The 53,068-nt window shown below is 64.5% G+C and carries 63 protein-coding genes (1 of these 63 cut by a window edge); 37 read left to right on the top strand and 26 right to left on the bottom strand.

Annotated elements, in window-relative coordinates:
• Positions 1–390, bottom strand: partial view of a class I SAM-dependent methyltransferase gene (locus VFF99_RS06920; protein WP_325016269.1) — the 5' portion only. It extends 231 nt beyond the left edge of the window; 390 of the gene's 621 nt are visible here — the first part of the coding sequence; its start codon is at positions 388–390; the stop codon falls past the left edge of the window.
• Between the two features lie 111 nt (positions 391–501).
• Entirely contained in the window at positions 502–1,353 is an 852-nt protein-coding gene (locus VFF99_RS06915) for an SMP-30/gluconolactonase/LRE family protein (RefSeq protein WP_325016267.1), read from the bottom strand.
• Between the two features lie 206 nt (positions 1,354–1,559).
• Between VFF99_RS06915 and VFF99_RS06910 the strand changes: the two genes are divergently transcribed.
• The 4 genes from VFF99_RS06910 to VFF99_RS06895 all read left to right on the top strand — a co-directional run bounded on the left by VFF99_RS06910 (position 1,560) and on the right by VFF99_RS06895 (position 4,761).
• Positions 1,560–2,708 carry an ATP-grasp domain-containing protein gene (locus tag VFF99_RS06910; protein WP_325016266.1) on the top strand — a complete coding sequence of 383 codons (1,149 nt, stop codon included), beginning with the start codon at positions 1,560–1,562 and terminating at the stop codon, positions 2,706–2,708.
• Between the two features lie 142 nt (positions 2,709–2,850).
• Complete coding sequence (locus VFF99_RS06905) at positions 2,851–3,996, top strand: HD-GYP domain-containing protein (protein ID WP_325016263.1); 1,146 nt, start codon at positions 2,851–2,853, stop codon at positions 3,994–3,996.
• 107 nt (positions 3,997–4,103) lie between these two features.
• Entirely contained in the window at positions 4,104–4,508 is a 405-nt protein-coding gene (locus VFF99_RS06900; RefSeq protein ID WP_325016261.1) for a nuclear transport factor 2 family protein, read from the top strand.
• A gap of 73 nt (positions 4,509–4,581) precedes the next feature.
• Complete coding sequence (locus tag VFF99_RS06895; RefSeq protein ID WP_325016259.1) at positions 4,582–4,761, top strand: hypothetical protein; 180 nt, start codon at positions 4,582–4,584, stop codon at positions 4,759–4,761.
• 32 nt (positions 4,762–4,793) lie between these two features.
• Here VFF99_RS06895 and VFF99_RS06890 read toward each other — a convergent pair whose 3' ends face one another.
• Positions 4,794–4,979 carry a hypothetical protein gene (locus VFF99_RS06890; protein ID WP_325016257.1) on the bottom strand — a complete coding sequence of 62 codons (186 nt, stop codon included), beginning with the start codon at positions 4,977–4,979 and terminating at the stop codon, positions 4,794–4,796.
• A gap of 198 nt (positions 4,980–5,177) precedes the next feature.
• Between VFF99_RS06890 and VFF99_RS06885 the strand changes: the two genes are divergently transcribed.
• Positions 5,178–6,368: an acetyl-CoA C-acyltransferase family protein gene (locus VFF99_RS06885; RefSeq protein ID WP_325016255.1), complete on the top strand. Its 1,191-nt coding sequence runs from the start codon at positions 5,178–5,180 to the stop codon at positions 6,366–6,368.
• A gap of 81 nt (positions 6,369–6,449) precedes the next feature.
• Here VFF99_RS06885 and VFF99_RS06880 read toward each other — a convergent pair whose 3' ends face one another.
• Positions 6,450–7,130 (bottom strand): glutathione S-transferase family protein, encoded by a 681-nt coding sequence (locus tag VFF99_RS06880; RefSeq protein WP_325016253.1) that lies wholly within the window; start codon positions 7,128–7,130, stop codon positions 6,450–6,452.
• A gap of 62 nt (positions 7,131–7,192) precedes the next feature.
• The gene (locus tag VFF99_RS06875) at positions 7,193–7,429 is read right to left on the bottom strand and encodes a hypothetical protein (RefSeq protein WP_325016251.1); all 237 of its coding nucleotides are present in this window, start codon (positions 7,427–7,429) and stop codon (positions 7,193–7,195) included.
• Positions 7,430–7,574: 145 nt separating this feature from the next.
• On the opposite strand from VFF99_RS06875, the gene VFF99_RS06870 reads away from it, so the two are divergent.
• Together VFF99_RS06870 and VFF99_RS06865 are read left to right on the top strand one after the other, a co-directional pair.
• On the top strand, positions 7,575–8,255 hold the full coding sequence (locus VFF99_RS06870) for a dienelactone hydrolase family protein (protein ID WP_325016249.1): 681 nt from the start codon (positions 7,575–7,577) through the stop codon (positions 8,253–8,255).
• Positions 8,256–8,367: 112 nt separating this feature from the next.
• Complete coding sequence (locus VFF99_RS06865; protein ID WP_325016285.1) at positions 8,368–9,321, top strand: chemotaxis protein; 954 nt, start codon at positions 8,368–8,370, stop codon at positions 9,319–9,321.
• 10 nt (positions 9,322–9,331) lie between these two features.
• Here the strand turns inward: VFF99_RS06865 and folE are convergent, their stop codons facing one another.
• Both folE and VFF99_RS06855 read right to left on the bottom strand, forming a co-directional pair.
• A complete protein-coding gene (folE, locus tag VFF99_RS06860; RefSeq protein WP_414691513.1) occupies positions 9,332–9,931 on the bottom strand; it encodes a GTP cyclohydrolase I FolE in 600 nt (199 codons plus the stop codon).
• A gap of 29 nt (positions 9,932–9,960) precedes the next feature.
• Positions 9,961–10,659 carry an RNA polymerase sigma factor gene (locus VFF99_RS06855; RefSeq protein ID WP_325016246.1) on the bottom strand — a complete coding sequence of 233 codons (699 nt, stop codon included), beginning with the start codon at positions 10,657–10,659 and terminating at the stop codon, positions 9,961–9,963.
• Positions 10,660–10,811: 152 nt separating this feature from the next.
• On the opposite strand from VFF99_RS06855, the gene VFF99_RS06850 reads away from it, so the two are divergent.
• Both VFF99_RS06850 and VFF99_RS06845 read left to right on the top strand, forming a co-directional pair.
• Entirely contained in the window at positions 10,812–12,077 is a 1,266-nt protein-coding gene (locus VFF99_RS06850; RefSeq protein WP_325016243.1) for a hypothetical protein, read from the top strand.
• Between the two features lie 8 nt (positions 12,078–12,085).
• Positions 12,086–12,544, top strand: coding sequence for an AAC(3)-I family aminoglycoside N-acetyltransferase (locus VFF99_RS06845; RefSeq protein ID WP_325016241.1), 459 nt, complete (start codon positions 12,086–12,088; stop codon positions 12,542–12,544).
• A gap of 44 nt (positions 12,545–12,588) precedes the next feature.
• Here VFF99_RS06845 and VFF99_RS06840 read toward each other — a convergent pair whose 3' ends face one another.
• Positions 12,589–13,062: an SRPBCC family protein gene (locus VFF99_RS06840; RefSeq protein WP_325016239.1), complete on the bottom strand. Its 474-nt coding sequence runs from the start codon at positions 13,060–13,062 to the stop codon at positions 12,589–12,591.
• 184 nt (positions 13,063–13,246) lie between these two features.
• Between VFF99_RS06840 and VFF99_RS06835 the strand changes: the two genes are divergently transcribed.
• A complete protein-coding gene (locus VFF99_RS06835; RefSeq protein ID WP_325016237.1) occupies positions 13,247–13,789 on the top strand; it encodes a M15 family metallopeptidase in 543 nt (180 codons plus the stop codon).
• Positions 13,786–14,367 carry a restriction endonuclease gene (locus VFF99_RS06830; RefSeq protein WP_325016235.1) on the top strand — a complete coding sequence of 194 codons (582 nt, stop codon included), beginning with the start codon at positions 13,786–13,788 and terminating at the stop codon, positions 14,365–14,367. Before VFF99_RS06835 ends, VFF99_RS06830 begins: the two co-directional genes overlap by 4 nt.
• On the opposite strand, the gene VFF99_RS06825 is transcribed toward VFF99_RS06830, so the two are convergent.
• Positions 14,368–14,940: a DUF4124 domain-containing protein gene (locus VFF99_RS06825; RefSeq protein ID WP_325016233.1), complete on the bottom strand. Its 573-nt coding sequence runs from the start codon at positions 14,938–14,940 to the stop codon at positions 14,368–14,370.
• Positions 14,941–14,953: 13 nt separating this feature from the next.
• Positions 14,954–15,118 carry a hypothetical protein gene (locus tag VFF99_RS06820; protein WP_325016231.1) on the bottom strand — a complete coding sequence of 55 codons (165 nt, stop codon included), beginning with the start codon at positions 15,116–15,118 and terminating at the stop codon, positions 14,954–14,956.
• Between VFF99_RS06820 and VFF99_RS06815 the strand changes: the two genes are divergently transcribed.
• Entirely contained in the window at positions 15,117–15,641 is a 525-nt protein-coding gene (locus VFF99_RS06815) for a hypothetical protein (RefSeq protein ID WP_325016229.1), read from the top strand. The two genes, VFF99_RS06820 and VFF99_RS06815, sit on opposite strands and share 2 nt — an antisense overlap.
• A gap of 185 nt (positions 15,642–15,826) precedes the next feature.
• On the opposite strand, the gene VFF99_RS06810 is transcribed toward VFF99_RS06815, so the two are convergent.
• On the bottom strand, positions 15,827–16,741 hold the full coding sequence (locus VFF99_RS06810; protein WP_325016227.1) for a LysR substrate-binding domain-containing protein: 915 nt from the start codon (positions 16,739–16,741) through the stop codon (positions 15,827–15,829).
• 146 nt (positions 16,742–16,887) lie between these two features.
• On the opposite strand from VFF99_RS06810, the gene VFF99_RS06805 reads away from it, so the two are divergent.
• From VFF99_RS06805 to VFF99_RS06790, 4 genes are all read left to right on the top strand, one after another.
• Positions 16,888–17,235 (top strand): DUF2917 domain-containing protein, encoded by a 348-nt coding sequence (locus tag VFF99_RS06805; RefSeq protein ID WP_325016225.1) that lies wholly within the window; start codon positions 16,888–16,890, stop codon positions 17,233–17,235.
• A gap of 117 nt (positions 17,236–17,352) precedes the next feature.
• A complete protein-coding gene (locus VFF99_RS06800; RefSeq protein ID WP_325016223.1) occupies positions 17,353–17,571 on the top strand; it encodes a hypothetical protein in 219 nt (72 codons plus the stop codon).
• 150 nt (positions 17,572–17,721) lie between these two features.
• Positions 17,722–17,988: a hypothetical protein gene (locus VFF99_RS06795; protein WP_325016221.1), complete on the top strand. Its 267-nt coding sequence runs from the start codon at positions 17,722–17,724 to the stop codon at positions 17,986–17,988.
• A gap of 148 nt (positions 17,989–18,136) precedes the next feature.
• Positions 18,137–18,463, top strand: a complete 327-nt coding sequence (locus VFF99_RS06790; RefSeq protein ID WP_325016219.1) for a hypothetical protein — start codon at positions 18,137–18,139, stop codon at positions 18,461–18,463.
• A 7-nt stretch (positions 18,464–18,470) separates the two neighbouring features.
• On the opposite strand, the gene VFF99_RS06785 is transcribed toward VFF99_RS06790, so the two are convergent.
• Complete coding sequence (locus VFF99_RS06785) at positions 18,471–20,342, bottom strand: glycosyltransferase (RefSeq protein WP_325016217.1); 1,872 nt, start codon at positions 20,340–20,342, stop codon at positions 18,471–18,473.
• Between the two features lie 182 nt (positions 20,343–20,524).
• On the opposite strand from VFF99_RS06785, the gene clsB reads away from it, so the two are divergent.
• The 6 genes from clsB to VFF99_RS06755 all read left to right on the top strand — a co-directional run bounded on the left by clsB (position 20,525) and on the right by VFF99_RS06755 (position 25,456).
• Positions 20,525–21,763: a cardiolipin synthase ClsB gene (gene clsB, locus VFF99_RS06780; protein WP_325016215.1), complete on the top strand. Its 1,239-nt coding sequence runs from the start codon at positions 20,525–20,527 to the stop codon at positions 21,761–21,763.
• Complete coding sequence (locus tag VFF99_RS06775; protein ID WP_325016213.1) at positions 21,760–22,737, top strand: lysylphosphatidylglycerol synthase domain-containing protein; 978 nt, start codon at positions 21,760–21,762, stop codon at positions 22,735–22,737. The genes clsB and VFF99_RS06775 overlap by 4 nt, the downstream gene beginning before the upstream one ends.
• A 51-nt stretch (positions 22,738–22,788) precedes the next feature.
• Positions 22,789–23,214, top strand: a complete 426-nt coding sequence (locus tag VFF99_RS06770) for a hypothetical protein (RefSeq protein WP_325016211.1) — start codon at positions 22,789–22,791, stop codon at positions 23,212–23,214.
• 72 nt (positions 23,215–23,286) lie between these two features.
• Entirely contained in the window at positions 23,287–23,559 is a 273-nt protein-coding gene (locus VFF99_RS06765) for a hypothetical protein (RefSeq protein ID WP_325016208.1), read from the top strand.
• Between the two features lie 31 nt (positions 23,560–23,590).
• Positions 23,591–24,889, top strand: coding sequence for a cytochrome P450 (locus tag VFF99_RS06760; protein ID WP_325016206.1), 1,299 nt, complete (start codon positions 23,591–23,593; stop codon positions 24,887–24,889).
• A 150-nt stretch (positions 24,890–25,039) separates the two neighbouring features.
• A complete protein-coding gene (locus tag VFF99_RS06755; RefSeq protein WP_325016204.1) occupies positions 25,040–25,456 on the top strand; it encodes a DUF4383 domain-containing protein in 417 nt (138 codons plus the stop codon).
• Here VFF99_RS06755 and VFF99_RS06750 read toward each other — a convergent pair.
• Positions 25,431–26,339, bottom strand: coding sequence for a hypothetical protein (locus VFF99_RS06750; RefSeq protein ID WP_325016202.1), 909 nt, complete (start codon positions 26,337–26,339; stop codon positions 25,431–25,433). The two genes, VFF99_RS06755 and VFF99_RS06750, sit on opposite strands and share 26 nt — an antisense overlap.
• 184 nt (positions 26,340–26,523) lie before the next feature.
• On the opposite strand from VFF99_RS06750, the gene VFF99_RS06745 reads away from it, so the two are divergent.
• Positions 26,524–27,285 (top strand): FRG domain-containing protein, encoded by a 762-nt coding sequence (locus VFF99_RS06745; protein ID WP_325016200.1) that lies wholly within the window; start codon positions 26,524–26,526, stop codon positions 27,283–27,285.
• Between the two features lie 178 nt (positions 27,286–27,463).
• On the opposite strand, the gene VFF99_RS06740 is transcribed toward VFF99_RS06745, so the two are convergent.
• Both VFF99_RS06740 and VFF99_RS06735 read right to left on the bottom strand, forming a co-directional pair.
• Positions 27,464–28,180, bottom strand: a complete 717-nt coding sequence (locus VFF99_RS06740; protein ID WP_325016199.1) for an alpha/beta hydrolase — start codon at positions 28,178–28,180, stop codon at positions 27,464–27,466.
• A 108-nt stretch (positions 28,181–28,288) separates the two neighbouring features.
• A complete protein-coding gene (locus VFF99_RS06735; protein ID WP_325016197.1) occupies positions 28,289–28,489 on the bottom strand; it encodes a hypothetical protein in 201 nt (66 codons plus the stop codon).
• Between the two features lie 74 nt (positions 28,490–28,563).
• On the opposite strand from VFF99_RS06735, the gene VFF99_RS06730 reads away from it, so the two are divergent.
• The 4 genes from VFF99_RS06730 (at position 28,564) to VFF99_RS06715 (ending at position 30,834) form a co-directional block, all read left to right on the top strand.
• The gene (locus tag VFF99_RS06730; RefSeq protein WP_325016195.1) at positions 28,564–28,872 is read left to right on the top strand and encodes a hypothetical protein; all 309 of its coding nucleotides are present in this window, start codon (positions 28,564–28,566) and stop codon (positions 28,870–28,872) included.
• A 67-nt stretch (positions 28,873–28,939) separates the two neighbouring features.
• Entirely contained in the window at positions 28,940–29,836 is an 897-nt protein-coding gene (locus VFF99_RS06725; protein WP_325016193.1) for an SRPBCC family protein, read from the top strand.
• A 24-nt stretch (positions 29,837–29,860) separates the two neighbouring features.
• Entirely contained in the window at positions 29,861–30,430 is a 570-nt protein-coding gene (locus VFF99_RS06720; protein ID WP_325016191.1) for a CBS domain-containing protein, read from the top strand.
• Positions 30,431–30,552: 122 nt separating this feature from the next.
• Positions 30,553–30,834 carry a DUF4242 domain-containing protein gene (locus VFF99_RS06715; protein WP_325016189.1) on the top strand — a complete coding sequence of 94 codons (282 nt, stop codon included), beginning with the start codon at positions 30,553–30,555 and terminating at the stop codon, positions 30,832–30,834.
• Between the two features lie 13 nt (positions 30,835–30,847).
• Here the strand turns inward: VFF99_RS06715 and VFF99_RS06710 are convergent, their stop codons facing one another.
• Positions 30,848–31,198 carry a HopJ type III effector protein gene (locus tag VFF99_RS06710; RefSeq protein WP_325016188.1) on the bottom strand — a complete coding sequence of 117 codons (351 nt, stop codon included), beginning with the start codon at positions 31,196–31,198 and terminating at the stop codon, positions 30,848–30,850.
• 123 nt (positions 31,199–31,321) lie between these two features.
• Here VFF99_RS06710 and VFF99_RS06705 point away from each other — a divergent pair, with 123 nt between their 5' ends.
• The 3 genes from VFF99_RS06705 to VFF99_RS06695 all read left to right on the top strand — a co-directional run bounded on the left by VFF99_RS06705 (position 31,322) and on the right by VFF99_RS06695 (position 33,420).
• The gene (locus VFF99_RS06705; protein WP_325016186.1) at positions 31,322–31,969 is read left to right on the top strand and encodes a DsbA family oxidoreductase; all 648 of its coding nucleotides are present in this window, start codon (positions 31,322–31,324) and stop codon (positions 31,967–31,969) included.
• A gap of 176 nt (positions 31,970–32,145) precedes the next feature.
• Positions 32,146–32,673, top strand: coding sequence for a hypothetical protein (locus VFF99_RS06700; protein WP_325016185.1), 528 nt, complete (start codon positions 32,146–32,148; stop codon positions 32,671–32,673).
• A gap of 69 nt (positions 32,674–32,742) precedes the next feature.
• Entirely contained in the window at positions 32,743–33,420 is a 678-nt protein-coding gene (locus VFF99_RS06695) for a UdgX family uracil-DNA binding protein (protein WP_325016183.1), read from the top strand.
• Between the two features lie 204 nt (positions 33,421–33,624).
• Here VFF99_RS06695 and VFF99_RS06690 read toward each other — a convergent pair whose 3' ends face one another.
• Positions 33,625–34,458, bottom strand: a complete 834-nt coding sequence (locus tag VFF99_RS06690) for an HDOD domain-containing protein (RefSeq protein WP_325016181.1) — start codon at positions 34,456–34,458, stop codon at positions 33,625–33,627.
• A 225-nt stretch (positions 34,459–34,683) separates the two neighbouring features.
• Between VFF99_RS06690 and VFF99_RS06685 the strand changes: the two genes are divergently transcribed.
• Positions 34,684–37,386, top strand: coding sequence for a S1/P1 nuclease (locus tag VFF99_RS06685; RefSeq protein ID WP_325016179.1), 2,703 nt, complete (start codon positions 34,684–34,686; stop codon positions 37,384–37,386).
• Positions 37,387–37,394: 8 nt separating this feature from the next.
• Here the strand turns inward: VFF99_RS06685 and VFF99_RS06680 are convergent, their stop codons facing one another.
• Positions 37,395–39,872, bottom strand: coding sequence for a response regulator (locus VFF99_RS06680; protein WP_325016177.1), 2,478 nt, complete (start codon positions 39,870–39,872; stop codon positions 37,395–37,397).
• Between the two features lie 113 nt (positions 39,873–39,985).
• Here VFF99_RS06680 and kefC point away from each other — a divergent pair, with 113 nt between their 5' ends.
• Entirely contained in the window at positions 39,986–41,758 is a 1,773-nt protein-coding gene (kefC, locus tag VFF99_RS06675) for a glutathione-regulated potassium-efflux system protein KefC (RefSeq protein WP_325016174.1), read from the top strand.
• Between the two features lie 155 nt (positions 41,759–41,913).
• Here kefC and VFF99_RS06670 read toward each other — a convergent pair whose 3' ends face one another.
• Both VFF99_RS06670 and asd read right to left on the bottom strand, forming a co-directional pair.
• Complete coding sequence (locus VFF99_RS06670; RefSeq protein ID WP_414691512.1) at positions 41,914–42,330, bottom strand: secondary thiamine-phosphate synthase enzyme YjbQ; 417 nt, start codon at positions 42,328–42,330, stop codon at positions 41,914–41,916.
• A 10-nt stretch (positions 42,331–42,340) separates the two neighbouring features.
• Positions 42,341–43,183 (bottom strand): archaetidylserine decarboxylase, encoded by an 843-nt coding sequence (asd, locus tag VFF99_RS06665; RefSeq protein ID WP_325016171.1) that lies wholly within the window; start codon positions 43,181–43,183, stop codon positions 42,341–42,343.
• A gap of 87 nt (positions 43,184–43,270) precedes the next feature.
• Between asd and VFF99_RS06660 the strand changes: the two genes are divergently transcribed.
• Positions 43,271–43,831, top strand: a complete 561-nt coding sequence (locus VFF99_RS06660; protein WP_325016169.1) for a histidine phosphatase family protein — start codon at positions 43,271–43,273, stop codon at positions 43,829–43,831.
• A gap of 54 nt (positions 43,832–43,885) precedes the next feature.
• Here VFF99_RS06660 and VFF99_RS06655 read toward each other — a convergent pair whose 3' ends face one another.
• Positions 43,886–44,917: a GlxA family transcriptional regulator gene (locus VFF99_RS06655; protein WP_325016167.1), complete on the bottom strand. Its 1,032-nt coding sequence runs from the start codon at positions 44,915–44,917 to the stop codon at positions 43,886–43,888.
• A gap of 159 nt (positions 44,918–45,076) precedes the next feature.
• Here VFF99_RS06655 and VFF99_RS06650 point away from each other — a divergent pair, with 159 nt between their 5' ends.
• Positions 45,077–46,132 carry a class I SAM-dependent methyltransferase gene (locus VFF99_RS06650; protein ID WP_325016164.1) on the top strand — a complete coding sequence of 352 codons (1,056 nt, stop codon included), beginning with the start codon at positions 45,077–45,079 and terminating at the stop codon, positions 46,130–46,132.
• Between the two features lie 100 nt (positions 46,133–46,232).
• Positions 46,233–46,529, top strand: coding sequence for a DUF4148 domain-containing protein (locus VFF99_RS06645; protein WP_325016162.1), 297 nt, complete (start codon positions 46,233–46,235; stop codon positions 46,527–46,529).
• Positions 46,530–46,632: 103 nt separating this feature from the next.
• Here the strand turns inward: VFF99_RS06645 and VFF99_RS06640 are convergent, their stop codons facing one another.
• The gene (locus VFF99_RS06640; protein WP_325016160.1) at positions 46,633–48,765 is read right to left on the bottom strand and encodes a DEAD/DEAH box helicase; all 2,133 of its coding nucleotides are present in this window, start codon (positions 48,763–48,765) and stop codon (positions 46,633–46,635) included.
• 119 nt (positions 48,766–48,884) lie between these two features.
• On the opposite strand from VFF99_RS06640, the gene VFF99_RS06635 reads away from it, so the two are divergent.
• Positions 48,885–50,111, top strand: a complete 1,227-nt coding sequence (locus VFF99_RS06635; protein WP_325016159.1) for a DEAD/DEAH box helicase — start codon at positions 48,885–48,887, stop codon at positions 50,109–50,111.
• A gap of 3 nt (positions 50,112–50,114) precedes the next feature.
• On the opposite strand, the gene VFF99_RS06630 is transcribed toward VFF99_RS06635, so the two are convergent.
• From VFF99_RS06630 to VFF99_RS06615, 4 genes are all read right to left on the bottom strand, one after another.
• Positions 50,115–50,315, bottom strand: coding sequence for a hypothetical protein (locus VFF99_RS06630; protein ID WP_325016157.1), 201 nt, complete (start codon positions 50,313–50,315; stop codon positions 50,115–50,117).
• Between the two features lie 325 nt (positions 50,316–50,640).
• Complete coding sequence (locus tag VFF99_RS06625; protein WP_325016155.1) at positions 50,641–50,874, bottom strand: DUF6429 family protein; 234 nt, start codon at positions 50,872–50,874, stop codon at positions 50,641–50,643.
• 28 nt (positions 50,875–50,902) lie between these two features.
• The gene (locus VFF99_RS06620) at positions 50,903–51,373 is read right to left on the bottom strand and encodes a cytochrome c (RefSeq protein WP_325016153.1); all 471 of its coding nucleotides are present in this window, start codon (positions 51,371–51,373) and stop codon (positions 50,903–50,905) included.
• On the bottom strand, positions 51,370–52,584 hold the full coding sequence (locus VFF99_RS06615) for a DUF2863 family protein (RefSeq protein ID WP_325016151.1): 1,215 nt from the start codon (positions 52,582–52,584) through the stop codon (positions 51,370–51,372). Before VFF99_RS06615 ends, VFF99_RS06620 begins: the two co-directional genes overlap by 4 nt.
• Positions 52,585–52,798: 214 nt before the next feature.
• Here VFF99_RS06615 and VFF99_RS06610 point away from each other — a divergent pair.
• Positions 52,799–53,068 (top strand): redoxin domain-containing protein (locus VFF99_RS06610; RefSeq protein ID WP_325016149.1); only part of this gene is annotated, 270 nt, incomplete at its 3' end.

Raw genomic sequence — 53,068 nt, 5'->3', positions numbered from 1 at the left:
CTCGGCCACCAGGCGCTCGGGGTTGGGCGTGACCGACAGCACGTAGGGAATCGCCACGCAATCGAAGGAACCGTCGGGAAAGTCCATCGTCTCGGCATTCATCGCCGCGAGGTGGATGCTTCTTCCCGGCAGCTTTTCCGCGCGCTCCCGTGCGATCTCGAGCATCTCGGTGGAAATGTCGATGCCGATCACCGAGGCGCTCGCGGGATAGCGTTCCAGCGTCAGCCCGGTGCCCACGCCCACCTCCAGTATGGAGGTAGGGCGCATGGCGCAGACGGCTTCGGTGAGGGCGCGGCGGCCGGGTTCGAGCACGGCGCCGAAAAGGCGATCGTAAAGGGGAGCGTAAAAGCGGTATGTATCGACGACGTTATCAACGGAGATAGGATTCATACATACGTTCCGGGAAAGTGGCGTTGTCAAATTCGTATGTAAGACATTTGGGCGGTAGAAAGTTCATTGGCTTGCGCCAGATCGCTTCCGGCCAGTAACGCCAGGTAACGCTCAGGGCATGCCGGCGCCGCCCACGCCGACCTCCCGCGCTTCGATGCGCCCGTTGCGCTCGGCCAGTGCGCGCGGCGCCCTTGCCACCTTCCCGATGACCATGAACAGCGTGCGCCGCTCCGGTCCGCCGAGCGCGCAGGCGATCGCCTGGCCGGAGACCGGGATGCGTTCGGACACGCGGCCGCCTTCATGCACGCGCAGGAATTCCGAGGTCGGGGGCGATGCCACCCATACCGCGCCTTCCGCATCGAGACAGATGCCGTCCGGCGAGGCATCGCCGAGCTCGGCCCAGATGCGCCGCTTCTCCAGGCTGCCGTCCGCCCCAATGTCGAAAGCCGTGAGGCACTTGCCGAAGGTCTCGGCCACGATCAGCGTGCCGCCGCCGGGCGTGATCACGCATCCGTTGGGAAAGAGCAGATTGTCGGCGGCAATCCGGGTTTCGCCATCCGGAGCCACCATCAGCAGCACAGTGGGCTTCGGCGCTTCCCTGTTGAGCATGTCGAAGCCGAAGTTGCCGACATAGGCGCGCCCCTGCGCATCCACCACCATGTCGTTGCACAGCGAGGGGGTGTAGCGGTCGAGCGCGGCATGGGTGACGAGACGGCCGTCCGCCATGCGCAGCACGCGGCGGTCGTGCATCGACACGACGAGCAGGCTGCCGTCCGGCATCCACCCAAGTCCCGAGGGCTGGCCGGGCACTTCGGCGATGGTGTCGAGCGTGCCGTCGCCGGCGAGGCGGTGGACCTTGTGCGTGTAGAAGTCGGAAAACCAGAGCGCGCCTTCATGCCAGCGCGGCGCCTCCGGGAATGCCAGTCCGTCGACGAGGATGCGGGAATCGTTATCGTTGTTCATGCGGGCCTCCAAGGATTTTTTTGCGTAGCCGGTGCGCGGTCCGTTTGCGCCACATTGCTGCATCAATTTTTTTCGTCATGGAATGATACGCGCAGCCGGCGCTTGTTCTTGCAAGCCTCGATCCCGCACGATTGCGCAGGCTCAAAATATGTTCGCAAGCAAGCGGCCATGCTTCGGTTAAAACATGCATCGAACAGGGAGAGCAGGTGATCAACTTCATCGTGACAGGCAACTGCAGGCGCGTGGTCTCGGCCGTGCTGCTTGCGATCCGCAGTTTTACCGATGCCAAGTGCGTGGTGGTCGGCGGAAAGGCGACCGGCATCCTGAGATGGTCGGGCCTGTGCAAGCGGCAGATCACACTGGATATCGACGGCGCCGCGGACGCGGCCTACGTCGCAGCCGTGAACCGGCTCGCCGAAAGCAATCCCCATGTCATCCTGATCCCCGCCGATTGCGATGCCATCCGCCTCGCCAACCGCGTGCGCGGCCGGTTGAAGATGAAGACCACGCCCATTCCGGCATTGCCCACGCTCGACATGTTCGACAACAAGTGGCACTTCCACCGCTTCTGCACCGACATCGGCCTGCCCGTGCCGGACACGATCCGCTTTGCGGCAAAGGCGACCATGGATTTCCATGCCATCGTGTCCCGGCTCGGACTGCCCTTTGTCGTCAAGCCGCTCGACCGCGCCGGCTCCACCGGCGTGCATGTGGTCAGCGGCGCGGAAGACTTCTTCGCCTCGATTATCGACAACCCCGGCTACGACTACGGGCCGCTGATCGCGCAGCGCTTCATCCGCGGCGACGACGTGGACGTGAGTTTTCTCTCGGTGGAAGGGCGGCTGAGCGCACTTGCGGTGCAGCGGGCGAACGGCTCGCGCATCGACTTCGTGACCAGTCCGCCGCTGGAAGCGATAGCCACGGCGCTGTCGCATGCCAGTACCTACCACGGCGTCATGCATGTCGATGCACGCGTCGAGGAAGGGACCGGCAAGGTGTGGCTGATCGAGTCGAATCCGCGCTTCTGGGCATCGCTGACCGCATCGGTATCGTGTGGCCTCAACTTCGTCGCCGAGAGCATTGTGCCGGCGGCAGGCGACGCCGGCGTACGCGCCCTGACGGCGGGAAGCGCCAGCATCCGCCATCCCCTGATCCGCCCCTCCGCGTGGCGCAGCATGCTGGCAGATCGCAGCGGGCAAGGCCGCCTGCTGCGCGCAATGGCATTCGATCCGCCCGCGCTCGGCGCCTTCGCGCGCGAACTGCCGGCGAGCGTCTTCCGCTTTGCCCGCACGAGGGCGCGTCCCTGCTTGAGTGGCAGTGGCAAGTCCGCCGGAACGGTGACGGAGCCGGCATGAGCGTTTAGAGGCTGTTCTCTATTTCTGTCGATATGTTGCTGTCATCTGCAGGGATTGTTGTGCATTCCCCCTGATGCCGATACACTGCGCAAAAAAATAGCGCGCCGGCACCGCCGTCGCCGCATACAGGGAGGAGACAGGGATGGAGCAGCGCCGCATTTCCATGGCAGACATCGTGGTGGGGAAGCCCCTGCCATGGGATGTCTACGATTCGAACAACAAACTGCTACTGCGCAAGGGGCATGTGGTGCAGCGCGAGCAGCAGGTCGAAACGCTCGTACTGCGCGGCTTGTTCGTGACCGCCACGTCCGACAGCGCAGGCTCCATCCAGCCCGGACCCGCAGCCGTCAGACCGATCGAGCGACCCTCGGCGCTGCGCCTGCTCAATCTCGCGACGAAGCGGCTGGAACGCCTGCTGTTCAACCTCCACAATGAATCCGAGCTGTATCCGAAGATCGTCGAAGTCGTCGCCGCGATCCGGTTTGCGGTCGACATCAATCCCGACGTCGCGCTCGGATGCATCCTGCTGAATCAGGATGCGGGAAGCTACCCGGTGCGCCACGGCGTCGATTGCGCCGTCGTCTCCCTGCTCGTCGCGCGCGCGATGAACAAGCCACCGCAGGAGGCGCAGGCCATCATGGCCGCGGCGCTCTTGATGAACGTCGGCATGCTGCGTCATCACGAACACCTCCACCGCTGCGAGCAGCCGCTGTCGGCAGAGGAGCACGCGCTCATCCGCAACCATCCGGAGCAAAGCGCGAGCCTCCTGCGCGACGCCGGCATCGCCGACGAGAACGTGCTGAATTACGTGCTGCTGCACCACGAGAACGAGGACGGCAGCGGCTATCCCCGTGGCAAGCGCAGTGCGGAGATTCCCGAGAATGCGAAGATCCTTGCGCTGGCCGACCGCTACTGCGCACGTGTATCGTCGCGTCTCTATCGCAAGGCCATGCTGCCCAACGCCGCGCTGCGCGACATCCTGCTCACCGAAAAGAAAAACATCCAGCCGCTGCTGGCCGCCTGTTTCATCCGCGAACTCGGCACCTATCCCACGGGCAGCTTCGTCCGCCTCGTCAATGGCGAGGTGGGCGTGGTGACCGGGCGCGGCAGCAGCACTACGACGCCGGTCGTGCATGCCCTGATCGGGCCGCGCGGGGCGCCGCTCTCCTTTCCGATCCGGCGCGAAACGCACAAGGAACTGCATGCCATCCGGGAAGTGCTGCACGAAGCGCAGGCCGGCGTGCGCATCTCCATGCAGCAGCTCTGGGGCACGGAGGCCGCGCTGTAAGAGCCTGCAGCGGCCTCTTTGATGCCGCACAATTTCCGGGCCTGTCCGTCGCCTATGGTGTTACGCAAGGGAGCAATGCGAGCGCCGGCGGCGCAGAGGAGCAGACCATGAATGAACAGGAAAACACCAGGCTTGTCATGCAGGCATACGACAAGTTCAAGCAGGGCGACATCCCGGGCCTGATGAATCTCATGTCGGATGACATCGAATGGATCCTGGACCGGTCGGAAAACGTCCCCTTCAGCGGTGCCCGCCATGGCAAGGCGGAGGTCGGGCAATTCTTCAGCGAGCTCGACCAGTCGCAACAGCCGCTGCAATTCGAACCGCAGGAATTCATCGCCCAGGGCGACAAGGTGGTGGCGCTCGGCCACTACAGCTGGAAGGTGAAGCAGACCGACCAGGTGTTCGAAAGCGATTGGGCGGAAGTGTTTACCGTGCGCGACGGCAAGATCGCCCGGTTCCGTGAATACGCGGACACCGCGGCAGGCGACCGCGCCTACCGGGCAAGTTGAGAAATCGGGGGATTTTTCCCGGAGGCGGCATTGTCTACTGTCCCCATGGACTTATTTGCAACTGAGGTGACAGATGGATAACGTGAAACCCCCGGCAAAGCGCCTGGACAGGACGGAAGCGGATGTGAAGTCGGTGGACGGCCGCTCCGGCCAGAGCAACAAGAGCAGCCATGACAACAAGAGCCACGTGAAAGCCGGCACCAACACCGGCGCCGGCGGCGGCAAGAAGCAGGAAAGGCATCAGCGGCATTGAATGCAGGGCGGGGAATTCCCCGCCCGCATTGTTTACTTCTTCAGTTGCCGCAGCAGCTCCTCGGTGACTTCGACGATCGAACGATCGCCCGGCATGCCGGGACGGATCACCTTGCGGGCCTCGTCCGCGGGCATGTTCACCTGCTTGCCCGTCAATCTTTTCATCAGCCTCGCGAACACGGCTTCGTCGTCCGGGAGCTGGCCCTCTTGCACATCCATATTGCCTCCAAAGAGAGCTTAGTTTCGGTCCGTCAATATTGGTTCCCGCACGGAAACGGATTGCATTTTTCGCATCTTCGGTGCGCCTTCCTGCCGTACTTCTACGGTAGTGCGAATGTCCCGAAGTTGACAGAAAATACTGCATCGCAGCGTAAAATAGCGGACAGACAGACAAAACTTCATTCAAGAAAGAGAGATATGGCAAATACACGAGACGTCGTCATCGTCGGTGCTGCGCGCACCGCAATCGGTACCTTCGGCGGCACACTGAAGGATTTCAGCGCCTGTGACCTGGGGGCGATCGCGGTCAAGGAAGCCTTTGCACGCGCCAAGGTCGATCCGGCACAGGCCGGGCAGATCGTGATGGGCAATGTCATCCACTGCGAACCGCGCGACATGTACGTTTCGCGCGTGGTCGGCATCAACGCCGGCATGGCCAAGGAATCCGCGGCACTGACGCTGAACCGCCTGTGCGGTTCCGGCCTGCAGGCGATTGTCACCGCCGCCAATGCGATCCAGCTCGGCGACACCGACATCGCCGTCGGCGGCGGCGTCGAGACCATGAGCCGCGCGCCGTACTCCGCGCAGACCGCGCGCTGGGGCCAGCGCATGGGTGACTTCAAGATGATCGACATGATGGTGGGCGCGCTGTCCGATCCCTTCGGCGCGGGCCACATGGGCATTACCGCCGAGAACGTCGCTGCGCAGTACGGCATCAGCCGTGAAGAGCAGGACGAGTTCGCGCTGAACAGCCAGAAGAAGGCGCTGGCAGCGATCGCCGCCGGCCACTTCAAGTCGCAGATCGTGCCGGTCGAGATCCAGGGCCGCAAGGGCACCGTCGTGTTCGACACCGACGAGCATCCGAAGGCCGAGACCTCGCTGGAGTCGCTGGCCAAGCTCAAGCCGGCTTTCAAGAAAGAGGGCGGCTCGGTTACCGCCGGCAACGCCTCCGGCCTCAATGACGGCGCGGCAGCCTGCGTGCTGATGGAAGCCGGCGCCGCATCGCGCGCGGGCCTGCAGCCGATGGCGCGCCTGGTGTCCTACGCGGTGGCCGGCGTCGAGCCGTCCATCATGGGCACCGGCCCGATCCCGGCGGTGCAGCTCGCGCTCAAGCGTGCCGGGCTCAGCCTGAACGACATGGACGTGATCGAATCGAATGAAGCCTTCGCCGCGCAGTCGCTCGGCGTGTGCCGCGGCCTGGACCTCGACCCGGCCCGCACCAACCCGAACGGCGGCGCCATTGCCCTTGGCCATCCGCTCGGTGCCAGCGGCACGATCATCACCGTCAAGTGCCTGTACGAGCTGATCCGCACCGGCAAGCGCTACGGTCTGATCACCATGTGCATCGGCGGCGGACAAGGCATCGCTGCGGTGATCGAACGTCTGTAATCACATCGCGGCGGCATTCTTTGCCGCGACAGAACGGACAAGGCCACCTGAGGTGGCCTTGTTTTTTTCAGCGGGGGAGCATCAGCGCCACGCCAGCGGCGCCGGAACGGTCGACACGCCCTGCGTGCCTGCCGCATGCTCTTGTGCCTCGAGCGCGCGCCGGTAGCCTTCCCGCTGCTTCAGCCTCTCCCAATACGCGCGCACGGCCGGCGGAAACTGCTCCTGCAGTTCGAGATACTCGGCCAGCATCAGTGCATAGCCCACCGACATGTCCGCCGCGGTGAAGCGGCCGGCGCACAGGTATTCCGTTCCCGCCAGCGCGGCGTCGATCGCGCGCAGGCGCGCGAGGAACCAGCGCTGGTAATCCTCGGCCGCCTGCGGGAGGCGGCGTTCCTCCGGCTCCATGTGGCGATAGCGCAGCACGAGCGTCTGCGGGAAGGTCAATGTAGCCTCGCCGTAGTGCAGCCAGTTGAGCCATGCGCCGTAGGCAGGCTCGTCAGGCGCGACCGCCAGCCGCGAAGGGCCGTACTTCGTCACGAGGTACTGCGCGATCGCCGCCGATTCCGTCATCTTCACCTCGCCGTCGAAGAAGGCCGGCACGGTGCCCAGCGGATTGACCGACAGGTATTCCCGCTGATGCACGCGCGGCGGGAAGGGCAGCATCCGGAGCTCGTAGTGCGTTCCGTGACGCATGCCCAGTTCTTCCATGGTCCACAGGGGACGGAAGGAGCGGGCGCTCACGCAATGAAAGAGTGTGATCATGGGGGATAGGGTCGTGGCAAAAAAATAGCCACCGGCGGTGGCTATCAGGGGTTGGTCGTGGCTCAGATACCGAGCAGCTTCTTGGCTTCGCCGAGCGCTTTCATCGATTCATCGTGCTTGCCTTCCTTGTGGAATTTTTCGCCGTCGGCGCGCAGCGACTTGATCTTGGCCATGTTCTCGGCGCTGATGCCGGACGCGCTGCCGAGTTTTGCGTCGATTGCCTTCATCTCGTTGGGGCAATTGTGCGCGGCGGCGAGGGATGATACGGAGAACAGAAGGACAGCCAGAACGGTTTTCATCGCAGTCTCCTTGATTGGAATGGGAAAGATACGTTAGCAGCAATCGGGGACTTTTGCACTGCTGGCGCGCATCGGTCCGGCTTGCCGCAAAACGCCGGCGCGCAGCGCGGATATACTGGCGGCCCGCACAATGAAAGGATACCTGATGACACTCAACGGAAAGATGTTGCAGATGCGGATGAGCGACGGCGAGACGATCGGCGTCTACCATGTCGAACCCGCAGGGCCGCGCCGTGGAGGACTGGTGCTCATCCAGGAAATCTTCGGCGTCACCGAACACATCCGCGAACAGTGCGACCGCTTTGCGGCGGAAGGCTACGAGGTGCTCGCCCCCGCCCTGTTCGACCGCGAGGCGCCCGGCCTGCAGGCAAGCTACGCGCCTGAGGACGTGCAGGCGGCACTGCGCGTGGCGCGCGAACTCCATCCCTTCGCGCAATCGATTGCCGACGTGCAGACCTGCATCGATAGCCTGAAGGACAAGGGCCCGGTATTCATTACCGGCTACTGCTATGGCGGATCGGTGAGCTGGGCTGCCGCCTGCCGGTGCGAAGGTCTGGCGGCGGCGTCAGGCTATTACGGCAGCATGATCCCGAAAATGGCTGACGAGACGCCGGGCTGCCCGGTCATCCTGCACTTCGGCAAGCACGACAAGGGCATCCCGCTCGACGGTGTTGCAGCAGTGCAGGCGCGGCATCCCGAGGTGCCGGTGTATCTGTACGAGGCCGGGCACGGTTTCAACTCCGACCGCCGCAGCGATTTTCATGACGAAAGTGCAACCCTGGCGCGCGAACGCACGCTCGCGTTGTTCCGCGCCAACGGGGGCTGAGGGAGCAGCGGCCATGCCGGAAAATTCCTGCTTTCCTTGCGCTACGCAATTGTCGCGCACTGCCTGAACTGTTACCCTGCTGAAATCCACACCAACAGCAGGGGTAATAATGATTGACGCGGTACAGAAGGATATCGACGAGCGCAGCAACCTCACCAGCTCGAACAAGTTCGAAATGCTGTTATTCCGCCTCGGCGGCGACGCCAACGGCGAGCGCTCCGAACTGTTCGGCATCAACGTGTTCAAGATCCGCGAAATCGTTGCGATGCCCGCCATTACCGCCATCGCCGGCTCGCGCCCGCATATGCTGGGCGTGGTCAACCTGCGCGGCCAGATCATCCCGGTATTGGACTTGCCCGCCATCGTGGGCTGCGTTCCCAGGACCGGCCTGAACATCCTGCTGGTGACCGAATTCGCCCGCACCACACAAGGCTTCGCGGTCGAGGCGGTCGAAGACATCGTGCGCCTGGACTGGAACCAGGTGCTGTCCGCCGAAAACACGGCGGCCGGCAACATGGTCACCAGCATCGCGCGCCTGGACGGCAATGCGGAAGGTTCGCGCCTGGCGCAGGTGCTGGACGTGGAAACCATCCTGCGTGAAATGGGCGCGTCGGACGAACAGGATGTCGATCCCGACGACATCGGCGACAAGGTCGTCCTCAAGCCGGGCACCGTCGTGCTTGCCGCCGACGATTCCGTCGTCGCCCGTTCGCTCATCGAGCAGGGGCTGGAAGCGATGGGCGTGCCCTTCATCATGACCAAGACCGGCAAGGAAGCCTGGGAGCGCCTGCAATCGCTGGCCTCCTCGGCGGAAGCCGAAGGCAAGACGGTGCAGGACAAGGTCGCGCTCGTGCTGTCCGACCTGGAAATGCCCGAGATGGACGGCTTCACGCTCACCCGCAATATCAAGCAGGCGCCGAAGTTCGCGTCCATTCCGGTGGTGATCCATTCCTCGCTGTCGGGCACGACCAACGAAGAGCATGTGCGCAGCGTGGGCGCCAACGCCTACGTCGCCAAGTTCAACGCGGAAGAACTCGCCGCGACGCTGCGCCGTGCACTTGCCTGATCAGTCTTGATCAACCCTTTTCCCGGGCCAGCGCAAGGAATTCATTGCGCAGCCCGAGGTTGGTGCGCATTTCACCCAGCAGGGCGGACGTCACCGTTTCCTCTCCCGGCGTCCGTATGCCGCGGCTTTCCATGCACATGTGGCGGCAGCGCACGACGACGCCGACCGACAGCGGCTGCACATGCTCCATCAGCGCTGACGCCACCTGTATCGTCAACCTTTCTTGTACCTGCAAGCGCTTGGCGAAGCAGTCGACGAGGCGGGTGAGCTTGGATAAGCCGACGATCTTCCCGTTCGGCGTGTAGCCGATCGTGGCCGTCCCGAAGAAGGGGGCGAGATGGTGCTCGCAATGACTGTAGACCGGGATGCCGCGCACCACGATCAGCTCGTTGACCTGCTCGGCGCCGTCCTCGAATACCTTGAGGATATCGGCCGGTTCGGTCGCATAGCCGGAAGACCAGTGTTGCCAGGCCTTGTGCACGCGCTGCGGCGTATCGACCAGGCCCTGCCGCGCCGGGTCTTCCCCGAGATGCCGCAGCAGGCGGCGCCAGTCATGCAGCGTGAACTCTTCGCTCTCATCCTCCCGCTCGCGCACCTGGAAGGCGTGCATGGCTCTTGTCATGGTTTCTCCCCCTGCGCTCACTGGCCGGCCAGCCGGGTTAGTGTCCTGGCCACGATGCGGTCGCAGCGTTCGCCGTCGAAGCCGAATGCGCCCTCCAGCGCGTAATCGAATTCCCGTGACAGCGATTCACGCAGCATGCTGCGGGCACGGAAAAAGCGGGTGCGCACCGTAGCTTCCGGAATGCCGAGGCAGGCGGCGGTCTCCTCCACGCTCATTTCCTCCAGCGCACGCAGCACGAAGACGGTGCGGAATGCCGCAGGCAACTCGTCGATCTTTTGTTCCAGCAGCCGGCGCGCGTCCGCGCGCATGGCCGCCCGTTCGGGTTGCCCGGTGTTCGACTCATCCGTTTCGTGTGCCATCGCGTGCTCCAACGCGCCAGGGGATTCACCATCGCCGGCAAGCTGGATCACTTCCGCCCGCCGGTTGCTCTTGCGCGACCGCGCGATCGCTTCGTTCACCACGATCCGCGTCAGCCAGGTGGACAGGCTGGACTCGCCGCGATACTTGCCCATGTTGCGGAAGGCAAGGAGATAGGCGTCCTGCAGCGCGTCCTCGGCCTCGGCGTCATCCTTGAGGATGCTGCGCGCGGTGCGGTACAGCGGCCGGTTGTGACGGCGCATCATCTGTTCGAAGGCAGCCTTGTCGCCGTCGGCGATGCGGCGCGCCAGTTCGGCGTCATTCCAGTCGTGAGCAGTCTTTATGGCGGTAGTGGGCATGGTGGCCTCGTGCATTTCGGGTTGTCATGACATTAGATGAAGCGCGCTTTCGCCGCGTTCCCAGTGTAGTCCACCCGGAGCGGACGCTTTCTGGCAGAATCCACACGGCGATCGGGACGTTCCGATGACGACAAATAAAGGGAGATGCCAGAATGAAGAACACATTGCGCGTCGCAATCACGTTTTGCGCGGCAACCGCCGCCGCTTCCGCCGATGTCGCCCACGCCCAGGCGCGCGGCCCGGCGGCCCAATACTGGGTCGACCTGTCGACCAGCAACGTCTCGATCCCCGGCATGCCGGAAGAGGGTGGCGCCGGCCTTGGCGGGCTCATGGGCGGCATCATGGGCGGAAACAGCTTCGGCGGCTCGATGGGCATGGGTGGACGCGGCAAGGCGATGGACACGGAACTCTATGTGCGCGCCCATCCCGGCGGCGTCGAAGGCACGCACGCCATCCCGGGCGGCATGAACATGGGGCCGTCGCTGCTGCTGTTGCCGCACCGGCCGCGCAACGAGCAGGGCAGCGTCACGCGCGACGAGACGCCCGAGCGTGCCGAGAAGCCCAAGGGCAGGATCCTGCTCTACTGGGGCTGCGGCGACAGCATCCGTCCCGACCAGCCCAAGGTGCTGGATTTCGCGAAGCAGGACCATGCCGAGTTCGCGCAGTTCTTCTCCAGCCACGGCGCCGCCAGCAAGGGCGTGCAGGGACGTGCCGGCCACTCGCTCTGGCCGAACGAGCGCGACAGCAAGCGCGTGCCCGATAATGCTTCGCTTGAAGGCGAGCATGCGGTGAGCGGCAACGGCGTGCCGCCCACGCTCAAGTTCAACGTCGGCGCCGCGAATGACTTCCTGCCCAAGGTACAGCTCAAGACCCGCGGCGCGCCGAAGGATGGCGTGCAGGTGGAATGGAACACGATGCAGCATGCGCGCGGCTACTTCCTGCATGCGCAGGGTGCGGCGGAAGGGCCGGGCGGGGCGCAGGACATGATCTTCTGGAGCTCCAGCGAAAAGCCCGACAACGGCTGGTCCCTGATGAGCTATCAGTCGCCGGCGCAGGTCGCCAGGCTGGTCCAGCAAAAGGTGGTCTTGCCGCCTTCCACCGGCAATTGCACGGTGCCCAAGGGCATCTTCGACAAGGCGCAGGGCGCGATGCTCAACATGATCGCCTATGGCAACGAACTCAACGTCTCGCATCCGCCGCGTCCGGAAAAAGCGCCGGCGAACTGGCAGCCGGAATGGACGGCGCGCGTGCGCATCAAATCAACCGGCATGACCATGCTGGGCATGGAAGATTCGCGCGAGGCCCAGCGTGACGGACGCGGCCAGGCGGCAAGCGAGCCTGTCGAGAGCGCTGCGCCCGTATCCTTGCCGGACGTAGCGAACCCGGTGAAGCTGCTGAAGGGCCTGTTCGGCAACTGAGAGGAAACATGAGCATTCCAACGTTCAGCATCCGCCGTCTCGGCGCGGCGGACACCGGCCTGATGGAAGGCATGATGACGATGTTCGGCGAAGCATTCGGCGACGTTGGCACCTACACCGCCGCAAGGCCCGGCAAGGCCTATATGCAAGGCCTGCTCGGCAGCGACGGCTTCATCGCGCTGGCCGCATTGAAGGACGATGCGGTGGTGGGCGGCCTGGCCGCCTATGTGCTGCGCAAGTTCGAACAGGAACGCAGCGAGGTCTACATCTACGATCTCGCGGTGGCGGAAGGGCACCGGCGCGAAGGCATCGCCACGGCATTGATCGAATCATTGAAGGAGTGCGCCCGCGCAGCGGGGGCCTATGTCATCTTCGTGCAGGCGGACCTGGTCGATGCACCGGCCATTGCGCTGTACACCAAGCTCGGCATCCGGGAAGACGTGCTGCACTTCGACATCCTCCCATAAAAAAACGGCAGGCCCGCGCCTGCCGTTTTCATATCGCCGATGGCTTATACGCCCGGCCGCGGCTGGCCTTGCTGGACGTTGCCGCGCCATGCGCCGGTTTCCGATCCGCGCGACTCCAGGAATTCCTTGAAGCGCTCCAGATCGCCCTGCACACGGTGCGAGAACATGCCGAGCGCATCGCCCACATTCTCGGTCACGCCTTCCGGATCGTAGTCCATCTGCACCATGATGCGCGTGGTGTTGGCGTCGATGTGATGGAAGGTGACGACACCCGCATTCGGCGCGCCGGTCGTGCTACGCCAGGCGATGCGCTGGTCGGGGATCTGTTCGGTGATCTCGGCCTGCCATTCCTTGCGCTTGCCGCCGACATTGGCGCACCAGTGCAGGTGGGTATCATCCAGCTGCCGCACTTCCTCGACGCCTTCCATGAACTTCGGGAAGTCCTCGAACTGCGTCCACTGGTTATACGCCGTGGAAACAGGAACGTTCACTTCGATCGACTTTTCTACGGTGGACATGTTTACCTCCTTCAAGATGGATGAAAGGCCGTCATGGCCGCATGTGCAAGTTAGACAAGTCCTTGTCAAAAAATTCCAAAAGGGATGAGCCAGGTGTGTCCAAGGGCAACAAATATCGGCTTCCGGGCAGGCCGGCACCCGCCATGCAGATATAATCGGCAGCAAGGTTTTTTCCCTCATTCCCATGCTCCCTCACGAAAAAGACAACAACCTTGCGTTGCTGCTGGCGTCGCTCGGCATTTCCGATGCCCTGCTGGCGCGCAAGAACCTCCCGTTCCATGCCGAGGCGAGAACGCTGGCGCCGGCTGAAACCGGCCGCGACGGCCGCCTTCATCTCCTCATTCCCGAAGCCGCCGCCGCGTGGCAGGCGATGAAAGCGGAAGCGCTGGCCGAAGGCATCGTGCTCGAAATCGTGTCCGCCTTCCGCGGCCTGGAGGAGCAGGCGCAGATCATCCGCGACAAGCAGGCGCGCGGCATGCCGATGGACACCATCCTCACCCTCAGCGCCGCGCCGGGATACAGCGAACACCATACCGGGCGCGCGGTGGACATCAACACGCCGGGCTGCGAGGAGCGTGAAGAGCCCTTCGAACACACGGAGGCGTTCCGCTGGTTGTCCGCGCATGCCGGCCGGTTCGGCTTCGGCCTCTCTTATCCGCGCGGGAATGCGCTCGGTTTCATCTACGAACCGTGGCACTGGTCCTATCTTCCGGGAGCGCAGGCATGAAACTCAAGATGTCGGAAAACTCGCTGTTCGCGATCCTGCTGCGCAAACCGTGGTGGATCAGCATCCTGATCGCCGCCGTGGTCTCGCTTGCCGCCAGCATGCTGTTTCCGCGCCAGTACGCGGCCTATGGCGCAAGCGCGGGATTCCCGTTCTTTGTCATCGGCATCATCGCCGCGGTGAGGCAGTGGCGCGCCCCCGGCGCCGCCCTGGTGGCGCACACCCGCGACACCGTGGCCGCGATGTCGTGGCGGGACTTTGCCGATGCGATCGAGGCCGGCTACCGCCGCGACGGCTACGAAGTGAAGCGGCGCGCCGGCGGCGCCGACTTTGAATTGGTCAGGGATGGCCGCAAGACGGTGGTCAGCTGCAAGCGCTGGAAGGCCGCAAGCACCGGCATCGAAGCCTTGCGCGAGCTCGACGCCGCGGCGCAGGACTGCGGCGCGCACGAACGCATCTACATGACCCTCGGCCAGCTCAGCGACAACGCCCGCAGCTTCGCCGCCGAACACCGCATCACGGTCATGCGCGAGGACGGCCTTGCGGTACTCCTGCGCGGCATGGTGCGCGCCCCGGCCTGATCAGCGTCCCTCGCGCAGCGCATCGCGTTCCGCGACCGAATTTCTCAGCACGTTTTCCGCGACGGCGACTTCCTCGGCCAGGCGCTTCTGGCGCGCATGGTAGTCGTCGCTCAGCCGCGACCCGCCGCCGGCCGTGCCGATGCGCTCCCCAGGCAGCGGCTCGGCGCCGGCCTGCATGCGCTTGCGGGCATCATCGAGCAGCATTTCCGCACGGATTACATCGGCGTTGGCGTCGTCCAGCGTCTTCGGCCTGCCCGGCGCCGGGATGGTCGCGACCCGGTCGACGGGGGTCGGGCCGCTCCGCAGCGGGGGCTCGGCCGGGCGGCCCGAAACCGTCGCCGATGAAGGCGGTTTACTCCCCTTGGCTGGCGGGTCGACCTTGATGGTCTCGTCCACCTTCGCGCCCTTGATCGGCTTGTCCGAATAAATGACGCGCCCGTCCGGCATTACGAGGCGGTACACCTTGGTGGCGGGCTTGCCGATGGGCTCCGGGCGCGGGATTTCCTCCGCTGCGAAGGCGGCCGGCGCCAAGGTGAGGGCAAGGATGAGGATGCGCGGACAGGTCGGGATCATGGCTTCGCTCCTTTCAGACACGATAGCAAGGCTCGGCGCGGCGCTGCATGAGAATGAACAAGCTGGCAACGCGCAGGCGCAACTGCGGCATATCGGCGACACATTCCGCTGAAAAATCTTCATTTCCGACAGGAAATGAAGATAATAGGATGACCAACATGGGTTGACGATTCGCCATGCCGATCACCGCCTCCGCCATTGCGCTTCTTGCCGCGTCGAGCTTCGCCACCTTCGCCATCTTTGCGGCGGCGCCGTGCCGCGCCGCCGATGCCGGCGCCGGGTACAAGGCCGGCAAGCAGGCCAAGCCGGCGTCTGCCGCTGCGCACGCAGGCACGGGCAGGCGAAGCGGCAAGGAGGCATCGCGCCGCATCGTCACCTACAACCTGTTCCAGGACCCCGAGTTCAAGCTCAAGGGCGCGCTTGCCGACAAGCGGCAACTGGGTGTGGCTCCCGTGCCCGCCCTCCAGCCCGCGAACGCCGCGGACAAGAACGTGCTGAAACTGCAGGAGCCGGACACCTCAGGCATCGGGTTTGGATGCAGCGACAAGCCCTTTGGCAATGCAAAGACCCGCGAACTGACCGCCTGCTACAAGCACAGCGTCGACCGCTCGTGGAAGGCGCAGACCTACGTCTCGCGCGAGACCACCGCCGAAGGCAACCAGAAGTGGGGTGGGGGGATGGCGGTGAGGTACGCGTACTGATTGCGCCTCCTTGGGGCGCGGCTACCCACGCTACGGTTCTTTATGTGCTTTGGCGGGTTTCGCTACGCTCTACCCACCCTACGGTTCTTTATAGAGGACGGTAGGGTGGGTAGAGCGCAAGCGAAACCCACCATGCCCTTAAAGAACAGCAGGGCGTGTAGACCGCAACGGAATCCCACCGCCGCCTACGCCCCCTGACCACTCCGCTGCGCCTCCCGCACGATCCACTCGCTGAACACCTTCACTTCCTCGCGCGGCGCTTCCGTCGCCTGCACCAGCCAGTAAGCGAGATCGTCCACGCCGACCTGCGCATTGCGTTGCGCCACCAGGCGGCCATCCATGAGCATCGGCTGCACCAGCGCCAGCCGGCCGAGCGCCACGCCGTGGCCTTCGATCGCGGCCTGGATCACCTGGTCGTACTGGTTGAAGTGCAGGTAGGCCTTCGGCTTCGCATGCGCGAAGCCTTTCGCGCTCAGCCAGTCCGACCAGTGCAGCCAGGGGACGCCACCCTCGTCCAGTTCCAGCAGCACCTGCTGCAGCAGCGCCGAAGGGGTCTTGAAGGCCTTGGCCGCCACCGCCTTGCTGGCCACCGGCACCAGCGCTTCACCGAACAGGCGCACGGCTCCCATCGGCACGCGCGAGGCGCGGCTGTAGCGAATCGCCACGTCGATGCCTTCCTGCGCCATGTCCACGATGCGGTTGTTGGCGGCCACGCGCACATCGATATGCGGATGCGCCGCCTGGAAACTGCCCAGACGCGGCAGCAGCCACAGCGAGGTCACGCCGATGCTGGCGGTGATCGTCACCGGCCTGACCCGCCCTTCCTCCTGCAGCGAGTCCACATACTCCGCCAGCCGCCCCAGCCAGGGAGAGGCGAGGTCGAACAGACGCCGCCCCGCCTCGGTCAGCGCAATGGCGCGATGCTTGCGCACGAGGAGCGGCGTGCCGAGGTGTTCTTCCAGCGCCTGCACCTGGCGGCTCACGGCGGATTGCGTCAGGCACAGGTCCTGGGCGGCGAGCGTGATGCTCATGCGCCGGGCCACGGCGACAAAGCCGCGCAGGGCGTCCAGCGGGGGCAGGGAAAGCAGTTCGTTTTGCATGCGTTTTTCTCATGTGAGGCATGCGGAAATAGCGCTTGAGCAGAGCGTATCGCTCTTTAAACTACAGGCATGGCGCACCGCAAGCATGAATGAAATTCATGCAAAGTATGCGCCGATTTGCCGCACCGCGCACGAGGAGAAAAGACATGGACATCGCCGCCAGCATCGACTTCAACGGGTTCATCCCGCCCGCACGCCCGGCCTCCCCGGCCCGCATCGTCATGCAGCTCGATCCCGGCCGCGTGGCCGTGCTGGATGCGCGCGGCCCGCTCGTCATCGCCTGCCTGTCCGGAACACTGTGGCTGACGGTGCCCGGCGAGACCGAGGACTGCATCCTGCAGGCCGGGCAAAGCCGCAGCCTGATGCAGCCAGTGCGCGGCGTAGTCCTGTCGGGCGCAGGCGGCCCCTCGGCCTTTGCCATCCGGCCCGCAGCGGAGGAAACGCGACGGCGGCTTTTCAGCGCTTCAACGGCCTTTGACGTCCGGTTCGCATAACGAGGCGCATTATTTCATTCCACCATTGATCCACCTCTAGCTCGCGTTGATGGCAGTGAACTGTTTTGCTGATTCGTGGACACACTTGGTCGTCATCAACCAAGGAGGAACATGCCGATGAACATCGACCAAGGCCAGGTGTGGAAAAAAATTTCCGACGCGTATCAGCAATGGGACCAGGACCGCAGCAACCTGATGGCAATCGAGGACTTGTCCGAGCGCTTGCCGGATATCGACCAGGACGTCCTCGTCCGCACCCTCGAAGAGGCGGCGCAGGACGGGAGGGTGGATACCGCGGATGAAGGCGCCTCCTTCCGGCTGGTGCCCAATCACTGAGCGGAGGAGCGAGGCGCCGGCGCCTGGAGGCTGGCCGCGATAGCGCTCCTTGCAATCGCAGGCTTGCCTTCTAAACTTCAATTCGCGGCACTACCGGAATGCAGGGGGGGATCCGGAATGTGCCTGCCGCCAAGAAGAATGAAAGGAAGCATGATGGGCACCTCCCTTAGCACCCCCCTCACACTACTGGCCGCCGCGGCATTGCTCGCCGCCTGCGGCACCCCGGAGCAAGCCGCGTACAACGCCGACCCGATCATGGCGATGTCGGAAGAATACGGCCCGCCCTGTGAAAAGAGCGGTTATGCAAAAGGCAGCGCCGCCTGGCGCAGCTGCATCGAGCAGACCAGCCGCCGCGACGACCTGGTCCGCCATAGCCTGCACCTCGACCGTTACATGCAGTGGTACTGGATCCGTTGAGGCAAGGGTCTGGCTGGCCACGTTATTCATCGAACGGATAACTGGTTATCGGCAACAGAAATTGGATTCGTCCGAACCTCGCGGCAATAATGGAAACATGATTGTTGCACCAGGCCGCACAACGGCCTTGCATACGAGAGGAAACATCATGTTCACCATCCCCGGACAAAATCTTTCCCTGCCCGACCGGCAGGTCCGTCATGCCGTCGCCGTCCGCATCGGCGTGGCGCTGCTGGCATTTTTCGGCGCCGCGTGGTGCCTGCTGCAATGGACGCTGACCAGCGTGCCGCGCTTCATGCCCGAGGGCATCATGCGCCAGTTCGTGGAGCTGGAAGCCATCGCTTGCGCCGCCGTGGCCGTCCTTGGCCTGGTGTTCGCGATCGTCAACGGGCTCGCCTGGATCGCGACCGACATGCGCATGCGGCGCGAGCGGCACGGCGTTGCGCGCAAGATCGCCGTCGGCGCCTACGTCTGACCCTGCCTCACCTCGACAGCGCGGCGCTCTTGCCGGTGCCGCGCGAGCGGGAACCGATCACTTCGCGGAAGAACGCCACCAGCGCCGGCGCATGATGGTCAAAGGTGAACAGGTGCCTCTGCTGCCATACGCGTTCGCGCAGCGCCTGCATCCGTTCCGCATCCTTCAGTCTTGCCGCGAGCTCGGCAATCGTCCGGTAGCACACACCTATTCCCATCCTGTTTGCCAGCGCCTGCGTGGCCACGATGGCGCCCTCGTTGTCCTGCTGGATCATCGGCAGTCCGGCCGCCGCCAGCGTGCTCAGGCGCGCCGGATAGTTCAGGTCGTCCCATATTGCGCGGCGGATCTCGCCGCCGTTGGTGCTGCGGAATGCGTGCAGCCAGCCGGCGTCATAACGTGAAAACTCCTCGGTCCAGCGCAACTGGTCGACGTTCGGATGCAGATGCAGGTAGCCGGGCGCCAGCTTGCGCGTGGTGTCTATCCACTGCAGCCATTGTCCCTGCGTGAATTCGCCGTAGAAGTGCAGGTGAATGCCATGCGCCGCAAGTTCGGCGACCACTTCCGGATGCAAGCCGATCGGCCGCCCCGGAGAGACGGTGTGGATCTCGCCGTCCGTGGCTGACAGCAACGGCGAGCGCGTCTCGCCGAACCAGTCGCGCTTGGGCAGGTCGCCGTCCATCACATGCGTCGGCTTTTCTTCCGACAGGCCGGGCACGATGGTGTCGAACCAGTCGCGCATTTCTGGGCTGCAGAAAATCTGGCCGTCCGCCTTCCGGTGCAGGTCCACCAGCAGCGGCCACGTTCCCTTTTCCATGCAGATGAACGGCCCTTCCTTGAAATGCCAGACGAAGGGTACGCGCGGCACGGCCATCATGACTTCGTGCGCGAACGGCACGGCCTGCCAGTTCAGCAGGGCATAGATGATGTCCGGCTTCACCTGCCGGATCGCTTCCTTCCAGTTGTCGCGCGGCAGGTCTTCGACATGGCCGAAGGGTAGCGGGCCGACGGTGTTGTACCAGTAGGGCTCGCGCATCCACAGGCCGTACAGCTTGTGGCCCTGTTCCTCCAGCGCCAGCACGCGGTCTGCGTTATAGGCGAGCTCGCCCACGAGCAGGATCTTCAGTCCGCCTCGTGCGCGCGGCGTATCCGCGCGCTCGCGCATCGCGCGGTATTGCGCCGCTTCGTCGATCGCATGTCCGACCGCGCTGTGGAAGCGCAGCGGCGCCGCCACGCGGTAGTGCGCGCGGAAGGTGTTGATGCCGCCGGCCGGCTCGCGCATGATCTTGTGCCGCTGGCGCGGATGGTCCACCCATTCGCAGCTCACGGCGCCGGTCGGGACGAACGCTCCCTGTGCACGCAGCTTCGACCAGTACAGTCGCTCGAGGTCGTCGGTTTCGAGTTCGTCGCGCTCCATCCAGCGCTGCGCGTTCCTGCGGTGCATGCATTGCACGAGCTGGAGCGGATAGCCGGGAACCTGCCCCTCGCAGTGGCGGTTGTAATGGTGGCGCACGCCGGAGAAGGCAAGCACCGCATCCTCGCGCGCGTCGAGCTGCGCCTTCAGGCCGGCGAGGTGGTCGCGGTAGTAGACATCATCGCTGGGCAGGTAGGCCAGCAGCGGCGCCCGCGCGCGCGATATCGCTTCGTTCAGGGCATGGCCAAGGCCGGCATTTTCGTCGCGGCGGTAATAGCGGATGCGCGCATCGCTGAGATACGCCGACACCGTCTCCGCCGTCGCATCGCGCGAACCGTCGTCCACGATGATGGCTTCCCAGTCCGTCAGCGATTGGGCCTGCAGGCTGTCCAGTGCGCGCCGGATGAACTGCGCCTGTTCGAAGGTCGGCATCAGCACGCTGACAGACGGCGGCGGCGTTTGGGGCATGGCGTGTCCTTGTCGGGTGGTCTAACAGGATCGTAGGGAAACAAGGCGGGGCCGGCCTTGATCTGCCGCCACGCAAGCACCGGAGCCGGCATTGATTCGCCTCAATGGAATATCCGCGGCGTTTCCCTGTCTATCTCTTGAAAGGACGCACCGTCCTGAATCAATCACATACAGAGGACCCATTGAGCCAGCCCTGGATCAGCGGCAACAAGTTCGCGTTGCTTGAAAACGGCGAGCAATACTACCCGCGCGTGTTCGAAGCGATTGCGCAAGCGCGGCGCGAAGTGTTGCTGGAAACTTTCATCTTGTATGAGGACAAGGTCGGCAAGGCCTTGCATGCCGCCTTGCTCGCCGCCGCCCGGCGCGGCGCGCAGGTCGATGTCACCATCGATGCATTCGGCTCGCCCGATTTGTCCGAGGAATACGTTTCCTCGCTGACCGCCGCCGGCGTGCGCATCCATGTGTTCGATCCGGCGCCGCGCCTGTTTGCACGCGTCAACTATTTCCGGCGCATGCACCGCAAGCTGGTGGTGGTAGACGGGAAGCTCGCCTTCGTCGGCGGCATCAACTACTCGGCTGATCACCTTGCCGACTACGGACCGGAAGCCAAGCAGGATTACGCGGTCGAGGTGCAGGGGCCGATCGTGGCGCACATCCGCAGCTTCATGCTGTCGGCGATTGCGGAGGGCAGGACGGGACGGCGATGGTTCTCGTGGCGGCGCGCACATCCCTCGGTCGCACCCTCGCCGCCCGTGGGCGAGGCCGACGCCCTGTTCGTCTGGCGCGACAACCGCGACCACACGAACGACATCGAGCGCCAGTACCGGCTGGCGGTGCGCCTGGCGCGCAAGCGGGTGGTGATCGCCAACGCCTATTTCTTTCCCGGCTACTTCTTCCTGCGGGAGCTGCGCAAGGCTGCGCGGCGCGGCGTCGAGGTCTCGCTCATCCTCCAGGGCAATCCGGACATGCCGATCGTGCAGACCGCTGCCGCGATGCTGTACCACCATCTTCTGCGCGGCGGCGTGCGCATCTATGAATACTGCGAACGTCCGCTGCACGGCAAGGTCGCGGTGGTGGACGATGAGTGGGCCACCGTCGGATCGAGCAACCTCGATCCGCTCAGCCTGTCGCTCAACCTCGAAGCCAACGTGATGATCCGCGACCGGCAATTCGCCGCCACCGTGAGCGCCAGCCTGCAGCGCCTGATGCGTGACAGCTGCCGCCAAGTGGAGGCGGCCGACCTCAAGGAATGGCCCACCTGGCGCAAGCTGCGCAGCTACTTCCTGTTCCATGTGCTGCGGCGCTATCCGTATTGGGCCGGCCGGCTGCCCGCGCATGCACCGCGGCTGGCGCCCCTGCTGCCCGCGGAAACGGCGGCCACCGACAAGCTCGACAAGATCGACAAGCAGGCATTCCCATGACGGTACACCAGCACGCACAGGCAACAGGCGGCCGTGCCGAGAACCGGCGCACGTGGTGGACCTGGACCAAGCGCCTGCTGACGCTCGCCTTCTTCGCCGCCGTCGCCTACCTGCTGTTCACGCAGGCCCGCACCATCGAATGGGATGAAGTCATGACAGCGATCCGGCGCCGCCCAGCGAGCGACATGCTGCCGGCGCTCGCATTCGCCGCCGCGAGCTACCTGCTGTACAGCTGCTTCGACCTGTTCGGCCGGCACATCACCGGCCACCGGCTGTCGGTGCCCAAGGTCATGACGGTCAATTTCGTCAGCTACGCCTTCAACCTCAACATGGGCGCGCTGGTCGGCGGCGTCGCCTTCCGCTACCGCCTGTATTCGCGCTTCGGGCTGGATACCGCGACGACGACGCGCGTGGTCGCGATGAGCATGCTCACCAACTGGCTGGGCTACCTCGTGCTCGCCGGCCTCGCGTTCTGGTGGGCGCCGCCATCGCCGCCGCCGGAATGGAAGCTCGACATGGCAGGCCTTCAGATACTCGGCGCTGCGCTCTTCGCGGCGGCGATCGCCTACCTGCTGCTGTGCGCATTCTCGCGGCGCCGGGTGTGGACAGTCAGGGGGCATGAGATCGAGCTGCCCTCGCTGCGGCTGGCATTGCTGCAGCTGGCGATGTCGTGCGCGAACTGGCTGCTGATCGCGGCGGCGGTGCATATCTTGCTCGGGCAAAAGATCGACTTCCCGACGGTGCTCGGCGTGCTGCTGGTGGCGGCCGTGGCCGGCGTCATCACCCACGTGCCGGCGGGGCTGGGCGTACTGGAGACCGTGTTCGTGGTGTTGCTCTCGCACCAGTTGCCGCGCAGCGAACTGCTGGCCGGCTTGCTTGCCTACCGCGCCATTTATTACCTCCTGCCGCTGGCCATCGCCACCGTGGTCTACCTCGTGCTCGAAGTGCGCGCGAGAAAGAAGCAGAACCGTTAGGCACGCTCCTTGCAGAAGGAGTGCATTGAAGTTTTTTTCGCAGGAGAAATGATGAAGAAATTATCTTTGCTGTTCGGCCTGGCCCTGAGCGCCGGCATGGCGATCGCGCAGACCGCCTCGCCGCCGACTTCCGGCACCAGTTCGCGCACCCTGGGTACAGGCAGCTCGGTCGAACCGAACACGCCGCCGGCAACGAGCGGCGCCGGGTCGACCGGGGACACGAGCATGGGCGGCACCTCGGGCACCTCGCGCACGCAAGGTGCGGCCGCTTCCGGCAAATCCACCGATTGCCCTCAGCCGGCGGCCGGCAAGAAGGCGCAACAGGCCGAATGCGCATCGCCGCAAGCCAGCGATGCCAAGGGAACGCGTCCCGGTACCAACCCGACCTCGGGCGGCACAGGGACGATGGGCAGCGGTTCGACCGGCTCGCCCAGCGGCCCCGGCATGGGCGGTCCCACCATCGGGACAGGCCGGTAGAACTTTCAAGTCCTGTAACCATCGCAGGTGAACGGCGCTTAGCCGGCGCCGCGATTCCATAGGAGAAACGTCATGTCGAACCTGAAGAGAAGTTCCGCAGAGGACGAAAAGAGGGAGCCGAAGGAAAGGTCTTCGCACGGCACCCAATCCGCGTCGCAGACGCCGAAGGACGTCAGCCCGCAGGACGCGGCATCGAAAGATGTCACCGACCGGAAGATGTGTTCCGACGATCCGGAAGAGAAAGAGCAGGAGCTGCTGGACGATGCCGTCGAGCTGACGTTCCCCGCCAGCGACCCGGTTGCCGGCGGCGGCATCACGCGCGTCGACGTGCCGAAACAGCCGTGACGGAGGGTCAAGTGCGCGGACGGGGACGGCCATGACTGTCCCGCGCGACCCCAGTCCCGACGGCACGCTGTCGCTGCTGCGCGAGGGCTACGCATTCATCCAGAACCGCTGCCGCCGCTTGAATACGGACGTGTTCGAGACCCGGCTCATGCTGGGCCGGGTCACCTGCGTCATGGGCGCCGACGCGGCCGAGATGTTCTACCATCCCGGCCGTTTCACGCGCAAGAAAGCGCTGCCGCCGTCGGCGCTGATGTTGCTGCAGGATGTGGGCAGTGCCCAGGTGCTCGACGGCGAGGTGCACCGCCATCGCAAGCAGATGCTTCTGTCCCTCATGACGCCGGACCGCATCCGCGCGCTGGTGTCGGAGTTCGAGGAAACATGGCAGGGGCGCATCGCCACGTGGGCTGCGGCCGATGAGGTGGTGCTGCACAACGAGGTGGAGCAGATCCTGTGCAGCGCGGTGTGCCGCTGGGCAGGCATTCCCCTGACCGAAGCAGCGGTGCTGCAGCGCACCGGCGAGTTCTCCGCCATGATCGAGGGCGCCGGCGCCATCGGGCCGCGCAACTGGAAGGCCATGCTGCTTCGCGCGCGCACCGAAGAATGGGTGCGCAGCATCATCGAGGGCATCCGCGCGCACCACATGAACGTGGCGGAGGACAGTCCTGCCTGGGTGGTGGCCATGTATCGCGGTCCCGACGGCGAGCTGCTCGACGTACAGTCGGCGGCGGTGGAACTGATCAACCTCTTGCGCCCGACCGTTGCGGTCGCGCGCTACATCACCTTTGCGGCACTCGCGCTGCACCAGTACCCGGAATGCAGGGAGCGTATCCGCGGCGGCGGCGAGGACTGGCTCGAATGCTTCGTGCAGGAAGTACGCCGGTTCTATCCCTTCTTCCCGGCCGTGGGCGGCCGCGCGCGCCAGGCGTTCGACTGGCGCGGCATGCATTTCGAGGCCGGTGCATGGGTCTTGCTCGATCTGTACGGCACCAATCACGATCCGCGCATCTGGGGCGATCCGGAAACTTTCCGGCCCGACCGTTTCCGCAGCTGGGACCGCAGCCCCTACACGCTGATTCCGCAAGGCGGCGGCGATCATGTCATCGGGCACCGCTGCGCCGGCGAGCGCCTCACGATCGAACTGGTGAAAGCCGCGGCAAGGCTGCTGGCGACGGCGTTGGATTACGATGTGCCGGAGCAAGACCTCGGCATCGACCTCGGAAGGATGCCGGCCATCCCGGCGAGCCGCTTCCTCATCCGCAACGTGGCGCGCCTCGGTGTGTTCGAGCAGCAGGCGCGTGTTCTCCGCAGCAGCGAGTACCGCGCGCAATAACGCACCGACGCGCAAATTTTCACAGCGGCTTGTAAATCTTGGACGCCAGTGGCGCAAGCTGCGCCTGTGCGCCCTGCGCCGCAGTGGCACGGATCATGCTGTCCACGCGGGCGTGAACATGTTGATCAATTTCTGGCATGAGGTGCAACCATGAACGTGCGTCGATTTGCGATGATTTTCGGCCTGATCTACCTGCTCGTCGGCATCGCCGGCTTCATACCGCAATTGCTGCAGCCTCCGGCGGGAGACGCGCCGCAGGTGGCGGTCGATACCCTGCACGGTAACCTGCTGGGCTTGTTCCCGGTCAACGTGCTGCACACCATCGTGCACTTGCTGATCGGCGTCTGGGGCCTGGCTGCGGCGAAGAGCCTGGGTGCGTCGGTCACTTATGCCCGCTCGCTGGCCGTGATCTACGGTGTGCTCGCGATCATGGGCCTGATCCCCGGCATGAACACCGTGTTCGGTTTGATCCCGATCCACGGCCATGACGTGTGGCTGCATGCCGGCACGGCGCTGATCTCGGCCTATTTCGGCTTCGCCGTCAAGCACGAAGTCCAGCGCGCCTGATGTCTGCCATGGCAGGCACGAGCGGGCCGCGCGCGGTTTCCCCGCTGCGCAATGCGGCCGGGACGTTTTCGTGCCTGCCGAGGAAGATGCTGCGGAAGGCGACATAGGCCAGGCAGGGCACATAGGTCGCCAGCAGCAGACCCGCCGGCGAGAAGTAGACCGACTGGAAGGCAGCCGCGATTGCCACGCCGGCAAGGACGGTGCGCAGCCAGAACGATGCCGGCGCCGCGCGCAATGCCTCTTCGATTGCGCCTGCATTGACCTGCCACGCCTGCCATCCGAGGCGGCGCGCGGCGCGCGCCTCCATGCCCTGTTGCGCATGGAGGATGGCGCCGAACACGCCCTGGTAGATCGCGACAATGAACATGCCGAGGAACATCATCGCCATCACACCCTGCATCCAGGTGGCGCAGAAGTGCAGGAATTCGCCGCCCAGCGTGTCCGGCATGGAAACCGTCGCCCGCGCCGAGCCGATGGCGGCAGCGAATGCCGCCTGCTGCTCATCGACCGCGCTGTGGCGGACCAGCGTCGTCGCGAGCAAGGCGAGGGCGCCGGCCAGGGCAGCAAAGCCGGCGGCGAATTTCAGCGCCACGCCGCACAGCCGCACTGCGCCGGGCAGCACGAGCTCGCCCAGCGCCTGCCAGGAAAATAACTTTCTTTCGTCCGCAACCTGCGCCACGGCAAACGCGACGACGAACAGCGAGGGCGCGAGCACGAAGCCGGCGGGCGTGGCCCATGCGGGAAAGAGCTTGAGGAGGAAGGCCACCGACATCAGGACGATGGCCTGCGGCCGGAATGAACGCCGCCACAACGACAGCGCCATCGACGGCCAGCTTGCAATGATTTCGCTCGGCACCGGCCGGGGAGTAAAGGTATTGCTCATTTGCTTGCATGCGCGCATGGCGCATCCGGGAGGCAAAAGGTGCCCAGTCTAAAGAGCGAGGGATCGGTGGTCAAGGAATGCGGAGACCTTCGGGTTGCAATGACGGAACGGCTTGCCATCCTGTCTATCGAGGCATTGCAGGGATTGAAATGACAGAGCGAAACCTATCGCCGGCCGCGCACAGATGAGCATAGAGGAAATTGCCGTCCGTTCTATCGGCGACCTGGCGCGCGAGGTAAAGGCGCTCACGGCGCCGGGACAGCATTGGCTCTTCCGCGGACAGGCTGATGGCCGCTGGATGTTGTCGCCCAGCGTGCACCGCGGCTACACGCCGCAGCAGGAGCGCTACCTGACGAACGAATTCCGTGTGCGCGCGCGCAGCCGCTATTATTCGTGCCCGATGAGCAACGACTACCCGGGCTGGCTTGCCTTGATGCAGCACTACGGCTTGCCGACGCGGCTGCTCGACTGGACCTACTCGCCGCTGGTAGCCTGCTTCTTCGCCTTGCACCCGGATTATGTGCCGCCCACTTCAGCGCCGGACAGGGATGCGTGCATCTGGGTACTCGACGCACGCCGGCTGAATGAATCGCAAGGCTTCGAGCCGCTGATCTTTCCGCTCGACGCATCGTCCTACGAGCCCCTGATCGAGCCGGCCTTCAAAAACCGCAAGGAGTTGAACACGGTAGGCGTGGCGATGGCCATCGAGCATGACCCGCGCATCCAGCTGCAGCAGGGCGCGTTCACGATCCACTCCAGCCGCACGCCCATCGACGCGATGGACGGCGCGGATCAATGGCTGCGCAAGCTCGTCATTCCGAACGTCGATATTCCGCCCTTGTTCGAAGAACTGACCCTGCTGGGGATACGGAAGTACTCGCTATTCCCGGACCTGGCCGCGCTGACGTCGGAGCTGCGTGCCATTCATGCGCCGAGTAATGGGTGAGGCTTTGGCGGGCGCTTTACGACGCTGGATTCCGGCTTTCGCCGGAATGACGGGGTGAGAGGGGGAAGCGTGGGACCGGGCTGTGTGCCTGCGTGCGGCTGGCTCAGGTGGCGCACCTCACACCCATCCCACGTCATTCCCGCGCAGGCGGGAATCCAGCGGCGTCGAATCCGCCGCCTCAGCCCAAACGCTTTTCAGCCCGCGACACCCCCCGCGCCTTCACCGGCCCGGCGGAATCATCCTCCGGCGAAGACATGTGCCGGATGAACCACGCGGACGCCAGCGCGCTCACCTTGGCGAGCTTGCCCGGTTCCTCGAACAGGTGTCCGGCCTCGGGAACGATTTCCAGGTGCTTTTCGCAGCGGAGCGCGGCAAACGCCGCCTGGTTCAAATCGATCACCTGCAGGTCGAAACCACCGACGATCAGCAGCGTAGGCGCGATCACTTTCGGCAGCACGGCCTCGCCCGCAAGGTCCGGCCTGCCGCCGCGCGACACGACGGCGGCGATGTCGTCCGGCCTTGCCGCCGCTACCTGCAGCGCGGCTGCCGCCCCGGTGCTGGCGCCGAACAGGGCGACCGGCAGCGATGCGGTGCTGCCGTGCTTCTGCAGCCAATCCACCGCAATGCCGAGCCGCTCGGCCAGCAAGGCGATGTTAAAGCGCAGGTGCTCATCCTCGTCTTCGGCGAGCGTGAGCAGGTCCATGAGCAAGGTGCCGATCTGCGACTGGCGCAGCGCAGCCGCGACATAGTTGTTGCGCGGACTGAGCCGGCTGCTGCCGCTGCCGTGGGCGAACAGGACGATTCCCACGGGATCGGACGGCAGCTCCAGCATGCCCTCCACCTTCACGCCGTTACAGGGAATGGTGACGAGTTCCGTATCCATCATCGAGGCCATGGCATCTTCCTTCGCGTTACCGTGCTCGAGATGGGACATTGCGGGAAAGGCATGGTTTCGCCGCGCCGCGGGAAAAACGCCGCTCTGTCTGCGCGCGCGCAACGCGGCTCAACTGCCGCGGGCGCGGTTCAGCACCGCCGGCCGCCATTCCTCGATCTCGTCGAATGGGCAGATGACGGGGATGCCCGCACTCGTGTAATAGAAGCACCATCCGGCGATGCTCCAGCGCATTTCACGCTCGCCGAATGCGGTGGTAACGATGCACAACTCCCCGTCCTGCAGCAGGGACAGCGCGCTGGAAGTCCTCATTTCCGGTCCTTTGTCCTTGAATTCCATCCCTTCTGATTATACTGTATGAATATACAGTATCAACGCTTATTGCCATGGACACGGAAATTGCCAAGCTCGTTGCGGTGGAAGTGCGGCTTCGCGAAGTGATCCGGGACATCGTCAGGCGCCATACCTCCGCCGGCAAGACGCTGAGCTGGGGCTTGATGTTCGACATCGAGGAAGAGGCGCTGGCGCAGATCGGCGCCGATCCCGCACTCGACTTGCAGTACGTGCGGATATTGGCGGCGCCGCCAGGACCCGCATACAGGGCTGACACGACGGATCGGCCCGCCGGCCTCGACGACATCAATGCGATGCGCACCACGCTGTGGATGATCCAGGAAGCGTATTACCACGGCTAGGCGCAACTTGTCGGACGCCCTGCGCTCTCATGTCTCATCACGCAGCATCAGGACAAGGAGATTCGTCATGGCAACCGTTCAGCAATCCATCGACCTCGGGGTGCCGGTACATGCGGCATACCGCCAGCTCACGCAGTTCGAGGACTATCCGCAATTCATGGAAGAAGTCGAGGCCGTCACGCAGACCGACAGTAGGCATCTGCACTGGACGACGACGATGGCGAACCGTCCGGTCGAGTGGGATGCGGAAATCACCGAGCAGGAAGCGGACCGCTGCATCGCCTGGCACAACACCAGCGGCCCGACCAATTCAGCCAAGGTCGAGCTGCAGCCGCTCGGCGAGGACAGTGCCCGCGTCACCTTCACGCTGCAGTCCGAGGCGCAACAGGTGCCCGGATCCTCCACCGGCATCGGCGAGCAGGACATGACGCAGCGCCTGAAGATGGACCTTGCGCGGCTGAAGGATCTCGTCGAACGTGGCGGCCAGCGCAATTCGCCGGCACATTCCTCCAGCTACGCCGCCGGATCGGAAGGATGGGCGGGAGACGAGGATCCCACCGCGCCCATGACGTCGGCAGCGGGCAGCACGGCGCCGGCGCAGGCTGCCCCGGCATCGCCGTCCCATGCCACGCAGGCGCCGAACCCGCGCAGTACGGCTGCGGCGGTGGGACGCGCGGGCGGCACCGATGCCTCCGCCGGTGCGCAGCAGTCGGGCAGCAAGGGCATTGAACACACCGAATCGCTCAGGGCGACGGATGCGAAAGGCGTGCCGGGCACGCCGGGCGGCAGCCTCGGCGGGGATGCGGCCAGCGCAGCCGCGGGCGCAACCACCGGCGGCACGGGACTGGGCGAAGCGGCGAGTGCGGACGACACGCGTACCGGAACGGGAACCACCTCGGGTACCGGCACACCGCTCACCGGCGGCGGCGCCAGCGCCGGACGCGACGCCGGCAAGCTGCCCTGAGCACGCACAGGAATGGAGCGAATCATGCAGATGGTTTCAGAGGTAATGACACGCAATGTCCAGTTCGTCTCGCCGCAGGAGAACCTGCAGCGCGCGGCGCAGATGATGGATGCCCTCAACGTCGGGGCGCTGCCGGTGTGCGACGGCGAACGTCTCGTGGGCATGGTCACCGACCGCGACATCACCGTGCGCGGGACCGCCGCCGGCAAGGTGCCGGATCAGGCGCATGTGGAAGAGGTGATGAGTACCGACGTGCGCTGGTGTTTCGAGGACCAGCCGCTGGACGATGTGATGCGGCAAATGGCCGATACGCAGATCCGGCGCGTGCCGGTGGTGTCGCACGACGACGCGCAGCGCCTGGTCGGCATCGTATCGATCGGCGACGTGGCGACGAAGGCGGGCGATGCAGGCCAGGTGGTGAAGCAGGTATCGACGCCGTCCGAACCCGACCGCTCGCCGCCGCGCACGGGGATTGCGGGCGGGGCGGTTTCCGGCGTCAGCAGTGCCACCGGGTCGGACACCGGGACGGCGACCGGATTTGCCGGCTCGGACGCGCTCGGCGCCGCCGGCAGGGACGACGGCTCTCCGCCTTGAACGGCATGCCGGTGTGAAACCCGGCACTCTTTGCGCTGGCTCAAGGGAGGTGGCGTGCATGCGCCTATGGTGGTGTGACGGCGCGAACATGCGCGCCCGTCTGTCCCTGCAAGGAGGCCGCCATGCCCAAATACGTGATCGAACGGGAATTGCCGGACGCCGGAAAACTGTCCGACGAGGAATTGCGAAGCATTTCCGCCAAGTCCTGCGATGTCCTCCAGAACATGGGGCCGTCCATCCAGTGGCAGGAGAGCTACGTCACCGACAACAAGATCTATTGCGTGTACATCGCGCAATCGGAAGATCTGGTGCGCGAGCATGCGCAGCGGGGCGGATTCCCGGTCACCAGCGTCGCGGCGGTGCACCGGGTGATCGATCCGACGACATCCGAAATGCGCGCTTGAGCGCCTGTCGTTGCTAGGCGCCTTTCACGCTCAGCGGCATGCTGTCGAACTTCAGCCCATCCCAGCCATACTTCATGAAGTTGCGGATGTTCTGGTGGTCGCTGCCCTGCGGGTTCTTCAGCACGTCCTCCCGATAGTAGGCGCCGAAGCAGGTCAGCGTCTGTTCCTTCGACAGGCCGTTGAGCTGCGCGAAGGCGAACAGCTTGCAGGAGCCGGAATTCTGGCCGGCTTCGTTGCGCGTGTCGCCGTTGGTGAATGCGGCGGGAGTGAATTCGTAGTGTGCGGCGATGGTTGCCATCGTGTCGTCGAAGGTGACCGCTGCGGGATCGTCGTTCAGTTTCTTCAGGAAGTCGTTCAGCTGCATATTGTCGCTCGCAAATCTTGATTGTGAAGGCGGCATATCTTAATGGATAAAGCGTCCCCGCGCCGCAGGCAGCCCGCCAAAAGAGTACACTGCGTCCATTGACATGTGCCAATGGAGGATGCAATGCCGCAAGTGATGAAGATCGACTTCGTCTCCGATGTTTCCTGCCCATGGTGCGCGATCGGCCTGCATGCGCTGGAGAAGGCGCTGGACCGCATCGGCGACGAGGTGGTGGCCGACCTGAGCTTCCAGCCCTTCGAACTCAATCCGCAGATGGTGCCCGAAGGGCAGGACATCAACGAGCACCTTACCGAGAAATACGGCGCCAGCCCCGAGCAGTCGCAGCACACGCGCGACATGATCCGCGCCCGGGGAGAAGAGGTCGGCTTCACCTTCAACATGGACAAGCGCGGCCGCATCTACAACACCTTCGACGCGCACCGCCTGCTGGCATGGGCCGCGGAAGAGGGCAGGCAGCGCGAACTCAAGCACGCCTTGTTCAAGGCCTACTTCACCGAGGGCGAGAATCCGGGCTCGCACGAGGTGCTGGTCCGCCTGGCCGGGGAGGTGGGGCTGGACGCGGCGCGTGCGCGCGAGATCCTCGCATCGGATGCCTATGCGGCCGAAACCCGCGAGCAGGAAAATTTCTTCCTCGAACAGGGCATCCATTCCGTGCCTGCCGTCATCCTCAATGACCGCTACCTGATCTCCGGCGGACAGCCGGTGGATGTGTTCGAGCAGGCGCTGCGCCAGGTGCTGGCGGAGGGCTGAAGAAGGGGAAGTCCGCCGTCAAGCCTGACAGACGAACTTGTACGGCGGCATCGCGAAATCCTCTCCATTGCTCATGGATCAAACCATTCAGGCGCGGGATGGGCGATAATTCGCCCCTTCCTCGTCCATTTCGCATGGACGGGACTGAACCCCGCAACTTTTTTGAAGGCAACACATTGGCAACCAGAAGCAAGCGCTGGAACGGGAACGTCGATTCCCTTTCAGTCGAATTCCTCAAGGACGTGATGGCAAAGATGGCCGACTACGGCGACCGCGTCCAGTTTTCCCTGGTCACGGGCGGGCCCGCGCCGAGCTACCAGATCACGAACACCCTCGGCAAGACGATGGCATTCGACAGCAACCATCATCTGCTGCGGCCGGAAGGCCATGAGTTTGTCGGCGCGAATGCGACGCAGGTGTTTACGCTGGAGCAGGTCAAGGCGGCAACCTCGGGGCTTGGCCTCGGTCCGCGTTCCACATCCCGCACGCCGCGCGTCGCGCGTGCCGGCGGCGGCACGGGCACGCGTACGAGTGCGGCCAAGCTCGAAGAGCAGTATGCCGCGCAACGCTACGAGTACTACCGCAACAACCGGCAGGCACTGCCGCCCACCATCTCCCAGCACACCGAAGAGATCACCCAGCTCATGAAGCAGGGCAAGTCCGCCGAGGAAGCGTTCGGCGAGGTCGTGAAGAAATACTTCTGACGCGTGCGGTCGTGAACGAATGCGCAGGCCGGAAATCACAACGATACCGGCCCGTTCTCATCGCGACCCATGCCGACACCAAACTCCCCCGAACGCAAGCGCGCTCCGCGCCTCCCGAAACAGGCGCCGCCGCGCGTGGCGCCCGATGAGGGCGATCTCGATGACGTGCGCGTCGCCGCGCACGACTGCAAGGCTTGCCCGCTGTGGGCCAACGCGACACAGACCGTGTTCGGCGAAGGCCCGGAACAGGCACGCATCATGTTCGTCGGTGAACAGCCCGGCGACCAGGAAGACCGCCAGGGCCATCCCTTCGTCGGCCCCGCCGGACAACTTCTAGACCGAGCCCTGCGTGCCGCCGGCATCGAGCGCGGCAGCGTGTATCTCACCAACGCCGTCAAGCATTTCAAATGGGAGCCGCGCGGCAAGCGCCGCCTGCACAAGAAACCGGGCGAGGCGGAAATCGGCGCATGCCATCAATGGCTGGAGCGCGAACTCGAACTCGTGGCGCCCGAGCTGGTGGTAGCACTGGGCGCGACCGCCGCGCGCGCATTGCTCGGGCGCGCCACGCCCATCGAAGCCAATCGCGGCAGGCTGATGCCGCTGCACGGCGGCATGCAGGTGCTGATCACCGTGCATCCTTCCTACCTGCTGCGCATGCCGGATACCGCGCGCGAGGAAGCCTGGCGCAGGTTCGTGCAAGACTTGCGGATTGCAGCGCCCTTTGCGGCAGACAGCAGGCGCGCATGAACATCGCATGAAATGAAAAGGCCCCCGCATCGATGCGATGCGGAGGCCCTGAATTGGTGCCGGTACTACATTCCTCCCGCCGGCTCCGGTGGATGCAGCCTGTTCTTTTGAAAACCTTGGTCTCACTCCGACGGCTGCATGGGTTCGCATCTTACACGGAAATCGCGGGCGAGATGTTACATTGCGTAACGCGTTCGATGCGTATCAATTATCCTTTTCTTCACGCTCCGCTGCCAGCAATCCGAGACGCACACGCACGCTGTCTTCGTCGACGTTCATCAGCCGCGCAATCGCGCGGAAATCGTCCGGCAACGCCGGGTCATCCCATCCATGCGCACTGTGCCGCGCAAGGTCCACCGCAAGCTTCACATTCTTCACGCGCGGCTTCTCGCAGCAGGTGTCGTCCATCAGGGTCAGGAGCAGCTCGGGCAGTTCCCAGTTGCGGCATACGAGTGCCTGCAGCGCGTTCAGCGGGAAGCCGAGCACAGCGGTTTGCGCATCCGCGCTGCGCAGTGCCGGATCGGCATGCTGCAGCGCCTGCACCTTCAGCGCCGCCTCCGGCGCCCAGCACCACAGCAGCATCTCGGCGAGGTCGTGCAGCAGGGCGGCGATCGCCACTTCCTCGCTGTTGAGGTCGCAGCGCCACACGGCCCACTCCAGCGCGTAATGCGAGGCGCGCTGCGCACGCCGCACCACATGCAGCAGGCCGAGCAGCGCCTGCGGATTCATGTGGTTCTCGATGAGCTCGAACTCCGCGAAATGGCGGAAGAAGGGTTCCACGCCGAGCATCATCACCGCGTGCTCGACGGTCGACATATCCTGCAGCTGCCTGCGGCCGCGATGGGCGGCGGAAAAGCGCAGCACACGCGCGGTCATCATCGGGTCGTGCAGCACGATGTCGGCGAGTTCGCGCACGTCGATGCGGTCCATGCGTTCGCGCGCCGCGAGAAGCGCGTGGGCGGTGTGGCGCAGCACAGGCAGTTCGCGGTCCGCCAGGAATGCGGCCCAGGATTCGATGCCGGATAGGGGAGTGTTCATGATGGCAGCCTTCGGGTCCTTGCCTTCATCAAGCTACTGGGAAAAGCCGTTGTCATCGATCAAGCTTGCCAATCCATAACCGCGGCACGGCCTCATTCGATCACAGGCTTTCTTCGATTGCAAGGAAACGGCGTTCCCGGACACCGGCTTTGGCGCAGATCAGCGGCGCCGGGATGCGGACGTCTAAGCTGGAGTGAGAATACGAACAGCGAGAAGGGAACAGCGATGGACACGGTAAGCCTCAAACGCGGCCGCGGAACGGTCAACCTGGTCAAGAGCGATGATCTCATCGCCATCCGTCCGGCTTCCCGGGCGGAAGTGGAGGAAGTGCTGGCGGCCGTGCCGGTGGCGGCGGCAGCGCTGGACACCGGCGCGCGCATCGGCGGGTTCGAGATCGTCAAGCTGCGCGCGACGAAGGAGACGATGGAGGAAACCCTCGACACGCTGCGCCGCCACTACCTCGTCGATGCTGGCACGCACGTCTACCACACGCCACGCAGCAGTGCGCCCATCGTCCCCACCGGCAGGATCACGCTGCGCTTCACGCCCGGTTGCACCCTCGACCAGCGGCAGAAAGTCCTCGACGACAACCATCTCGAGATCGTCGAGTCCTCGGTCAAGCAGAAACCGGACGGCAGCACGGTCGAGACCTTCACCGTGCGTACCACGCCCGACGCGCCGAACCCGTTGAAGATCGCCGCCAAGCTGCAGCAGGACGGCAGCGTGGTGGCGCTGGCCGAGCCCGACCTCGCCACCCCGGGCCAGCTCATGGCCTTCCAGATGCCCGCCGACATCTTCCTGCAGGAGCAGTGGCACTTGAAGAACGACGGCATGCAGTTCGGCTCTTCCCTCGGCCTGAAGCAGGGTGCGGATGCGCGCGTCGTGGCGGCGTGGCAGCGCATGCAGTCGCTCGGTTCGCCGGCATGCATCGTAGCCGTGATCGACGATGGCTTCGACCTGTCGCATCCCGACCTCTCGGGCAGCAGCAAGGTCGTCGCGCCCTGGGACTTCACGACCAACACCGACAATCCCGCGCCCAGGCGATTTCATCCTGACACCCGACACGGCGATTACCACGGCACGGCCTGCGCCGGTGTCGCGATCGGCAACCCGAGCGGCGGCGGCATCATCGGCGCCGCGCCCGGCTGCCGCTTCATGCCGGTACGCTGGAACAGCTCGATCTCCGACGACACCATCCGGCGCCAGTTCGGCTATGTCGCGACGCAGGGCGCATGGGTGGTCAGCTGCAGCTGGGGCGTGGCGGCCGACGAGTTCACCCTGTCCACCATGATGGACGAGGCGATCGCCGACTGCGCGACGCAGGGTCGCAACGGGCTCGGCTGCGTGATCGTGTTCGCCGCCGGCAATGCCAACCACGACATCAACGATCCGCAGGGCGGCACCGTCGACGGCTTCGCCACGCATCCCGACGTCATTGCCGTGGCCGCCAGCAACAGCCGCGACCAGAAATCGAATTACTCGAACTTCGGCAAGGAGATCTCCATCTGCGCGCCTTCGAGCGGCGCGGGCGGGCGCGGCATCCTGACCTCCGATGTGCGCGGCACCTTCCAGCACCAGGGCGTCACCTACGAGGCGGGTTACGAGGCCGGCGATTACACCCGCAGCTTCGGCGGCACGTCGAGCGCGACGCCGCTGGTGGCCGGCATCTGCGCGCTGGTGTTGTCGGTCAATCCCGCGCTCAGCGCCCGGCAGGTGAAGGAAATCCTGCAGACCACCGCGCGCCGGATGGGCGATCTCGAGTCCTATGATGAAGAGGGGCATTCGATCTATCACGGCTACGGCTGCGTCGATGCCGGCGCGGCGGTGCAGATGGCTTTCGACAGCCTTGAGCCGATGCGCGGCACGAGCGCACGCCCGGCACGCCCGGCACACTCTGCAAGCGTGCGCGTCGCGGAAGAAGCAGCGCCGCGCGAAGACACGCTGTATGCATCCGAGTTCTGGGGCATCTCGCGCCACGAACTCATCGCCGGCGCCGCCGACCGCCTGCTGAACCAGCGTGCGCGCGAGGAAGTGGAACGTCTCCTCACCCCGCTGGGACACGCCACTTTGCAGGAGATCGCCGGCTGGGCCGACCGCATCCGGGGCGGAACGGGCGGCGCGACCGACCTCGATACCGCGCAATTCCTGCGTGATTTCCCGAACGAGGAGAGCCGCGACTGGCATTACGTGAACCTGCCCCTGGGCGTGAAGAGCTACGCCGACGCGGCGCGGCTGGAGTTCACGCGCGATGACGATGTCGTGCAGATGAGCAGCATCGTGGTGCGCGTGCTGCAGGGCGATTCGAAAGTCATGAGCCGATTGAACGCCTTGCGCTGGCTGGTGCATCTCGTGGGCGACGTGCACCAGCCGTTGCATGTGGGCTGCGGCTTCATCGACACCACGGGTGCACGCCCGCAGCTCGTGTCCGATCCGCAGCTGATCCGCGAAAAGCGCCTCGCGCACGATCGTGGCGGCAACAGCCTCATCCTGCCCGTGTCTGGCGGCGTCAGCCTGCATGCCTACTGGGACAGCCGCCTGCCCGGCAGCATCGCGCACGGTGCCGCAGCAGACGGGGAGACCGGTACGGAAATCAAGCGGCGCTTCATCACACGTCTGTTGGCGATGGTCGAGGAGCAGCGCGCGCTGAACAGCGAAGCGGCTGTCGGACTGGGGGATACCCTGCCGCCCGCGCGCTGGGCCGAGCATTGGGCCAACAGCGCCTTGCTGCATGCGCGCGCCGCGTACGACAACCTGCGCATTACCGAGCGCATCGACGGCAACAGGTTCAGGGTTTCGTGGGAGGGAAAGGCCGCCTATGACAAGCGCTTCAGGCCCGCCGTCACCGCCCAGCTGAGTGCGGCGGCGGCGAACCTTGCGAGCCTGCTCAATGCCATCCTCGGGGCGGAGAAGCTGGCGTCGGGCGTGTGAGCATCATTTCAGCACCCCTTCCCGGGCATCGCCCGCCGCACCTCGCCGATGAAGCGGCCGTGGTTGAACTCCATCTTCTGCATGATCTCCTGCACATGGCCGTTGAGCAGCAGCCGGTCTTCGGCGGCGATCTGCTGCGCCGTCAGGATGACCACCGGGATGGCGCGCGTGGCGGGATCGTCCTTCAGCGCCTCCACCACATCGAAGCCGTTCACTTCCGGCATCATGAGATCGAGGACGATGAGGTCGGGCCGGCGGTGCTTCGCCAGGGCGATGCCTTGCCGGCCTCCATAGGCGGGAACGACCTGGTATCCGGCGGCGTGGAGATGGGTGCGCGCCAGTTCCACCGCCTTGCGATCATCATCCACCACCAGCACCGTGCGCTTTTCACGGCCGCTGGTGCCGAAGCCGATCGCTTCCAGCGCCTCAAGCAGGTCTGCGCGGCCCACCGGTTTCTGCAGCACGCGCGCCGCGCCCAGCGACAGGCCATGGTTGCCGTCGGCGAGGATGGAAACGATGACCACCGGGATCGCGCACAGCTCCGGATCGCGCTTGAGCCGTTCCAGCGCTTCCCAACCGTTCATGCCGGGCAGCAGGAGGTCCAGGATGATGACGTCGGGCCGTTCGCGGGCCGCGGCTTCCAGGCCCGCTTCCGCGGTGCCGGCGCATACCATGCGGAATCCTCCGCCCTCGAGCTGCAGCCGCAACAGGCTGGCCGACTTTTCATCGTCTTCGATGACCAGCGCCAGCGGCGCATCGTTGCGTACGGAAATGCAGCCGGAGGCCGCTTCCGGCACGGGCGCGGCCGGTTCATCTCCCTGGCGCCATGGCAGCAGCACGGTGAAGGTCGAGCCCTCGCCCGGCGCGCTGCGCAGCATCACGTCGCCGCCGTGCAATTCGGCGAAGCGCTTGAGCAGCGCCAGGCCGAGGCCGGTGCCTTCATGACGGCGCGAGAGCCGGCTGTCGATCTGCGTGAAGGGCTGGAACAGGCGCGCCTGGTCCTGTGGCGAAATGCCGATCCCGCTGTCGGTCACCGACAGCTCCAGGTAATGCGCGAAGCGTCCCTGCGGGAAGCGCTCGCCGCCCGCCTTGCGCGCGCACAGGCGCACCGTGCCGCCCTCAGGCGTAAACTTTACGGCGTTGGACAGCAGGTTGTAGAGGATCTGGCGCGTCTTGCGCGCGTCGAGAAGCACATCGTCGAGGTCGTCCTCGATATCCGCCGTCAGCTCCAGGCGCTGCGCCGATGCCCGCTCCCGCACCACATGCAGGCACTCGCGCACCAGCATCTCGACCGGAACCGGTTCCAGTTCCAGCGTCATCTTGCCGGCCTCGACCTTCGACAGGTCGAGGATGTCGTTGATCAGCGCCAGCAGGTGCTTGCCGGCGCCGTGGATGTCGGCAATGTATTCCTTCTGCTGCGCTTCGAGCTTGCCGACCAGTCCATCCTTGAGCACTTCCGAAAATCCGATGATCGCATTGAGCGGCGTGCGCAGCTCGTGCGACATGTTGGCGAGGAAGTCGGACTTCAGGCGGCTCGCTTCCTGCAACTGGCGGTTCTTCGCCGCCAGCAGGTGGTTGGCCTGTTCCAGGTTGCCGCCCAGGCGTTCGAGCTCGGCGGCGCGTTCGCGCTCCCTTGTGTTCGATTCGGCCAGCCGCGCGTAAAGCACGCCGTTCTCCAGCAGCAGGGTGACCATCACGAAGGTGGCCGCCAGCAGCCCGTAGATACGGCCGGCATAGAAGCCGAGGTCGTAACGCCCGTGGTTCAGCATCGCCGACAGCGCGATATCGAACAGCCAGGCGCTCATGACCACCGTCAGCCAGAGGTCGATCACGGTATGGGTGCGCCGGCGCCACATGAAGAACATGGCCAGGACGCTGAACGCCCAGGTGGCCGACACCACCACGATCATCGATGGCGTATAGCGGTTGCCCGCCATGATGGCCGGCAGCAGCGATTGCCCGGAAGTCGCGGTCAGCAGCGCGCCGCCCGCGAGCGCCAGGGCGCCCGCGATGCAGGCGGCGATGCAGGCGCCGGTGCGGGCAATCTGCCTCTGACCGGATCGCGCATAGGCAATCACGAACAGCGGAAAGACGGCATGCCAGAACATGTACAGCCAGGCCGTGCTTTGCGGCCCCGCGCCGAACAGGCCGCCGGGTGCGAAAAGGCCGGGAAAGGTCAGCGCATGCGCCACCGCGATGAACGCGGTGAACAGGTAGCCGGTGGCGAGGAACGCCAGGCCGCGCGAGCGCAGGATGCGGAACTGACCGAACAGCAGGACCGCCGTGATCAGGTCGCTCACGACGAGCGCCGACTGGTAGACCGGGATGAACGCCGCAACCGGCGGCAGCTGCATCTTCGCGAACGGCACGGCGGCAAGGAAGAAGGCCAGCGACACGCCGAAGACCGCAAGCGCAAGCTGGCGCTGCTTGCGGCCCGGTTCCGCGGTAGCCAGGAAGACCGGCGTATCGTGGCGATGATGTTGCATCGATAATGGAAAGAAAGTTAACAGCCGGTGCAAACTTGCCCGGGGTTTCCTCTTTAATATATATCCCTTTGCACCGAACCTGAAACCCAATCGCGCCAGAACCGGAAACCTTCATGCACGACCTGCTGCTCACTCCCGTTGTCTTCCTTCTAACGGCTGTCCTGCTCGTTCCGCTGGCGCACCGCCTGGGACTAGGGGCCGTCCTCGGTTACCTCCTTGGCGGATGCATCATCGGTCCCTGGGGGCTGGCGATCGTGAAGAATGTCGAGGTCATCAGCCACGTCGCCGAGATCGGGGTGGTGCTCATGCTGTTCCTGATCGGCCTGGAACTGCAGCCGAGGAAACTGCTGGAAATGCGGACCATCGTCTTTGGCGGCGGCAGCCTGCAGATGGCGGCCTGCGGCGCCGTGTTGGCAGCCGGCATTGCGCTCGCCGGGCTGCCGCCGGTCGCGGCACTCGTGGCCGGCCTTGCGCTGTCGCTGTCGTCGACCGCCATCGCTGTGCAAAGCATGCAGGAAAAGCATCTCGACAATACCCCCGCCGGCAAGAACGCCTTCGCCATCCTCCTGTTCCAGGACATGGCCGCCATCCCGCTGCTGGTGCTGGTGCCCCTGCTGGGCGCGCAGGCCGGGCAAGGGGAGGGCTTCGACTGGATGCGCGCCACGGCGGCCGTCGCGGCGGTCTACCTCCTCAACCGCTATGCCATGCGCCCCGCGCTGCGCCTCATCGCCGGCACGCGGCTGCGCGAGATCTTCACCGCATTCGCCCTGCTGCTGGTGCTCGGCATCGCGCAGCTTATGACCCTGGCCAACCTGTCGATGGGTCTCGGCGCCTTCCTCGCCGGCGTCCTGCTCGCGCGATCCGAATACCGCAAGGCGCTGGAGACCGACCTTGAACCGTTCAAGGGACTGTTGCTCGGTCTGTTCTTCACCTCGGTCGGCATGTCGATGAACCTCGGCCTGCTCGCCGCCGCGCCGCTCACGATCGTCGCACTGACGGTCGGCTACATGGCGCTGAAGATGCTCACCCTCGGCCTGATCGCGCGCGTGCTGCCGATCGCCGCCGTGCAACGCTGGCCGTTTGCCGCGTTGCTTGCGCAGGGCAGCGAATTTGCCTTCGTCGTCTTCGCCGTCGCGCGCGATGCCAAGGTGCTGCCGGCGCCGTGGAACGACATGCTGCCGCTCGCCGTGGCGCTTTCGATGGCGCTCACGCCGCTGGCCCTTGCCGCCGGCAACCGCCTCGCCAAGGCCTTCCACGGAACACCGCCGCGCCCGGTGGACGTCATCGAGCCGGACGGCGCGCGCGTGATCATTGCCGGGTTCGGCCGCGTCGGCCAGATCGTCGGCCGCATGCTCACCGCCTCCGGCATCAAGATCACCGTGCTCGACAACGACCCCGACCTGCTCGACACCGTGCGCCGCTTCGGCTTCAAGGTGTACTACGGCGACGCCACGCGGCTCGACCTGCTGAAGGCGGCGGAGGCCGACAAGGCGATTCTGCTTGTCAATGCGATCGACGATGTCGACAGCAACCTCAAGCTGACCGACCTCGTGCGTTCGCATTTCCCGCACCTCAAGTTGTTGTGCCGGGCGCGCGACGTTACGCACGTTTTCGAGTTGCGGAGCCGTGGCGTGGAACTGATTGAACGGGAAACCTTCGAGTCCGCGCTCGTGATTGCGGAAATAGCGCTGCTGCAGATGGGGATGGATGCGCAGACGGCAGAACTGGCGCGCAACCGGTTCAGGGAGCACAACTACGCTACGCTGGAGGCGCTTTTCCCGCATTTCCGCGATGAAACGAAGCGGGTGTCGATTGCGCAGGCGGCGCGCGAGGCGTTGTCGCAATCGTTTCAGCAGGATGGGATCAAGGTCAAGGATGGGGAATAGATGCGGGCTCGCGCCTTTTATGCGCAGGTGGGTTTCGCTTCGCTCTACCCACCCTACGGTTCTTTATTTGTTACGGTACCGCCCTACTCACACTACGGTTCTTTATAAAGGACGGTAGGGTGGGTAGAGCGCAGCGAAACCCACCTCCCAACCACCTACACCCCCAGCACAGTCACCACCACCCTTCGATGCTGCGGCTCCGTCCGATGCTCCCAAAGAAAAATCCCCTGCCAGGTACCAAGCAGCATGCGACCCCCGCCGACAGGAACACTCAACCCCGTATCCGTCAACACGCTGCGCGCATGCGCGGCCATGTCGTCGGGCCCTTCCAGGTCATGCCGATAGGCCGGGTCGCCATCCGGCGCGAGCCGGCCGGCGATGGTTTCGAGGTCTCGCCGCACGTCGGGGTCGGCATTTTCCGTGATGATGAGCGAGCAGCTGGTGTGCTGCACGAAGACGTGCACGATCCCTGTGCCAATCCCGGAATCGGTCACCACGCGGGCGACGGCATCGGTGATGTTGCGGGTGCCGCGCCCCGTGGTGGAAAAATCGAGGACGGATTGGCGGTGCATCATGGCGGGTTCAGGCGGCCGGCTTGTGTCCCATGGCCTCGCCCATGCGGATCGCGCGCTCGGCCAGCCACTCGGGATTGAATTCGATCACGCCTTTCGGGTAGAGCATGACCACGGTCGAGCCGAGCAGGAAACGGCCCATTTCCGCTCCCTTCTTCAGCACGATGTCCTTGTCATGATACTGCCACTCGCGCACCTGCCCGCTGCGCGGCGGGTTGACCACGCCGTGCCATACCGTCGCCATGCTGCCGACGATGGTGGCGCCGACCAGCACCAGCACGAACGGCCCGTGCGGTCCGTCGAACACGCACACCACGCGCTCGTTGCGGGCGAACAGGCCGGGCACGCCGCGCGCGGTCGCCGGGTTCACGGAGAACAGCGCACCCGGCACGTAGATCATGCGCAGCAGCTTGCCGTCGCAGGGCATGTGGATGCGGTGGTAGTCGCGCGGGCTCAGGTAGAGCGTGGCGAAGCTGCCGTGGTCGAATTGCGCTGCAAGCGCGCTGTCGCCGCCCAGCAGCGCGGCGGTCGAATAGCGGTGGCCCTTGGCCTGGAAGATCTGGTCGTGCTCGATGCCGCCGAACTGGCTGATCGCGCCGTCAACCGGGCAGATGAAGTCGGCGTCGGCCAGCGGACGAGCCCCTTCGCGCAGCGCGCGGGTGAAGAATTCGTTGAAGCTCGGATAGCTCGCCAGGTCGGGGTTGTGCGCCTCTTCCATATTCACGCCATACTTCCTGGCGAACCATCGGATTACATGCGGCGTGAAGCGGCCTCCTGCAGATGCAAAACGTCCGGCAAGCGCGGTGAGGGCTTGTTTCGGCAACAGGTATTGATGCAGTACGGAAAAACGCATGGATGCGGGCTACCTAGTGGGAAAGATGGGAAATTGTTGGCCCGATTATAGCTTCATGAGGGACGTGACGCGTTCCAAGGAGACGATATGCGACGAGCGGCAATCGGTTTCATCCTCGGGCTGTTGTGTTCCGGCGCGGCAGCGGCCGATGCGGTATGGGAGCAGTTGCGAAAGGGCGGTTACGTCCTGCTGATGCGGCATGCGCAAACCGAACCCGGCACCGGCGACCCGCCGGGCTATACGCTGGCCGATTGCCGCACGCAGCGCAACCTTTCGTCGGAGGGCAGGGCGCAGGCCCGCCGCACCGGCGAGGCCTTCCGCACGCGGGGCATCGTCGTGAACGAGGTGCGCAGCAGCGCATGGTGCCGCTGCATGGACACGGCCACGCTCGCTTTTGATAATGCGACGGTGTGGCCGGCGCTCAATTCCTTCTTCGACGCACCGGGCCGCCGCGACGAACAGACGGAGCAGGTGCAGGACTTCGTGCAAAGCGTGCGACCGCCGCGCAATGTGATGCTGGTGACGCACCAGGTCAATATCAGCGCGCTCACCGGAGAGCCGGTGGCTTCCGGGGAAATCGTGGTCGTGAAGGCGCCGGCGAAGCCCGGCGAGCGCGTGGATGTGGTGGGCAGGCTGAACGTGCCGTGAGCGTCATGACCGCGTAGGCTGGGATGAAATCCCGGCAATCCGCTCCCGATTGCATCAGGCACGCGCGAAATCCGGAATCCGAAAGCGCTTGCGGTAGTCCCCCGGGGCCAGCCCGGTCGTTCGCTTGAACAATCGGCGGAAGAAGGCAGGGTCTTCATAGCCGACCTGCCAGCTGATTTCATCAATGGATACCTCGGTGCGCTCCAGCCGGCGCTTGGCATCCTCTATTCGCAAGCGCTGCACGTAGCAAAGTGGAGTGAGGCCGGTGGCGTCGGTGAAGCGGCGCTTGAACGTGCGTTCGGCGAGGCGCGATCGCTTGATCATTTCCTCGACCGGATGGGCGACTGGGAAATGCGTTTCCAGCCATTGCTGGGCGCTCCGGATGTCGCCGTCCGAGTGGTCGCGCCGGCCTTCGAATACGATGTAGGGAGTGAGCCCGTCCTGGTGCCACTGCAGCGCAAACATGCGCGCGACTTCCTGGGCGCCGGTGGCCCCGACATAACGGGCGATCAGGTAGAGCACGAGGTCATGCCAGCTCATCGACGCGCCCGAGCTCACCAGTTCTTCGCGCACGCCCGACACGACCAGCACGCGCTCGGGATGAATCGGAACGGCAGGGAATGCGGTGCTGAACTGCCTGGCGTAACCGAAATGTACCGTGGCATCGCGGCCGTCGAACAGGCCGGTCTCGGCCAGCAGGAAAATCCCAGAGCACGCCGAACACAGCAAGGCACCACGCCGATGCATCCTCTCCAGCCATGCGACCAGCCGCGGGTAGCGGGCCGGCTCCCACCCATGCGCCCCGAGCAGGATGGACGGGACGATCACGATGTCGGTGGCGTCGATGTCGGCGACTGCGCGCTGCACCTTGACGGGCACGCCGCTGGCCAACTCCAGCGGCCCCGTCTCTTCGCCCACGATCTGGATCTGGAAGGGCGGCTGCGCAGACGTGCCCGGCATGCCCAGCAGCGCAAAGGCGTTCATGACGTCGAAGATGCCTGTCAGCGTGGAAACCACCGCATCCGGCAGTGCAACGAGGCTGACGTGGCGCGGGTCCGGGCCGGCGTGCAGAGAGGGCGCGTTCATCGCTGTCCCTCCGTGCAGGGAGGCAAGCCCGTCCGTGGCACAAACGAACCGATTTCGGGCGCATCCGGCTCTGCCCCGCATGCGGCCCGCATGCGATTCTGTGCTCGCAGTCTGAACCGGACGATAACCCACCTGGAGGTAATAAGCATGGACGCATCCGTGATTGATCAAACCAAACTCGAATCCTTTGTCATGCGCGCCATCGGCGACCTGTCCGCCGGTTACGGCGGCGTGATGGTCAGTCTCGGCAGCAAGCTCGGTCTTTACAAGGCGCTTGCCGGCGCCGGGCCGCTGACTTCCGCCGAGCTTGCACAACGCGCCGGATGTGCCGAACGTTATGTGCGCGAATGGCTCAATTCGCAGGCCGCGGGCGGCTATGTCAACTACCATGCCGTCAGCGACACCTACGAGCTTGCGCCAGAGCAAGCGATGGTCCTGGCCGATGAAGACAGTCCAGTATATATCCCCAATGCGTGGAATGTACCGGCATCCATGTGGTTCGACGAAGAGAAGGCGCTCGAGGCCTTCCGCACCGGCAACGGCGTCGCATGGGGCGATCACCATGGCCGGCTCTTTTGCGGCGTCTCGGCGTTCTACCGCAACGCCTACCGCGGCAGCCTGCTGTCGGAATGGCTGCCGGCGCTCGAGGGCGTCGTGGAGAAACTCCATTCGGGCATCAGCGTGGCCGATATCGGTTGCGGCTACGGCCACTCGAGCGTGCTGATGGCGCAGGCATTTCCGCGCTCGCGCTTTCATGGGTTCGACGCGCATGCGGATTCTATCGATGAGGCAAGAGGCATCGCTGCCAACGCGGGTCTGTCGCCGCGGCTCCGCTTCGATGTTGCACGCGCGTCGGACTACCCCGGCAACAACTATGGGCTGATCTGCTTCTTCGACTGCCTGCACGACCTTGGAGACCCGGTGGCTGCCGCGCGCCACGCAGCCGAGGCGCTGGCGCCGGACGGCACGATCCTGCTGGTCGAGCCGTTCGCCAACGATCGCACCGAAGACAATATTTCGCCCGTCGCCCGTCTCTACTATGCGGCCTCGACCACGATCTGCTGCGCGCATGCCATCGCCGAGGGTGGACACACGGTGCTGGGCGCGCAGGCCGGCGAGGCGCGCCTGGCAGCAGTGTTCCGCAAGGCAGGATTCACGCACTTCCGCCGCGCCGCTGAGACGCCGTTCAACCTCATCCTCGAAGTGCGCAGGTGAGCCACGGTAGGCTGGGATGCAATCCCAGCAACACCAAAATGCTGAAACAGTGCTGGGATTGCATCCCAGCCTACGAACCAAAACCCAACAGGAGTTGAAAATGAACACGAAGTCCATCTTTGCAGCCATTGCCTTCACCGCCGCCGGTTCCGCTGCCGCGGGCGATGTTTATCCCTACGTCGACCACAGCAAGTTCACCGGTACGCGCACGCGCGCCGCAGTACAGGCCGAACTGCGGGCAGCGCCGAGCGTGTCGGCGCGCCTGCACGAGTTCGTCGAGCAGCCCGCCGTTGCCTCCGCGAGGAAGCGCGACGAGGTGCGTGCCGAAGCGGGGCGTGGCGATACGGAGGAATTTAGTTATGCCGCTTCAAGCGGCAGCCGCGGGGCGACACGGTAGGCCGGGATGAAATCCCGGCAATCATCAACGGGTTGAGTTGCGCCGGGATTGCATCCCGGCCTTCGGCCAACCATCGAAAAGACTGATTGCGGAGCGCAATCCTTTAGGACGGTTTGGATCCCTTGCGGTGCGGCTTCGGGCCATTGGTTTTGGCCTTGAACGGCGCCTTGCCGGCGGACTTCTTCCCGCTCACCGGGCGTCCGGTTGCGTGACTGATGCGAAGCTGTTGACCGGACACCGATACGGTCTTCAGTTGTTCGAACACTTCTTTTGGCATACCTTCCGGCAATTCGATCACGCTGTAGTCGTCATGGATGTCGATGCGGCCGATGTATTTGGGGTCAAGAGCCGCTTCGTTGGCGACGGCGCCGACGATATTGGCCGGCTTCACGCCATGTATATGGCCGACCTCGATGCGATATGTTTGCATGCCCTGCATGCCCACATTGCCGCGGCGTTCAGGGTGCGCCTTGCGCGACAATTTTTCGGTGCGCATGCCGACGTTTGAGGACGCGCTCTTGCCCGCTGCCGCCGGTTCGCCCTCGCGGCTGATCTGTAACTGCCGGCCGGCGACCCACACCGTTTTGAGATGGCTGAGAAGATCATCCGGCATGCTGTCCGGTAAATCCAGTGTGCTGTAGTCATCGTAGATTTCGATGCGGCCAATGTACTTGGAATCCAGTCCTGCTTCATTGGCAATGGCGCCGACGATGTTGCCCGGCTTGACGCCGTGTGCATGGCCAACTTCAATGCGGAAGGTCTGCATGCCAGGCTCCGGCGTGCGGTCCACGCGCTCTTTCACCGGGCGATCGAACGTGCGGTTGGCGCGTTCGTTGCGCGCATCCCGGTCCATCCGTTGCGTGGAGCCTGGCCTGTCGGCAGACCCGGTGCGTTCGTCCTGAGGCTCACGCCTTTTCTCGTCGAGCAACAGCGGCACGTCGCCCCGCGCGAGTTTGGCCAGGGCGGCGGCGATCTCGATGGCAGGAATATTCTTTTCGCGCTCATAGTCCTCAATCAGCGACTGGAATTCTTCCAGGCCGCCGGCGGCCAGCGTGTCGCCGATCTGGTCCTTGAATCTGGCGATGCGTACATCGTTCACCGCCTGTATGGTTGGCAGTTCCAGCCGTGCCACGGGCTGGCGCGTGGCGCGCTCGATCGCCTTGAGCAGATTCCGCTCGCGCGGCGCGATGAACAGGATCGCCTCGCCGCTGCGCCCTGCGCGTCCGGTACGGCCGATGCGATGCGTGTAGCTCTCCGGGTCGTACGGCACGTCATAGTTGATCACGTGGCTGATGCGCTCCACATCCAGTCCGCGCGCGGCGACATCGGTTGCCACAAGGATGTCGATCTTGCCGTCTTTCAGAAGCTGGATCGTGCGTTCCCGCTGCTGCTGTGCCATGTCGCCATTGATTGCGGTGGCCGAGAAGCCGCGCGCCTGCAGCTTGGTCGCCAGCTCTTCCGTGCCCAGCTTGGTGCGCGCAAAAATGATCATGCCGTCGAACGGCTCTGCTTCCAGGATGCGCGTCAACGCATCGAGCTTGTGCATGCCACTGACCAGCCAGTAGCGCTGCCGGATGTTGTCGGCTGTTCCGGTCTTGGCTGCGATCGTGACTTCGGCGGCGTTATGCAGGTAGGTCTGTGCGATGCGGCGGATCACCGGCGGCATGGTCGCCGAGAACAATGCAGTCTGGCGCGATTCCGGCGTCCTTTGCAGGATGGTTTCAACGTCGTCGATGAATCCCATGCGCAGCATTTCGTCCGCTTCGTCGAGCACCAGGGTCTTGAGCTGCGAGAGGTCCAGCGAACCCTTTTCGATGTGATCGATGACACGTCCCGGCGTGCCGACGACAACATGCACGCCGCGCCTCAGCGCTCCCAACTGCGGACCGTAACTCTGGCCGCCATAAATCGGCAGGACATGAAATCCGGGGATATGCGTGGCATAGCGCTGGAAGGCCTCTGCCACCTGGATCGCCAGTTCGCGCGTCGGCGCCAGCACCAGGGCTTGCGGCGCGGTCTGCTTGAGGTCGATGCGCGCAAGTATGGGAAGGGCAAAGGCCGCTGTCTTGCCGGTGCCTGTCTGGGCCTGGCCAAGCACGTCGCGTCCCTCCAGCAAGAGCGGAATCGTGGCGGTCTGGATGGGCGACGGCGACTCGTAGCCAAGCTCCTGCAACACACGCAGCAATGGCGCGCTTAGATTCAGGTCGGCAAAAAGCGGGAAGGACGTATCGGACATGGAATTTCTCACAGGGATGTTTGGATCGCGGCAGGCGCAGGCTTTGGTATGGAGTTTACTCGCAGTCAGCCTGCGGGCAAACGGATACACTCTCGTATGTTCCCGTTTTTTGCATTCACATGAGCTTTTCCTCCCTTGGCCTGATCAGTCCGCTATTGCAGGCACTCGACGCACTGGAGTACAAACTCCCGACGCCTGTGCAGGCGCAGGCGATTCCGGCCGTCCTCGCCGGGCGCGACCTGATGGTGGCCGCGCAAACCGGCACCGGCAAGACGGCCGGCTTCGCGCTGCCGCTGCTGCAACGCCTGAGCACGGAAGGCGCGCCGGTGGGCAGCAATGCCGTGCGCGCGCTGGTACTGGTGCCGACGCGCGAGCTGGCAGAGCAGGTGCATGAAAGCTTTCGTGCATACGGCCGGCATCTTCCCTTGCGCACCCACGTCGCCTATGGAGGCGTCAGCATCAACCCGCAGATGATGAAGCTGCGCAAAGGCCTCGACCTCCTGGTTGCCACGCCGGGCCGCCTGCTCGACTTGTACGGCAAGAACGCGGTCAAGTTCACGCAGCTGCAAGCCCTCGTTCTGGATGAAGCCGACCGGATGCTCGACCTTGGTTTTTCCCGCGAGCTGGACGCGTTGATCGCGGCATTCCCGAAGCGCCGGCAGACACTGCTGTTTTCGGCGACGTACTCGGACCCGATCCGCGCACTCGCAACATCGCTGCTGCGCGATCCGCTGACTATTGATGTCAGCCCGCGCAACAGCACGGTGAAAAGCATCAAGCAGTGGCTCATCCCGGTCGACAAGAAACGCAAGTCCGAACTGTTTTGCCATCTGCTGAAGAAGAACGGCTGGGGCCAGGTACTGGTATTCGTGAAGACCCGCAAGGGCGTGGAGCAGCTCGTGGAAACACTGCTCGCACAGGGCATTCGTGCCGACTCGATCCACGGCGACAAGCCTCAGCCCGCCCGGCTGCGTGCACTTGAACGGTTCAAGTCCGATGAGGTGCAGGTGCTGGTGGCGACCGACGTGGCCGCGCGCGGCCTGGATATCGACGATCTGCCGCTCGTGGTCAATTTCGACCTGCCGATCGTCGCCGAAGATTACATTCACCGTACCGGCCGTACCGGGCGCGCAGGCGCATCCGGTGAAGCCATCTCGCTGGTAGCCGCAGACGAGGTGCAGCAGTTAGCGGCAATCGAAACATTGACGCGCCAGATATTGACGCGCAACGACGAGCAAGGCTTCGAGCCGGAACATCGTGTGCCGATGACCGATGCGCGCGGGCAGGTGCTGAAAAAACCGAAGAAGCCCAAGAAGCCCAAACCGGGCAAATCCCAGGGAGTTTGAGCGTCAGTCATTCAACGCGGCCTTTGCCGCTTCTTCCGGAGACAATCCGTCATAGAACATATCGGTGAACCACTCGACCTGTTCCTCAATATGCTCTTGCGCCTGGCTCAGCGTCGCGCCGCCGGCAACAAGATATTTTTCCACTTCGGTACACCACTGAATCAACGCGGCGGTTTCCGGATCGAGCTTTTCTTTCTTTGCCATTCAAGTTTCCTGTCTCTTGGTAATGTTTGCGGGGGAGTGCGGACGCACATGTGTTGCTTGCACTAAAGTATTCGCCGTGCCGTTGCGGATGCCTGCCCTGCGAAGTGTTGCGTTACCGCCGTCATCCCGACGAAAGTCGGGATCCAGCGTCTTACATGGGTCGCATGTGTCAATTAACGACACTGGATTCCTGCTTGTGCTTTCGCAGGAACGACGTCCCTTATTTACAACCCTACGTGAACGGTATCGGGCCATGTCAGGGCCTTTTTTGGCCGCATTCCTTTCATTTTGCAAAGGACGCTATCTACGTACGCTACCCGCTTACTCATTTGTTCGGCTCTCCGAACAATTCCTCAAGTAGCCGCTTCGACTCGCGAAGTCCCTCTTCCGTGAACATGACGGACTTTGCTTTGCCGACAGGATCTGCGATGTAACCTTTCTCGTGCAGGCGAGCCATCGAGTCCCAATCAAAAGACTTCCACGCGCGCGTACGGTCGTGGAGTCCCAAATGAAGCAGCGCCAATACTGCGGCATCAATGCGATCTGTGTTGAGTTTCACGGTGAGCATCCTCTCGTCAGCGTCTCGCTTACCTGCGCGACTGGTTCAATGTCATTTCCTTCTGCTGCGCACGGACCTCCGCCGGCCATGTGCTCTTGATGTACGCCAGCACGGCGCTGATGTCCGCGTCGGAAAGCGTTTGCGCGTATGCCGGCATGTCGCTCTGGTAGCCGTCAGGGGCGGTGCGTCCGGGTACGAGGCCGTGCTTCACGATATCGACGAGCACCGCGTCCGGGTGGTGCCACGTGTGCCCCGACTCGTCGTGGGGCGGCGCGGGCAGGCGGCCGTTGGGCAGGCGCTTGCGCCACTCGGGCTGTCCTTCCAGCTTTGCGCCATGGCAGACGGCGCACTGGGCGGTGTAAATGTCCTTGCCCCTGGCCACAGCCTGCTGGTCGGAGGGATCGATGTAGGGAACCGAGGGTTGGCTGAAGAAGACGATGCCGCCGACGATGATGACGGCGGCAGCCGCCAGTAAGAGTGCGATCCGGTTGCGTGTCATGCTTGTTTCCGGGATAAGGGGCGCATGCCCGCGGGCATGCCGTCCATGTCGAAATGCCTGGTCGCGTACAGCTCGCCGATGCCGATGCTGTCCAGGGCATCGGCCAGATCGGCAAGCGCCGCTTCCGGCGTCTCGGTGCGACCGATTGTCTTGTCGATGGCAGCAATCGCTGCATCCCCGGCCTTTGTGCGCAGGCTCACGCGCAGCACCGCTCCGTCATCCGCTTCCGTGGGACCGATGATTGCCTGCGCATCGTCCGGGCCGCAGGCGTGCCCTTCCAGCGCCTGCTGCACTTCCGACAGTACGCGCAGCATGTCCAGTTCCGCCACCGCCGCATCCCTGCCGCCGTGGAACAGGTCCTGGTACAGGAAGTCGATCTGCGCTTCCCGCCCGTCGTTGACGAGGCAGCGCCGCAGCAGCGGCGCGACGTCTTGCGACCACTTGCGGAAGCGTTCGGCGCGCGCCGCGAAGTAGCGGTCGGCGGCGGCTTCCTTCTCGGGCACCTGGTAGAAGGGATCGTCCATCGTTTTCAGTGCGAAGCCGAGCAGGAAGCGCAGTTCCATCGCGCTGTCGTCAGGGCCGAACTGCGACGGCGGCCAGCCGCGCATGCTGCGGGCAATGGCATCGGCGGCGACGGCCTTCTTGCGCGTCATCGCTTCACCCGCTTCATGCACCATCTCGTGCAGGTGGCAGTAGCCGATGTGCTCGATCTCGTCGAGATGGTAGGCGTGGGCGACCAGCACCACTTTCGCCTTGCGGCTCTCCAGTCCGCCTTCCTGGAAGCTGTCGCGCAACTGTTCGAAGGCTTGCTCGTCGTGGAAGTCCTGGTCGCTGCGCAGGCCGCCTGTCGTGTGCACGAAGAGCGGAACGACGAAGGCGTTGATCTCCAGGTCCGGCCCCTCATCTCTGTGCAAGAGGATGGTGCCCGACAGTTCCTCGGCTTCCGCGCGCAGGACGCGGTAGGCATCGGCATCTTCTTCCCAGGTGCGTTCCAGCGCTTCGTCCAGCGCCTGTTCGCGCTTCTGCTGCAGGCACTTGCGTATCGTCCTGCGCAGCTCGGACTGGGCTTTCTTCAGTGCGTCGGGCAGCACGGCGTAGACGCCGGCTTCACGCAGGTCGAGCGCGAGCGCGACCAGGCGGTCGGAGAGGATGTCATCCCGATCCTCTGCGGGGGCGGCTTTTGCGCCGGGGGTGGGTCTGGTCTTTTTCATGGTGGTGTCTTGGCGTGGGGCATGGGCAGTTCGGCGGCGCTTGATACAAGTCAAATCGCGCGGGGAGTGCGCTCCTATGCTGTACGTGCACCTGCGCAGGCCGCCCCCATGCCTGAAGGAGGTCGCATTGTGACATGCAGCAAGTGCTTTGCAAACCGGCCGCGCACGCACTCCGTTGCCGCGCCGTCATTCAACGATTATCGAAGGAGCGACCATGTCCTTACGCATCAATGATATCGCGCCCGACTTCAGTGCCATGACGACCCAGGGACCCATCAAGTTTCATGACTGGATCGGCAACAACTGGGCGATCCTGTTCTCGCACCCGAAAGACTTCACGCCGGTATGCACGACTGAACTCGGCTACATGGCCAAGATCGAGCCGGAATTCACCAGGCGCGGCTGCAAGCTTATCGGCCTGAGCGTCGATCCGGTGGACAGCCACAAGATGTGGCTCAAGGATATCGAGGAAACCCAGGGCACG

This window comes from Noviherbaspirillum sp. (assembly GCF_035654295.1).
GTDB lineage: Bacteria > Pseudomonadota > Gammaproteobacteria > Burkholderiales > Burkholderiaceae_D > Noviherbaspirillum.
Note: the sequence above shows the minus strand (reverse complement) of the source record. Positions and strands in the feature narration are given on the sequence as shown.

Bases quoted from the DNA above. Each gene is read 5' to 3' on its own strand.
- VFF99_RS06915 (WP_325016267.1), bottom strand. From the start codon at position 1,353: ATGAACAACGATAACGATTCCCGCATCCTCGTCGACGGACTGGCATTC.
- VFF99_RS06905 (WP_325016263.1), top strand. From the start codon at position 2,851: ATGGAGCAGCGCCGCATTTCCATGGCAGACATCGTGGTGGGGAAGCCC.
- VFF99_RS06900 (WP_325016261.1), top strand. From the start codon at position 4,104: ATGAATGAACAGGAAAACACCAGGCTTGTCATGCAGGCATACGACAAG.
- VFF99_RS06895 (WP_325016259.1), top strand. From the start codon at position 4,582: ATGGATAACGTGAAACCCCCGGCAAAGCGCCTGGACAGGACGGAAGCG.
- VFF99_RS06890 (WP_325016257.1), bottom strand. From the start codon at position 4,979: ATGGATGTGCAAGAGGGCCAGCTCCCGGACGACGAAGCCGTGTTCGCG.
- VFF99_RS06885 (WP_325016255.1), top strand. From the start codon at position 5,178: ATGGCAAATACACGAGACGTCGTCATCGTCGGTGCTGCGCGCACCGCA.
- VFF99_RS06880 (WP_325016253.1), bottom strand. From the start codon at position 7,130: ATGATCACACTCTTTCATTGCGTGAGCGCCCGCTCCTTCCGTCCCCTG.
- VFF99_RS06875 (WP_325016251.1), bottom strand. From the start codon at position 7,429: ATGAAAACCGTTCTGGCTGTCCTTCTGTTCTCCGTATCATCCCTCGCC.
- VFF99_RS06870 (WP_325016249.1), top strand. From the start codon at position 7,575: ATGACACTCAACGGAAAGATGTTGCAGATGCGGATGAGCGACGGCGAG.
- folE (WP_414691513.1), bottom strand. From the start codon at position 9,931: ATGCACGCCTTCCAGGTGCGCGAGCGGGAGGATGAGAGCGAAGAGTTC.
- VFF99_RS06855 (WP_325016246.1), bottom strand. From the start codon at position 10,659: ATGCCCACTACCGCCATAAAGACTGCTCACGACTGGAATGACGCCGAA.
- VFF99_RS06850 (WP_325016243.1), top strand. From the start codon at position 10,812: ATGAAGAACACATTGCGCGTCGCAATCACGTTTTGCGCGGCAACCGCC.
- VFF99_RS06845 (WP_325016241.1), top strand. From the start codon at position 12,086: ATGAGCATTCCAACGTTCAGCATCCGCCGTCTCGGCGCGGCGGACACC.
- VFF99_RS06840 (WP_325016239.1), bottom strand. From the start codon at position 13,062: ATGTCCACCGTAGAAAAGTCGATCGAAGTGAACGTTCCTGTTTCCACG.
- VFF99_RS06835 (WP_325016237.1), top strand. From the start codon at position 13,247: ATGCTCCCTCACGAAAAAGACAACAACCTTGCGTTGCTGCTGGCGTCG.
- VFF99_RS06830 (WP_325016235.1), top strand. From the start codon at position 13,786: ATGAAACTCAAGATGTCGGAAAACTCGCTGTTCGCGATCCTGCTGCGC.
- VFF99_RS06825 (WP_325016233.1), bottom strand. From the start codon at position 14,940: ATGATCCCGACCTGTCCGCGCATCCTCATCCTTGCCCTCACCTTGGCG.
- VFF99_RS06815 (WP_325016229.1), top strand. From the start codon at position 15,117: ATGCCGATCACCGCCTCCGCCATTGCGCTTCTTGCCGCGTCGAGCTTC.
- VFF99_RS06820 (WP_325016231.1), bottom strand. From the start codon at position 15,118: ATGGCGAATCGTCAACCCATGTTGGTCATCCTATTATCTTCATTTCCT.
- VFF99_RS06810 (WP_325016227.1), bottom strand. From the start codon at position 16,741: ATGCAAAACGAACTGCTTTCCCTGCCCCCGCTGGACGCCCTGCGCGGC.
- VFF99_RS06805 (WP_325016225.1), top strand. From the start codon at position 16,888: ATGGACATCGCCGCCAGCATCGACTTCAACGGGTTCATCCCGCCCGCA.
- VFF99_RS06800 (WP_325016223.1), top strand. From the start codon at position 17,353: ATGAACATCGACCAAGGCCAGGTGTGGAAAAAAATTTCCGACGCGTAT.
- VFF99_RS06795 (WP_325016221.1), top strand. From the start codon at position 17,722: ATGATGGGCACCTCCCTTAGCACCCCCCTCACACTACTGGCCGCCGCG.
- VFF99_RS06790 (WP_325016219.1), top strand. From the start codon at position 18,137: ATGTTCACCATCCCCGGACAAAATCTTTCCCTGCCCGACCGGCAGGTC.
- VFF99_RS06785 (WP_325016217.1), bottom strand. From the start codon at position 20,342: ATGCCCCAAACGCCGCCGCCGTCTGTCAGCGTGCTGATGCCGACCTTC.
- VFF99_RS06775 (WP_325016213.1), top strand. From the start codon at position 21,760: ATGACGGTACACCAGCACGCACAGGCAACAGGCGGCCGTGCCGAGAAC.
- VFF99_RS06770 (WP_325016211.1), top strand. From the start codon at position 22,789: ATGAAGAAATTATCTTTGCTGTTCGGCCTGGCCCTGAGCGCCGGCATG.
- VFF99_RS06765 (WP_325016208.1), top strand. From the start codon at position 23,287: ATGTCGAACCTGAAGAGAAGTTCCGCAGAGGACGAAAAGAGGGAGCCG.
- VFF99_RS06760 (WP_325016206.1), top strand. From the start codon at position 23,591: ATGACTGTCCCGCGCGACCCCAGTCCCGACGGCACGCTGTCGCTGCTG.
- VFF99_RS06755 (WP_325016204.1), top strand. From the start codon at position 25,040: ATGAACGTGCGTCGATTTGCGATGATTTTCGGCCTGATCTACCTGCTC.
- VFF99_RS06750 (WP_325016202.1), bottom strand. From the start codon at position 26,339: ATGAGCAATACCTTTACTCCCCGGCCGGTGCCGAGCGAAATCATTGCA.
- VFF99_RS06745 (WP_325016200.1), top strand. From the start codon at position 26,524: ATGAGCATAGAGGAAATTGCCGTCCGTTCTATCGGCGACCTGGCGCGC.
- VFF99_RS06740 (WP_325016199.1), bottom strand. From the start codon at position 28,180: ATGGCCTCGATGATGGATACGGAACTCGTCACCATTCCCTGTAACGGC.
- VFF99_RS06735 (WP_325016197.1), bottom strand. From the start codon at position 28,489: ATGAGGACTTCCAGCGCGCTGTCCCTGCTGCAGGACGGGGAGTTGTGC.
- VFF99_RS06730 (WP_325016195.1), top strand. From the start codon at position 28,564: ATGGACACGGAAATTGCCAAGCTCGTTGCGGTGGAAGTGCGGCTTCGC.
- VFF99_RS06725 (WP_325016193.1), top strand. From the start codon at position 28,940: ATGGCAACCGTTCAGCAATCCATCGACCTCGGGGTGCCGGTACATGCG.
- VFF99_RS06720 (WP_325016191.1), top strand. From the start codon at position 29,861: ATGCAGATGGTTTCAGAGGTAATGACACGCAATGTCCAGTTCGTCTCG.
- VFF99_RS06715 (WP_325016189.1), top strand. From the start codon at position 30,553: ATGCCCAAATACGTGATCGAACGGGAATTGCCGGACGCCGGAAAACTG.
- VFF99_RS06710 (WP_325016188.1), bottom strand. From the start codon at position 31,198: ATGCAGCTGAACGACTTCCTGAAGAAACTGAACGACGATCCCGCAGCG.
- VFF99_RS06705 (WP_325016186.1), top strand. From the start codon at position 31,322: ATGCCGCAAGTGATGAAGATCGACTTCGTCTCCGATGTTTCCTGCCCA.
- VFF99_RS06695 (WP_325016183.1), top strand. From the start codon at position 32,743: ATGCCGACACCAAACTCCCCCGAACGCAAGCGCGCTCCGCGCCTCCCG.
- VFF99_RS06690 (WP_325016181.1), bottom strand. From the start codon at position 34,458: ATGAACACTCCCCTATCCGGCATCGAATCCTGGGCCGCATTCCTGGCG.
- VFF99_RS06685 (WP_325016179.1), top strand. From the start codon at position 34,684: ATGGACACGGTAAGCCTCAAACGCGGCCGCGGAACGGTCAACCTGGTC.
- VFF99_RS06680 (WP_325016177.1), bottom strand. From the start codon at position 39,872: ATGCAACATCATCGCCACGATACGCCGGTCTTCCTGGCTACCGCGGAA.
- kefC (WP_325016174.1), top strand. From the start codon at position 39,986: ATGCACGACCTGCTGCTCACTCCCGTTGTCTTCCTTCTAACGGCTGTC.
- VFF99_RS06670 (WP_414691512.1), bottom strand. From the start codon at position 42,330: ATGCACCGCCAATCCGTCCTCGATTTTTCCACCACGGGGCGCGGCACC.
- asd (WP_325016171.1), bottom strand. From the start codon at position 43,183: ATGCGTTTTTCCGTACTGCATCAATACCTGTTGCCGAAACAAGCCCTC.
- VFF99_RS06660 (WP_325016169.1), top strand. From the start codon at position 43,271: ATGCGACGAGCGGCAATCGGTTTCATCCTCGGGCTGTTGTGTTCCGGC.
- VFF99_RS06655 (WP_325016167.1), bottom strand. From the start codon at position 44,917: ATGAACGCGCCCTCTCTGCACGCCGGCCCGGACCCGCGCCACGTCAGC.
- VFF99_RS06645 (WP_325016162.1), top strand. From the start codon at position 46,233: ATGAACACGAAGTCCATCTTTGCAGCCATTGCCTTCACCGCCGCCGGT.
- VFF99_RS06640 (WP_325016160.1), bottom strand. From the start codon at position 48,765: ATGTCCGATACGTCCTTCCCGCTTTTTGCCGACCTGAATCTAAGCGCG.
- VFF99_RS06635 (WP_325016159.1), top strand. From the start codon at position 48,885: ATGAGCTTTTCCTCCCTTGGCCTGATCAGTCCGCTATTGCAGGCACTC.
- VFF99_RS06630 (WP_325016157.1), bottom strand. From the start codon at position 50,315: ATGGCAAAGAAAGAAAAGCTCGATCCGGAAACCGCCGCGTTGATTCAG.
- VFF99_RS06620 (WP_325016153.1), bottom strand. From the start codon at position 51,373: ATGACACGCAACCGGATCGCACTCTTACTGGCGGCTGCCGCCGTCATC.
- VFF99_RS06615 (WP_325016151.1), bottom strand. From the start codon at position 52,584: ATGAAAAAGACCAGACCCACCCCCGGCGCAAAAGCCGCCCCCGCAGAG.